The sequence below is a fragment of the Methylobacterium nonmethylotrophicum genome, from assembly GCF_004745635.1.
Lineage (GTDB): Bacteria > Pseudomonadota > Alphaproteobacteria > Rhizobiales > Beijerinckiaceae > Methylobacterium > Methylobacterium nonmethylotrophicum.
In genome coordinates, this window is sequence record NZ_SRLB01000014.1 from 1 (window position 1) to 56,950 (window position 56,950).

At 71.6% G+C, this 56,950-nt stretch carries 45 protein-coding genes and 1 pseudogene (1 of these 46 cut by a window edge); 30 read left to right on the forward strand and 16 right to left on the reverse strand.

Annotation, left to right across the window (positions count from 1 at the left end):
- Both EU555_RS19335 and EU555_RS19340 read right to left on the reverse strand, forming a co-directional pair.
- On the reverse strand, positions 1-167 hold a 167-nt coding region (locus EU555_RS19335), incomplete at its 3' end, for a carboxyl transferase domain-containing protein (RefSeq protein ID WP_281041295.1).
- Between the two features lie 91 nt (positions 168-258).
- Positions 259-588, reverse strand: a complete 330-nt coding sequence (locus EU555_RS19340; RefSeq protein ID WP_135416864.1) for a hypothetical protein — start codon at positions 586-588, stop codon at positions 259-261.
- A gap of 351 nt (positions 589-939) precedes the next feature.
- On the opposite strand from EU555_RS19340, the gene EU555_RS19345 reads away from it, so the two are divergent.
- A complete protein-coding gene (locus tag EU555_RS19345) occupies positions 940-1,845 on the forward strand; it encodes a LysR family transcriptional regulator (protein ID WP_135416865.1) in 906 nt (301 codons plus the stop codon).
- A 52-nt stretch (positions 1,846-1,897) separates the two neighbouring features.
- On the opposite strand, the gene EU555_RS19350 is transcribed toward EU555_RS19345, so the two are convergent.
- Entirely contained in the window at positions 1,898-4,321 is a 2,424-nt protein-coding gene (locus EU555_RS19350; protein ID WP_135416866.1) for a YbcC family protein, read from the reverse strand.
- 19 nt (positions 4,322-4,340) lie between these two features.
- Entirely contained in the window at positions 4,341-5,900 is a 1,560-nt protein-coding gene (locus tag EU555_RS19355) for an NADH-quinone oxidoreductase subunit L (RefSeq protein WP_135416867.1), read from the reverse strand.
- A 601-nt stretch (positions 5,901-6,501) separates the two neighbouring features.
- Here EU555_RS19355 and EU555_RS19360 point away from each other — a divergent pair.
- From EU555_RS19360 to EU555_RS19370, 3 genes are all read left to right on the forward strand, one after another.
- On the forward strand, positions 6,502-6,954 hold the full coding sequence (locus EU555_RS19360; protein WP_135416868.1) for a BLUF domain-containing protein: 453 nt from the start codon (positions 6,502-6,504) through the stop codon (positions 6,952-6,954).
- Between the two features lie 422 nt (positions 6,955-7,376).
- Positions 7,377-8,702 carry an MFS transporter gene (locus EU555_RS19365; RefSeq protein WP_135416869.1) on the forward strand — a complete coding sequence of 442 codons (1,326 nt, stop codon included), beginning with the start codon at positions 7,377-7,379 and terminating at the stop codon, positions 8,700-8,702.
- Between the two features lie 240 nt (positions 8,703-8,942).
- Positions 8,943-11,087 carry an ATP-binding protein gene (locus tag EU555_RS19370; protein WP_135416870.1) on the forward strand — a complete coding sequence of 715 codons (2,145 nt, stop codon included), beginning with the start codon at positions 8,943-8,945 and terminating at the stop codon, positions 11,085-11,087.
- 52 nt (positions 11,088-11,139) lie between these two features.
- On the opposite strand, the gene EU555_RS19375 is transcribed toward EU555_RS19370, so the two are convergent.
- The gene (locus EU555_RS19375; protein WP_245524386.1) at positions 11,140-12,225 is read right to left on the reverse strand and encodes an ABC transporter substrate-binding protein; all 1,086 of its coding nucleotides are present in this window, start codon (positions 12,223-12,225) and stop codon (positions 11,140-11,142) included.
- Positions 12,226-12,679: 454 nt separating this feature from the next.
- Here EU555_RS19375 and EU555_RS19380 point away from each other — a divergent pair, with 454 nt between their 5' ends.
- The 4 genes from EU555_RS19380 to EU555_RS19395 are packed head-to-tail and all read left to right on the forward strand — an operon-like array spanning position 12,680 to position 18,451.
- Positions 12,680-13,663, forward strand: a complete 984-nt coding sequence (locus EU555_RS19380; RefSeq protein WP_167858612.1) for an ABC transporter substrate-binding protein — start codon at positions 12,680-12,682, stop codon at positions 13,661-13,663.
- On the forward strand, positions 13,660-16,758 hold the full coding sequence (locus EU555_RS19385) for a GAF domain-containing protein (protein WP_135416872.1): 3,099 nt from the start codon (positions 13,660-13,662) through the stop codon (positions 16,756-16,758). Before EU555_RS19380 ends, EU555_RS19385 begins: the two co-directional genes overlap by 4 nt.
- A complete protein-coding gene (locus EU555_RS19390; RefSeq protein WP_135416873.1) occupies positions 16,755-17,153 on the forward strand; it encodes a response regulator in 399 nt (132 codons plus the stop codon). Before EU555_RS19385 ends, EU555_RS19390 begins: the two co-directional genes overlap by 4 nt.
- Complete coding sequence (locus EU555_RS19395) at positions 17,150-18,451, forward strand: adenylate/guanylate cyclase domain-containing protein (RefSeq protein WP_135416874.1); 1,302 nt, start codon at positions 17,150-17,152, stop codon at positions 18,449-18,451. The genes EU555_RS19390 and EU555_RS19395 overlap by 4 nt, the downstream gene beginning before the upstream one ends.
- Positions 18,452-18,492: 41 nt before the next feature.
- Here EU555_RS19395 and EU555_RS19400 read toward each other — a convergent pair whose 3' ends face one another.
- On the reverse strand, positions 18,493-19,485 hold the full coding sequence (locus tag EU555_RS19400; RefSeq protein ID WP_135416875.1) for an ABC transporter substrate-binding protein: 993 nt from the start codon (positions 19,483-19,485) through the stop codon (positions 18,493-18,495).
- A 327-nt stretch (positions 19,486-19,812) separates the two neighbouring features.
- Between EU555_RS19400 and EU555_RS19405 the strand changes: the two genes are divergently transcribed.
- The 7 genes from EU555_RS19405 (at position 19,813) to EU555_RS19435 (ending at position 27,916) form a co-directional block, all read left to right on the forward strand.
- Positions 19,813-21,315 (forward strand): ABC transporter substrate-binding protein, encoded by a 1,503-nt coding sequence (locus tag EU555_RS19405; protein ID WP_135416876.1) that lies wholly within the window; start codon positions 19,813-19,815, stop codon positions 21,313-21,315.
- A 13-nt stretch (positions 21,316-21,328) separates the two neighbouring features.
- Positions 21,329-22,273: an ABC transporter permease gene (locus tag EU555_RS19410; RefSeq protein ID WP_135416877.1), complete on the forward strand. Its 945-nt coding sequence runs from the start codon at positions 21,329-21,331 to the stop codon at positions 22,271-22,273.
- Complete coding sequence (locus tag EU555_RS19415; protein ID WP_135416878.1) at positions 22,270-23,178, forward strand: ABC transporter permease; 909 nt, start codon at positions 22,270-22,272, stop codon at positions 23,176-23,178. The genes EU555_RS19410 and EU555_RS19415 overlap by 4 nt, the downstream gene beginning before the upstream one ends.
- Complete coding sequence (locus tag EU555_RS19420) at positions 23,175-24,224, forward strand: ABC transporter ATP-binding protein (protein WP_135416879.1); 1,050 nt, start codon at positions 23,175-23,177, stop codon at positions 24,222-24,224. The genes EU555_RS19415 and EU555_RS19420 overlap by 4 nt, the downstream gene beginning before the upstream one ends.
- Complete coding sequence (locus tag EU555_RS19425) at positions 24,221-25,144, forward strand: ABC transporter ATP-binding protein (protein ID WP_135416880.1); 924 nt, start codon at positions 24,221-24,223, stop codon at positions 25,142-25,144. Before EU555_RS19420 ends, EU555_RS19425 begins: the two co-directional genes overlap by 4 nt.
- A 422-nt stretch (positions 25,145-25,566) precedes the next feature.
- Positions 25,567-27,144: a gamma-glutamyltransferase family protein gene (locus EU555_RS19430; RefSeq protein WP_135416881.1), complete on the forward strand. Its 1,578-nt coding sequence runs from the start codon at positions 25,567-25,569 to the stop codon at positions 27,142-27,144.
- A 7-nt stretch (positions 27,145-27,151) separates the two neighbouring features.
- Positions 27,152-27,916, forward strand: coding sequence for a 2-keto-4-pentenoate hydratase (locus EU555_RS19435; RefSeq protein ID WP_135416882.1), 765 nt, complete (start codon positions 27,152-27,154; stop codon positions 27,914-27,916).
- A gap of 90 nt (positions 27,917-28,006) precedes the next feature.
- Here the strand turns inward: EU555_RS19435 and EU555_RS19440 are convergent, their stop codons facing one another.
- Together EU555_RS19440 and EU555_RS19445 are read right to left on the reverse strand one after the other, a co-directional pair.
- Entirely contained in the window at positions 28,007-29,203 is a 1,197-nt protein-coding gene (locus tag EU555_RS19440) for a DSD1 family PLP-dependent enzyme (RefSeq protein ID WP_135416883.1), read from the reverse strand.
- A 61-nt stretch (positions 29,204-29,264) separates the two neighbouring features.
- Positions 29,265-31,685, reverse strand: a complete 2,421-nt coding sequence (locus EU555_RS19445; RefSeq protein WP_135416884.1) for an EAL domain-containing protein — start codon at positions 31,683-31,685, stop codon at positions 29,265-29,267.
- A 312-nt stretch (positions 31,686-31,997) separates the two neighbouring features.
- Between EU555_RS19445 and EU555_RS19450 the strand changes: the two genes are divergently transcribed.
- The 3 genes and pseudogenes from EU555_RS19450 (at position 31,998) to EU555_RS19460 (ending at position 34,952) form a co-directional block, all read left to right on the forward strand.
- Positions 31,998-33,209 (forward strand): ABC transporter substrate-binding protein, encoded by a 1,212-nt coding sequence (locus EU555_RS19450; RefSeq protein WP_135416885.1) that lies wholly within the window; start codon positions 31,998-32,000, stop codon positions 33,207-33,209.
- Positions 33,210-33,342: 133 nt separating this feature from the next.
- Positions 33,343-34,251: an aldo/keto reductase gene (locus EU555_RS19455; RefSeq protein ID WP_135416886.1), complete on the forward strand. Its 909-nt coding sequence runs from the start codon at positions 33,343-33,345 to the stop codon at positions 34,249-34,251.
- Positions 34,241-34,952, forward strand: a pseudogene (locus tag EU555_RS19460) (NADPH-dependent F420 reductase). The gene EU555_RS19455 and the pseudogene EU555_RS19460 overlap by 11 nt, the downstream one beginning before the upstream one ends.
- Positions 34,953-34,976: 24 nt before the next feature.
- Here EU555_RS19460 and EU555_RS19465 read toward each other — a convergent pair.
- Entirely contained in the window at positions 34,977-35,966 is a 990-nt protein-coding gene (locus tag EU555_RS19465; RefSeq protein ID WP_245524387.1) for a Bug family tripartite tricarboxylate transporter substrate binding protein, read from the reverse strand.
- Positions 35,967-36,150: 184 nt separating this feature from the next.
- Between EU555_RS19465 and EU555_RS19470 the strand changes: the two genes are divergently transcribed.
- The 6 genes from EU555_RS19470 (at position 36,151) to EU555_RS19495 (ending at position 41,020) form a co-directional block, all read left to right on the forward strand.
- Positions 36,151-36,807 carry a tripartite tricarboxylate transporter TctB family protein gene (locus EU555_RS19470; RefSeq protein ID WP_135416888.1) on the forward strand — a complete coding sequence of 219 codons (657 nt, stop codon included), beginning with the start codon at positions 36,151-36,153 and terminating at the stop codon, positions 36,805-36,807.
- Positions 36,807-38,351, forward strand: coding sequence for a tripartite tricarboxylate transporter permease (locus EU555_RS19475; protein WP_135416889.1), 1,545 nt, complete (start codon positions 36,807-36,809; stop codon positions 38,349-38,351). The genes EU555_RS19470 and EU555_RS19475 overlap by 1 nt, the downstream gene beginning before the upstream one ends.
- Positions 38,352-38,457: 106 nt before the next feature.
- Positions 38,458-39,801 (forward strand): NTP/NDP exchange transporter, encoded by a 1,344-nt coding sequence (locus tag EU555_RS19480; protein ID WP_135416890.1) that lies wholly within the window; start codon positions 38,458-38,460, stop codon positions 39,799-39,801.
- A complete protein-coding gene (locus tag EU555_RS19485) occupies positions 39,794-40,447 on the forward strand; it encodes a class II aldolase/adducin family protein (RefSeq protein ID WP_135416891.1) in 654 nt (217 codons plus the stop codon). Before EU555_RS19480 ends, EU555_RS19485 begins: the two co-directional genes overlap by 8 nt.
- Before the next feature lie 40 nt (positions 40,448-40,487).
- Positions 40,488-40,739, forward strand: a complete 252-nt coding sequence (locus tag EU555_RS19490; RefSeq protein WP_135416892.1) for a DUF4926 domain-containing protein — start codon at positions 40,488-40,490, stop codon at positions 40,737-40,739.
- Positions 40,736-41,020 carry a DUF6883 domain-containing protein gene (locus EU555_RS19495; RefSeq protein ID WP_135416893.1) on the forward strand — a complete coding sequence of 95 codons (285 nt, stop codon included), beginning with the start codon at positions 40,736-40,738 and terminating at the stop codon, positions 41,018-41,020. The genes EU555_RS19490 and EU555_RS19495 overlap by 4 nt, the downstream gene beginning before the upstream one ends.
- A gap of 92 nt (positions 41,021-41,112) precedes the next feature.
- Here the strand turns inward: EU555_RS19495 and EU555_RS19500 are convergent, their stop codons facing one another.
- Positions 41,113-42,096 carry an MBL fold metallo-hydrolase gene (locus EU555_RS19500; protein WP_135416894.1) on the reverse strand — a complete coding sequence of 328 codons (984 nt, stop codon included), beginning with the start codon at positions 42,094-42,096 and terminating at the stop codon, positions 41,113-41,115.
- Between the two features lie 326 nt (positions 42,097-42,422).
- On the opposite strand from EU555_RS19500, the gene hydA reads away from it, so the two are divergent.
- The 3 genes from hydA to EU555_RS19515 all read left to right on the forward strand — a co-directional run bounded on the left by hydA (position 42,423) and on the right by EU555_RS19515 (position 44,980).
- Positions 42,423-43,922 carry a dihydropyrimidinase gene (gene hydA, locus EU555_RS19505; RefSeq protein WP_135416895.1) on the forward strand — a complete coding sequence of 500 codons (1,500 nt, stop codon included), beginning with the start codon at positions 42,423-42,425 and terminating at the stop codon, positions 43,920-43,922.
- Between the two features lie 323 nt (positions 43,923-44,245).
- Positions 44,246-44,518, forward strand: a complete 273-nt coding sequence (locus EU555_RS19510; protein ID WP_135416896.1) for a hypothetical protein — start codon at positions 44,246-44,248, stop codon at positions 44,516-44,518.
- Between the two features lie 57 nt (positions 44,519-44,575).
- On the forward strand, positions 44,576-44,980 hold the full coding sequence (locus EU555_RS19515; protein WP_135416897.1) for a carboxymuconolactone decarboxylase family protein: 405 nt from the start codon (positions 44,576-44,578) through the stop codon (positions 44,978-44,980).
- 86 nt (positions 44,981-45,066) lie between these two features.
- On the opposite strand, the gene EU555_RS19520 is transcribed toward EU555_RS19515, so the two are convergent.
- Positions 45,067-46,422 carry an NAD(P)H-dependent oxidoreductase gene (locus EU555_RS19520; RefSeq protein WP_135416898.1) on the reverse strand — a complete coding sequence of 452 codons (1,356 nt, stop codon included), beginning with the start codon at positions 46,420-46,422 and terminating at the stop codon, positions 45,067-45,069.
- Between the two features lie 117 nt (positions 46,423-46,539).
- Here EU555_RS19520 and EU555_RS19525 point away from each other — a divergent pair, with 117 nt between their 5' ends.
- Positions 46,540-46,980, forward strand: coding sequence for a bleomycin resistance protein (locus EU555_RS19525; RefSeq protein WP_135416899.1), 441 nt, complete (start codon positions 46,540-46,542; stop codon positions 46,978-46,980).
- A 290-nt stretch (positions 46,981-47,270) separates the two neighbouring features.
- On the opposite strand, the gene EU555_RS19530 is transcribed toward EU555_RS19525, so the two are convergent.
- The 3 genes from EU555_RS19530 to EU555_RS19540 form a co-directional block, all read right to left on the reverse strand.
- Entirely contained in the window at positions 47,271-49,121 is a 1,851-nt protein-coding gene (locus tag EU555_RS19530) for a potassium transporter Kup (protein WP_135417020.1), read from the reverse strand.
- Positions 49,122-49,359: 238 nt separating this feature from the next.
- Positions 49,360-49,911: a nucleotidyl transferase AbiEii/AbiGii toxin family protein gene (locus EU555_RS19535; RefSeq protein ID WP_135416900.1), complete on the reverse strand. Its 552-nt coding sequence runs from the start codon at positions 49,909-49,911 to the stop codon at positions 49,360-49,362.
- A 123-nt stretch (positions 49,912-50,034) separates the two neighbouring features.
- Positions 50,035-50,316, reverse strand: a complete 282-nt coding sequence (locus EU555_RS19540; RefSeq protein WP_135416901.1) for a hypothetical protein — start codon at positions 50,314-50,316, stop codon at positions 50,035-50,037.
- A 175-nt stretch (positions 50,317-50,491) separates the two neighbouring features.
- Here EU555_RS19540 and EU555_RS19545 point away from each other — a divergent pair, with 175 nt between their 5' ends.
- Entirely contained in the window at positions 50,492-51,553 is a 1,062-nt protein-coding gene (locus tag EU555_RS19545) for an SDR family oxidoreductase (RefSeq protein ID WP_135416902.1), read from the forward strand.
- Between the two features lie 123 nt (positions 51,554-51,676).
- Positions 51,677-54,058 carry a methyl-accepting chemotaxis protein gene (locus EU555_RS19550; RefSeq protein ID WP_135416903.1) on the forward strand — a complete coding sequence of 794 codons (2,382 nt, stop codon included), beginning with the start codon at positions 51,677-51,679 and terminating at the stop codon, positions 54,056-54,058.
- Positions 54,059-54,310: 252 nt separating this feature from the next.
- On the opposite strand, the gene EU555_RS19555 is transcribed toward EU555_RS19550, so the two are convergent.
- Positions 54,311-56,359, reverse strand: a complete 2,049-nt coding sequence (locus tag EU555_RS19555; RefSeq protein ID WP_205820958.1) for a YgiQ family radical SAM protein — start codon at positions 56,357-56,359, stop codon at positions 54,311-54,313.
- A 335-nt stretch (positions 56,360-56,694) separates the two neighbouring features.
- Positions 56,695-56,950: the end of a cell division protein FtsX gene (locus tag EU555_RS19560; RefSeq protein ID WP_135416904.1), read on the reverse strand. It continues 704 nt past the right edge of the window; only the last 256 of its 960 coding nucleotides appear in the window; the start codon falls outside the window, past its right edge; it ends in the stop codon at positions 56,695-56,697.

The following is a 56,950-nucleotide window of genomic DNA, read 5'->3' on the forward strand; positions in this document are numbered from 1 at the left end:
TGGACGAACATGTCGAACTCCTCGAACGACCCCGAGTCGAGGAGGAGCTCGATGCGCTCGCGCGCCGTGAGCTTGCCCTTGCGGTGCTGGGCGGCGACGCGGGCTTCGCCGCCTCCGCACCGTGCGTGGTCCCGCCGGTGGTCCAGCAGGGCAAGGATCTCCTTCATGGGGCGGACCTCATTGGGGGGAAGAGGAGGGATCGACGGGAAGCTTCAGCGGGACAGACCGGGCGGGTCTCACCGCGCAGGACGGGATCGCTCAGCCGGGCGGTGCTGCGACCGGCAGTTGCAGGAGACGCGGGCGGTGGAGCAGGAGGGCGCACATCAGGGCCTGCCTGCCGTCGCGCCCGCCGGCATCGCGGGCGCAGCGCGCGGAGACACGCATCGCGGCGGCGATCTCGGCGAAATCGATCCGGTACAGCGCGTGGAGCGCGTACGACTCTGCCGTCGGGTCGGCCAGGTAGGCATCGACCGCCGCGTCGATATCGCCGTCCAGGAGGTCGCCCTGCAGAAGCAGGTCCAGGATGCTCGGCGCCCTGCGCACCGCTGCCGACATTGGAACAGGGCCGGGATCGAGCGTCGTGAGCATGGCTGTCTGACCCCAATCCGATCGCATGGTTGCTCGGCCGATTTCAGGACACGGAGAGACCCGCCTCGTCGGATCTGGACACGGGGACGGGCGCGCAGCCTGCCGCGGCGCCGCGATCAAATCGCCGCTGCCAAGGTCGGCGCAGGTTGCCGTGAAAGGAGAGGCCGCTTAGGACGCCGAGTGTCGGCCCGCAAAGAGCGGCGACGATCTCTGCGCAGCGAACGGATGCTGCGTCATATCCCGGCTATGCATGGCGCGACTTCCGCCTACCCGAGATCACGCTAGAGAACGCGCGGCTCGCAGGCAAATTCAAAGATTGCGAGACATCGTTCGCTCCCGTAGATATGCGGCATGGCGGCCTTGAACTACCATCACCTGCGCCTGTTCCACCGCATCGCGCACGAGGGCAGCCTCACCCGGGCCGCGGACGTCCTCAACCTGTCGCAATCCGCCCTCTCGGTGCAGTTGCAGAAGCTGGAGCAGCAGCTCGGCCACGACCTGTTCGAACGGCGCGGCAAGAAGCTCACCCTCACCGAGGCGGGCCGGATCGCGCTGGACTACGCCGACACCGTCTTCGAGACCGGCGACGAGCTGATCAAGGTCCTGCAGGGGCGCCCTCGCGCCGCCCAGCACGTGCTGCGCGTCGGAGCCCTGACGACCCTCTCCCGCAACTTCCAGCTCGAATTCCTGCGCCCGGTGATCGGACGCCCGGACGTCGAGCTGGTGGTGCGCTCGGGCACGATGCGCGAACTCTTGTCTCACCTCGAGATGCATGGCCTCGACGTGGTCCTCGCCACCACCGCCGTCCGCCGGGATGCGGGAACGGACCTGCACTGCCACCTCATCGCCGAGCAGCCCGTCAGCCTCGTCGGACGACCCGCGCCGGACCGGGAGCCGATCCGCTTTCCGGATGCCCTCCGGACCGTGCCGGTGACGTTGCCCAGCCTCGACAGCGAGATCCGCGTCGCCCTCGACCGCGTGCTGTCGCTGGCGGGCATCCACCCGGTCATCCAGGCCGAGGTCGACGACATGGCCATGCTCCGCCTGCTGGCGCGGGAGGGCGAGGGCGTCGCGGTGGTGCCCCCGATCGTCGTGCAGGACGAGTTGCAAGCCGGCGTGCTGGTCGAGCATTGCCGCATCCCGGATGTCACCGAGCGCTTCTACGCCATCGTCCAGACCCGACGTTTCCCGAATCCGGTGCTGCAGGACCTGATCGCGGCGAGCGTGCCGGCGCGGACAGCCCCGGCCGCCGGGTGAGGCGAGCCCTGCCCGCCCGGGTTCCGGCTCGCCGATGCCGCCGCGACGGCTCTCACACGGCCGCCCGCAGCGGCACCTCGGGTGCGACGCCGCCCGGTCGTGCGGTGCCGGTCCACCGCAGGTCACCGGCGTAGCGCCACGCGATCCGGCCGTCCTGGTCGAGCGCGAACAGGTGCAGCCAGCGATGGTCGAACAGCGCCCGCACCTCCGCGTGGCACCTCAGCACGTCCGTGATCGCCTCCCGCGGCGCCTCGATGCAGACCGACAGCCGCAGCGGCTCATGGGCATAGGCCTCGCCGTCGTGGACCGACTGGCGGGGCAGGCCGGCCCGCAGCGGGCCGCCATTGCCCTCCAGCACCCCGATGCCGCCCGTGACGTTGTGCAGGAGCTTGTTGCCGCTGCCGAACAGGTCTGGCGCGACGGTCGAGCCGTAATATTGCAGGCTGATCCAGCTCGCCACGACCACCGGCGCGGTGAGGATCAGCTCCAGCACGCCGAAGCCCTGGTCCTGCCGCCAGTCGTATTCGTGCAGGAAGGCGCGCCCGGCGAGGGGCTTTCCCGCCGTGCGGCGGCGCGGCGCGGCGATGAAGGCGCTGCAGCCGGCCAGCCCCCATTCGGGGCGGGTCTCGGCCCAGTCGCGGCTGCGGCGGGGGACGCGGCTGCCATCGGCCGCACCCGGCAGGCGCAGCGCGCGCTCGCCGCGGGCGATGGTGCCGGCGGCCGCGAGCCAGCCCCGGATCCGCTCCAGATCCTGCGGGCGCAGCATCCCCGGGAGATCGTCGGCATAGAGCCTGACCTCGTCCGTCGTCGTGTCGTGGAGGGCGGCGAGGAACACGGTGTCGGGCGGCACGGCGATGCCCTGCGCCGCGAGGCCCGTCCGCACCTGCGGGTCATTGAGGAGCTGCGCCAGCAGGCGCGCGTTCACCTCGCCCGAGTATCCGCCGCAGGCGCCGCAATGCAGGGCGCTGGCGTGAGGGTTGTTGACGGTGGTCGCGCCGTGCCCGGCGAGCAGCACGACGGGGGCGAACCCCGCCGTCAGCGACATCGCGCGCAGGATGCCGGCGGCGCTCGCGACCCGTGCGGCGGGATCGAGCGCCGGATCGAGGCGCGGTGCGGGATCGTCGGGCGCCGCCCTGCCGAGGCCGAGCGACGCGCCGAGGAGCTTGCCGAGGGAGAGGGGCCCCGCCGCCTCCACGAAGGCGAAGGAGGACACGGCCGCCTGCCGGAAGCGGCCCCAGGCCCGGCCCGCGCGGGCCGCGACCCGGGCGGACCGGTCCGCTTGCGCGACCTCGTGGCTGCCCGCGCAGGTGTGCAGCGCCGGCTTGAGAAGGACCGGCAGGCGCTGCTCCGCGACGTCGGAGGCGAAACGCCGGTGCGCGAGACCCAAGCCGAAGAAGCCCGCGAAGCCGAGCGTGCGGATGCCGGGATCGAGGGATTCGAGGGCCCGGCGGAAGACCTCGGACCTGACGTCGATGCAGAACGCCGCCTGCAGGACCGGGCGGCCGGTCCCTCCTTCCGGCGAGGTTCCGGCGAGCGTCGCGGCGAGCGCGCGCTGGCCTGCGCGCTCGGCGGCCTCCTGCAGGATGGCGTCGAGGACGAGGTCGGGCGTCGGCGCGGCCGGGGTCGCGTGCGCCGTGGCGACCGCCGCCCAGCGTCCGGCGACCGCGTCTCCGTAGCGGGCGAGCAGGGCCTCGTCGAAGATCGTCCGGATGGCGAGCATGTCCCGCAGCGTCCCGTCGGACGTCCCGGCGAGCTCCGCCTGCCAGAGCCGGTAGCGGGCGACCTGAGCCCAGCCGCCGAGGGACAGGAGCGCCTGGTGGAAGTAGCTCTCCAGGGCGTCCGGGCCGAGGCCGAGCCGCGCGACCGCGCGGGCGAGCGCCGGCAGCGTCCCGTCGGGCACCTCCGCGACGTGCCGGGCGAAGCCGCTCAGGCCGGCGATCTCCGGCGTGAGGTCGTGGACGGCCCAGTCCCGCCAGAGGGCGAACGCGCTCCTGCCGGATGGCGGCGCCCACAGGGCCTGCCCCTCGTCGAAGTGACCGGCCGCCCAGGCGGTGATCCGGTCGGCGATCAGGCCCGGCCAGTCGATCCCGGACAGGTCGGCGCAGAGCGAGGCGAGGGTCGGCAGGACCGGGGCGGGGCGGGCCTCCGCCTGCATCGCCGCCTTCAGCACGTCGAGGCCGGCCGGGCGCAAGGCCGCAGGGGCCTGCGCCAGGGCCTCCAGGAGGTCCTCGTCGGCGATGAGCCCGGAGGCGACCCTGTCGCGGTACCAGCGGCGGGGCATCGTCACCGCCGCGCCGCCCGCCCGGGCGAGGCGCGCCCCGGCGACCCAGAGCGGCTCGCCGGCATGCCCGAGGAAGGGATTGACGGCGACGCTCGAGGCGAGCGGCCACAGGGGCGGGATCAGGCGGCCCGCCGCGTCGGCCGCGGCCCTGACGGTGTCGTGCGGGGCCGGGAGGGAGTGGACGATCTCGATCATCGTGGCATCTCCGAGAGGGTCAGGCGGCGTGGCGGGCCGACCAGCCGCCGATCAGCCGGTCGAGGGCGGCGTTGGCGTAGAGCCCGTTGGCGAGGTGCACCCGCAGGCCGGCGGCGGCGGGGTGGTGGGCCCAGAGCGGGAACATCGCCTGCAGGACCGCGACGAGGCCGAAGCTGAGGAGGGCGAGCACGATCAGCGCCCATTCGAGCGGCCCCGGGGCGGGCGCCGGCGGCAGCACGCCCGCGGTGAGGCGGATCGCGAGCAGTTGCAGGGCGAAGTAGCCGACCGAGGCGGCGACCGCGTAGGCGGCGGTGCGCCAGGTCAGCGCCCGGGGCGCGGCATCGGCGAAGCCCTGCGCGAGCATGTAGGCGACGCCGAGGATCAGGATGGCGCCGAGCGCGAGGGCCTGGGGCGACTTGTGCGCGAGCCCGAAGCCGAGGCCGACGACGACGAAGATCAGGAGGGCCGCCACGACGGCGCGTGCGACGGCGCCCAGGCCCGGGACGGCCACCGGCCCCGGCCGGCGGATCGCCGCGACCGCCTCGACGGCGCCGCCCGCCGCCAGGAAGGCATGGGCCTTGTAGAGCGAGTGCGCCACGATGTGCAGCAGCGCGAGCGGGAACAGGGCGAGCCCGCACTCGAGGGTCATGAAGCCCATCTGGGCGACGGTCGACCACGCCAGCGAGGTCTTCACCGATGGCTGGGTCAGCATCACGAGGCCGCCGAGCAGGGCCGTGAAGCCGCCGACCATCACCAGGATCGCGAGCACGCCGGGCGCCAGGAGAAGCACGTCCGCGAAGCGGATCAGCAGGAACCCGCCCGCATTGACGATGCCGGCGTGGAGCAGCGCCGAGACCGGGGTCGGCGTCTCCATGACCTCGGTCAGCCACCCATGCGCGGGAAACTGCGCCGATTTGAGCAGGGCGGCGAGCGCGACGAGGCCGGCGGCCGTGACGGCGAGCCCGCCGCCCTCCCCCGCGCGGGCCGCCGACAGGATCAGGCCGATGTCGCCGGTGCCGTAGGCCGTGGCCAGCAGCAGCACCCCGGCGACCAGGGCCGCGTCGCCGAGACGCGCGGCGATGAACTTCTTGCGCGCCGCCCGCCGCGCGCCCGGCCGCTCGGGGTAGAAGAGCAGCAGGCGGTGCAGGAACAGGCTGGTGGCGATCCAGGCCGCGACGAGCTGGGCGAGGGTGCCGGCCGTGACGAGCAGCAGCACCGCGGCGAGCGTGAGGCAGAGCCAGCCGGTGAAGGCGCCCTGGCGCTCCTCGCCGTCGAGGTAGCGGGCAGCGTAGCGCACCACGACCCAGCCGATGAACGCGACCAGCAGGAGCATGGTGACGCTCACCGCGTCCAGCCGGACCGAGAGGCCGATCCCGTGGAGCCCGAGGAGCGGGCCCGTCCCCGGTCCGGTCGCCACGAGCGCGACCAGGGAGACGGCGGCGACGGCGAGACCCGCGAGCGCCGCCGCCTCCGCGAGCGGGAGGACGTGCCCCGGGCGACGCCCGGGATGCGAGAAGCAGAATGCGGCGCAGGCGAGCAGTGCCGCGGGCGCGAGCAGCGGCAGGTCGTGGATGGGCACGAGGATCTCCTCGGGATCTTGCGGATGGCGCGAGATCTCGTACCGGCCTGCGGAACTTAGGTAAAATTGATTGTTTGTGACTTATCGTTCTGTTTCGTAAATGTTTACGCCCGGACGGGATCGGGCCGGGTCAGGCGTCCGCGGCTCCCGGGCGAGGAACACCGACGGGACTGTGGATCCGGCCTCGTCCATGGCGGAGTGGACGGGACCGGTGCGCGACCCGGTCCCTCGCCGGGCACGCGCTCCTCATGCCGGCCGCGGGCGGCATGATCGAACACCCTCGACACGGCGCTGTTCCGCGCGGTCGCGACGGCGCCAGGGCGCCCGACCGCCCCCGTGCCGGCGAGGGAGCCTGGCATCACGGTTCCGGCGCAGGGGGCCGGGAGCGAGGCGGAAGCGGCGGTGGGGCCGCAATTCAGAGATCATCAACCCTTTCCTCGTGCGGCCGGTGCCGGCACCCGGACCCCACGCGAGCCTATTCAGGAATTCTTAGCACGCCGCGACCAAGGTACTCCTATGGCGTATTCGTCAGCCCGGCACGGCACCCCTGATGAGATCCCGCCTTCGCGTATCATCGCCGAATCGGCAAGGCACGGACACGATGCTTCACCAACTCGTCTACTACAGCCGCAACACAGTACCGGGCGGCGACCGCGCCATGCTGATCAACATGCGCGAGATCCTTTCCGTGTCTCAGCGCAACAACAGCCGCGACGGGATCACCGGCTTCCTGATTTTCGACAAGACGTGGTTCGTGCAGATCCTGGAGGGCGAGCGCGGCCAGGTGACGAGGACCTATGATCGGATCGCGCGGGACACCCGCCACGCGGCGGCAACGATTCTGAACGTGCGAGATGTTCCGGGCCGGCTGTTCCCGAACTGGACGATGGGCGGGGCGATGCGCACGCCCGAGGTGCAGGAGGTCTACCTTCAGCACGGGTTCGGGGGTCCGCTGGACCCCATGCGCCTGACGTCGGAGCAGGTCGTCACCCTGGCGCTGGACCTGCAGGCCTACGAGGTCAGCCGGCGGCAGGGACAGAAACTCGCCAGTTGATCGGGCGCGGGCGGGACCTGTCGCCGCAGCGCCGGCACGCGACAGCGGAGAGGCCGCCACCGATCCGACATGACGCCTGATCCGCCCGATCGCCGGGCGGGCCTTCTCGGGTTGCGCGCGCCGGCTTCTGCACGGGGCAGGGGCGGAGGACGACCATCGCCCCCGTCGTGCGCCCCGTGTCGTGGCGCCCGTGTCCTGGAGCCCGTGTCCTGGCGCCCGCGATCGGCATCCCGGGATCCCTGCAGCGCCTCGCCCTCGAGGAGGCGCTGCGATCCGGCCCGAAGACGGGCGATCTCGCCGCCTGTGGGTCCGGTCCGGCTTCGGACTCCCCTCATCGCCCATGTCCCTGCTAAGGGCTCTCTGCTAGAGAGCGTCGCGTGCTGCAGCTCTGACAAGCATAACCCAAGGGCAGGAAACTTACCGTGGAAGAGATCGAAACCAGGACCATCCGCAAGGTCATGTGGCGGCTGATGCCGTTTCTGGTCGTTTGCTACTTCGTTGCTTACCTCGACCGGGTCAATGTCGGCTTCGCCAAGCTGCAGATGAACGCGGCGCTCGGGCTGTCGGAAGCCGCCTACGGCTTCGGCGCCGGGCTGTTCTTCATCGCCTACTTCCTGCTCGAAGTGCCGTCGAACCTGGCGCTCGACAAGTTCGGTGCGCGGCTCTGGATCGCCCGCATCATGTTCAGCTGGGGCCTCATCTCGGGCCTGTTCGCCTTCATCGCTCCGATCTCGCGGGCGACCGGCGTCTCGAGCGAGTGGGTGTTCTACATCCTGCGCTTCCTGCTCGGCATCGCCGAGGCGGGCTTCTTTCCGGGCATCATCTTCTACCTGACGCTGTGGTTCCCGTCGGTCTACCGCGCCCGCGTCGTCGCCCTGTTCATGCTGGCGATCCCGTTCTCGTCGATCGTCGGCGCGCCGGTCTCCGGCGCCCTCCTGAACATCACCGGCGCCGGGCTCGACGGCTGGCAGTGGCTGTTCATCCTCGAGGCCCTGCCGTCGATCGTGATGGCGGTCGTCGTGGTCGCCTACCTCACCGACCGGCCGAGCCTGGCCACCTGGCTGCGCGACGACGAGAAGGCGTGGCTCGAGGCGCGCCTGGAGGCCGAGCGCAAGCAGAAGACCGCCGTCGAGCACATGAGCATCGGCAAGGCGCTCTCCGATCCGCGGGTTCTGGCCTGCTCGTTCGTGTATTTCTGCCTGAACGCGGCGAGCTACGGCGTCGCGTTCTTCCTGCCCACCATCGTCAAGGGCTTCGGGGTCAGCAACTTCCAGACCGGCCTGCTCTCCGCGCTGCCCTTCGTGTTCGGCGCGGTCGGGATGGTCCTCCTCGGCCGCAGCTCCGACCGCACGCTGAAGCGCCGCGAGCACGTGTGCTTCGCGATGATCATCGCGGCGGTCGGGGTCGCCGGCGCGGGGCTGGTCTCGAGCCCGGTCCTGGTGCTCGGGCTGCTCTGCCTGAGCCAGATCGGCGTGTCGGCGACGCCGCCGCTGCTGTGGCCGATCCCGAGCGCCTTCCTGACCGGCAGCTCGGCCGCCGCCGGGATCGCGGCGATCAACTCGATCGGCAACCTGTCGGGCTTCGCGGGGCCCTACGTGATGGGCTACCTCAAGGACCTGACGGGCAGCTTCACGGCGGGGCTCCTCGTCCTGGGCGCCTGCACCCTCGCGGGCGGCATCGTGGCGATGACCCTGAAGGTCAGCCGCGACCTGGAGAGCGCGGCGACCAAGGCCGCACCGGCCGAGTGACGCGCGGGGCGGCGGCCGGGAAAGTCCGGTCGCCGTTCCACGCGCTCGTCGCGCATGTCCTGCCGCCCGGACATTCGTCCGCAAGCACAAGCGGCCCATCCGTGCCGCGGGCAGGCCGTCTCGCGTCGCGTCCTCCGGACACCGGAGAGGACGCGGCGAAAATACTGGAACCGGGTATGCGCGAGCGCGTTGAAGGCCGCGCCGAGGGGTCGAGCCGGGTAGGTCGTTTCGGAAAGCAGCATGTCGGTGCGTCTCGTGCAGCCTAATGTCCTGTGGCCGCTGCGCCTGATCGCGGCCCTCAGCATCATCGGGCCGGCGCTCGCCTTCGGTTTTACGGCCTGGTCGACGGGTCGCGCGATCGAGCGGACGTCGCTCGAGCGCATCGAGCGTGCGCTCGACATCCTTCAGGAGCACAGCCTGAAGGCGCTCCAGACGGTGGAGCGGACGCTCGCCGAGGCCAACGAGGTGCTGCGCGGGTTCGACGATGCGGCCATCCGGGAGAACGAGGCGCAGCTCTCCCGGCGTCTCGGCCGGACGCAGGCGGCCCTGCCGCAGATCCAGGCGATCTGGGCCTTCGACGCGGCCGGACATCCGCTCGTCTCCAGCACGGTCATGCCGGTGCCGGTCAGCCTCGACAACTCGGACCGGGACTACTTCCGCGCGCAGGTGGCGCACGATGCCGGAACTGTCATCGGCGACGTCGTCCAGGCGAGGGTCGGCGATTTCCGCTTCTTCGTCATGAGCGCCCGGCGGCCGGAGCGGCCGGACGGGGGCTTCAACGGCGTCGTGGCGATCAGCGTGCTGCCGGAGCGCCTCCGCGAGTTCTATGCCCGCCTCGCCCGCGGGGTGGCCGACTCGTTCGGGCTGATCCGCAGCGACGGGACCTTCCTGGCCCGTTTCCCGGCGGTCATGGACCGGCCCGAGCGGCTCGACGCGCGCAGCGACTTCCGGCAGGCCATCGCGCGGGAGCCGGAGAGCGGCGTCTTCACGGCAACGTCGCAGGTCGACGGCATCGAGCGGCGCATCGGCTACCGGCACATCCCGGGCTACCCGGTCTACGTCCAGGCGGGGATCGAGACCGCCGCGATGGCGCGGGAGCTGCGCGACACGCTCCTCGGCACCCTGGCCTTCGGGCTGCCGGCGACGCTCGCGCTCTGCGCCCTCTCGGTCCACGCCCTGCGCCGGACCCAGCGCTTCCAGGCCGAGGTGGCCCGGCGCGAGGTCGTCGAGGCCGCCCTCAAGCAGGCGCAGCGCCTCGAGGCGGTGGGCCAGCTCACGGGCGGCGTCGCCCACGACTTCAACAACCTCCTGATGGTCGTCACCGGCAATGTCGAGCGCCTGAAGCGCTATCCGGCCGCGGATGACCGCCAGCGCCGCGCCCTCGACGCGATCGAGACGGCGGCGAAGCGCGGGGCCAGCCTGACGCGGCAATTGCTGTCGTTCTCCCGCCGCCAGACCCACGCGCCCGTGCCGATCGACCTCGCCCAGCGCCTGCCGCTGTTCCAGGACGTGCTGCGGTCGAGCCTGCGGGGCGACATCGCCATCGCGCTGTCCCTCGCGCCCGACCTCTGGCCGGTCAAGGTCGACCTCAACGAACTCGAGCTCGCGATCCTCAACCTCGCGGTGAACGCGCGCGACGCGATGCCGGAGGGCGGGACGCTCACCATCGCCGGCCAGAACGTCGCGCTCGTCGACGACAGCACGGTCGGGCTCACGGGCGAGTTCGTGGCGCTGAGCCTCACCGACACGGGGAGCGGCATCCCGCCCGACGTGCTGGCGCGCGTCTTCGAGCCGTTCTTCACCACCAAGCCGCAGGGCAAGGGAACGGGCCTCGGCCTCTCCCAGGTCTACGGCTTCGCGACGCAGTCCGGCGGCACCGCGACGGTCGCGAGCCAGCCGGGCAGAGGGGCCACCGTGACCCTCTACCTGCCGCGAACCTCGGAGCCGGTCCGGAGCGCACCGGCCAGCCATCCCGCCGCAGAGCCGGTTCCGCCCCGCCAGAGCCTGGGCCGGATCCTGCTGGTCGACGACAATGCCGAGGTGGCCGAGATCGCCAGGTCCTATCTGGAGGATTTCGGATACGGCGTCCTCAAATCCCAATCGGTCGAGACCGCGATGGAGATTCTGAGAGCCTCCAGCGACATCGCGATCGTGCTCACCGACATCGTGATGCCCGGCCCCCAGAACGGCCTGGATCTCGCCCGTCACGTGCGCAACGAGCATGCCGGACGGATCGCGGTCCTGCTTGCGACCGGCTACAGCGACGTCGCGCAAGCGGCGGCGGCCGAAGGGTTCGTGATCCTGAGGAAGCCCTATGACAGCCACGCTTTGCGCGATGCCCTCGACCGGGTGCGGTCGCGCCCGCTCCTGAAGGTCGTGAGTTGAGACGCGGTCCGGAACGGCCGCTCCGGAAAGCATCTCGCTCCAGGATCCCGTCTCACTCCAGGATCTCGTCCGCGCGGGCAAGGACCGGCAGCGGGATCTTGACGCCGAGGTGCTGGGCGGTCCTGAGATTGACGACGAGGTCGAGCTTCTTGATCTGCTGGATCGGCAGGTCGCCGGGCCTCTCGCCGCCGAGGATGCGCCCGACATAGGCGCCGACCCCGCGCGACGCCTCGACGACGCTGCCGCCGTAGCTCAGGAGGCCGCCCGCCAACGCGAAGTCCCGGTAGGCCGAGACCGCCGCGAGCCCGGCATCGCGCGCCCTGGCGGCGATCAGCTCGTTCCGGCTGTTGAAGAAGGTGTCGGCCCCGATGATCAAACCCTTGGCGCCGGCCGCCGCGAGGCGCGCGAAGGCGGGGGCGACATCGGCGTCGGCGCTCGCCGTCACCGTCATGGGCGCGAAGCCGAGGGCGCGGGCGGCCTCGGGGATGTCCCTGGCCTGCCGGTCGGCCAGGAGCGGGTTTGTCGGGTTGACCAGGATCCCGATCGTCGCCCCCGGCGAGACGATCTCCCTCAGGAGCTCGAGCTGCTTGGGCGCGATCTGGGAGCCGAGCGTCGTCCAGCCGGTCAGGTTTCCGCCGGGCCGGCTCGCGCTCGCGACGAGCCCGATGCTCACCGGATCGACCGCCGCCCGGACGACGATCGGGATCTGCGCCGTCGCGCGCTGGGCGGCCCGCGCCGAGGTCGTGTTGCCGAGGACCACGATCACCGAGACGCCCTCCCGCACGAGGTCCTCGGCCATCCCGGCGAGGCGGTCGTTCATGCCGTACGCCCAGCGGTAGGAGAACCGCACGTTGCGTCCCTCGGTGTAGCCGGCCTCCGCAAGGCCCGCCCGGAACGCCTCGATGCGCGCCTTCCAGAGGTCCGGCGACTCGCTGCACAGGAGACCGACGGACGGCGGGGCAGCCGTTTCCGCGGCCGCCCCGCGGGGTCGCGCGAGGGCGACCCCGAGACACGACAGGAACCAGCGCCGGTCGATCCCCCCGCCTCGCGCGGCGGCCGCGACCGGCCGTCCGGGACGCACCCGCACCGCCGCCGGCCGGCTGCGCCGGCACGCCGGGCTCGGAGCCTCCTCGTTCATGCTGGGTCAGTCCGGTCGCCGTGATGCGTCCCGAAAAGATTCGCACCTCGACCGCCGCGAAGCAACGATTGCCCAGACGGCATAAGTCTTCGCGGGGCAGCCACGGCGTCGCGAGGGTGGCCATGGTGTCGCCCTGGCGGCCCTGCGCGGCATCGGTCCGGCGGGGAACGACGGTCGTCGGGACCGCGGCCGGCTGCGCGTCGTCCCGCAGGCCACGGCAAGGTCCCTCGACCGTGACACTCGGGAGGAGCCGCGTCCCGCCATGCTCCCGTCCGCCCGGGATCGCACCCGACGCAGTAGCGGCGGAAGCTCGGCCACGGTACAATCGAGACCGGCCGCACGAGGCGGCGCTGTTCGGCGAGCGTCGACTGTGTCCCGGGAGAGACCGCGCCCCACGCAGGAATGGCCGGCGCCCTCGATCGCCGCCGCGGCGCCCGGCAGGCGCGGTGACCGCATGCGGCGCGGCGACCTCCTCTTGGCCAGCGTGACGGCCGTCCTCGCCCGTCCGTCCCGGGCCCGGGCCCAGCTGGCCCCGCAGAACGGCCGGGTCGGGCTCCTCACGCCGATCGGCCTCGAAGGGCCGGCGACCCCGCGGGGCGGCCTGCTCGTGCGCGCGCTCGAGACCCGCGGCTACGTCCTTGGCCGCAACCTGACCCTGGTCGCCCGCGCCGCCGAGGGACGGGTGGACCGGCTCCCGGCCCTGGCGCGCGACCTCGCGGCGGAGAAGGTCGACGCCATCGTGACGGTCGGCTTTCCGGCGGCGCTGGCGGCGAAGCGGACCGGCGTGCCGACCGTGGTGGCGGTCGGCGCCGGCGATCCGGTCGCGACCGGGCTCGTCGCCAGCCTCGCGCGCCCGGGCGGCACCGTGACGGGCATCTCCGACAACGACGTCGACCTCTCGGCCAAGCGCCTCGAGCTCTTGCGCGACATCCGCCCGGGCCTGCGCCGCTTCGCGATCCTCTACAACGCCGACGACCTCGGCATGTCGCTGCGCTACCGGGTCACCGAGGCGACGGCCGGGCGCCTCGGCCTCAGCGTCCAGGCCCTCGGCGTGCGCGAGCCGGACGACTTCGCGACCGCCTTCCGGGGCATGGACGAGACCCGGCCCGAGGCGATCCTGATGGTCACGGACGCGCTCACCAACCTCAACCGCAAGCGCATCTTCGACGACGCCCTGGCCCGCCGGATCCCGGCCATCTACGAGCAGCGCTCCTTCGTCCGCGAGGGCGGGCTGATGGCCTACGGCTCGGACGAGACCGAGGCCTTCGACCGCGTCGCCGGGATGATCGACCGGATCGTCAACGGCGAGGCGCCCGCAGACCTGCCCTTCGAGCAGCCGACCCGCTTCACCTTCGCGATCAACCTCAAGGTCGCGACCGCGATCGGTCTGGCCGTTCCGCCGACGCTGCTCGCCCGGGCCGACGAGGTCGTCGAATGAGCGGCGCGGCCACGGCGCCCCTCGCCGCCGCCGCCGCGTCGCGCGAGCCGGCCCGGGCCGCGCGCCGGATCCCGCTCGCCGTCAAGCTCGCGATCGCCCTCGTCGGGCTCGTGACCGTGGTGCTCCTCGTCAACGGCGCCGTGAACCTCCTCCTCAACTACGACGAGGCGAAGCGCAACGCGGTGCGGGTGCAGCAGGAGAAGGCCCGGAGCGCCGCGGAGCGGATCGACGGCTTCGTGTCGGAGATCGAGGGCCAGATCGGCTGGACCACCCGGGCGGAATGGCGCCGCGTGCCGGCCGAGCAGCAGCGCTACGACTTCATCCGGCTGCTGCGGCAGGCGCCCGCCATCACGGAGGCGCTCTACATCGATCCGGCCGGCCGCGAGCAGCTCAAGGTGTCCCGGCTTGAGCCGGACGCGGTCGGGAGCGGGCGCGACCTCTCGGGGGATCCGCGCTTCGTGCGGGCGGTGGCGGACGGCCTCTGGCTCGGGCCCGTCACCTTCCGGCGCGGCTCGGAGCCCTACATGACCGTCGCGGTCGCCCATGCGGGCCGCAACCCCGGCGTCACCGTCGCGGAGGTCAACCTCAAGCTCGTCTGGGACGTGATCTCGGCGATCCGGATCGGCGACCAGGGCTACGCCTTCGTGGTGACCGACACCGGCCGGCTGATCGCCCATCCCGACCTCAGCCTGGTGCTGCGCGACACCGACCTCTCGGGGCTGCCGCAGGTGCGCCGGGCGCTGGCCGCCCGGGGGACGCCGGCCGACGGCCTGACCTCCGAGATCGTCGCCGACATGCAGGGGCGCGAGGTGCTGACGGCGCATGCGCGGATCGCCCGCGTCGGCTGGATCGTGTTCGTCCAGTCGCCCCTCGGCGAGGCGATGGCCCCGGTCTACGCGGCGCTCACCCGATCGCTCATGCTCCTCGGCCTCGGCCTCCTGCTCGCCACCGTGGCCGGCACCTTCCTGGCGCGCCGGATGGTGGTGCCGATCCGCCGCCTGCAGGAGGGCGCCGAGCGGCTCGGCGGCGGCGACCTCTCGCAGCGCCTCGCGATCCGCACCGGCGACGAGATCGAGACGCTGGCCGACCGCTTCAACGTCATGGCGAACCGGCTCCAGGAGAGCCACGCGACCCTCGAGGCGAAGGTGGAGGAGCGCACGCGCGACCTGAACGAGAGCCTGGAGCAGCAGACCGCCACCGCGCAGGTCCTCCAGACGATCAGCCGCTCGGCCTTCGACCTCGAGGCGGTCCTCGGCACGCTGGCGACCTCGTCCTGCCAGCTCTGCGCGGCGGACCAGGGCATCCTGTTCCTGCGCGAGGGCGACCTGTTCCACCCGCGCGCCACCTTCGGGGCGAGCCCCGAATTCCTCGACCAGCTGCGCGCCCACCCGCGGCGGGCCGGCGACCGGACGACCATCGCGGCGCGCGTCGCCCGGTCGGGCCGCATCGAGCACGTGCCCGACAAGCGGCTCGACCCCGACTACGCGCCGCCCCCGGGCGAGACGGCACTGAGCGACACGCGCACCCTGCTCGGCGTCCCGCTCCTGCGGCAGGGCTCGGTCGAGGGCGTGCTCGTGCTGATGCGCCTCGCCTGCCGCCCGTTCACGCCGCGCCAGATCGCGCTGGCGCAGACCTTCGCCGACCAGGCGATGATCGCGATCGAGAACGCCCGGCTGTTCGAGGAGGTGCAGGCGCGCACCCGCGACCTGACCGACGCCCTGGAGCAGCAGACCGCGACGAGCGAGGTCCTCCAGACGATCAGCCGCTCGGCCTTCGACCTGCCGGCGATCCTGAACACGCTGCTGCAATCGGCGACGCGGCTCTGCCGCATCGAGACCTCGGCCCTCTACCTGCTGCGCGAGGGCTGCCTCCACCTCGAAGCCTCGACCGTCAACCGGCCGGAATGGGTGGCCTACAAGCGCGCCCATCCCCAGCCCCTCACGCGCGACGTGCCGAGCAGCCGCGCGGCGGTCACGGGCGAGATCGACCACGTGCCCGACATCCTCGCCGACCCGGAACTCACGAGCGCGGCCGAGCTGCACCGCATCGGCGGCTACCGGGCGACGCTCAACGTGCCCCTCGTGCGGGAAGGCGCCGTGATCGGCGTCCTCAGCCTCGCCCGGAACGCGCCGGGCGCCTTCGCGCCCGGCCAGATCGCGGTCGCCAAGACCTTCGCCGACCAGGCGGTCATCGCCATCGCCAATGCCCGCCTGTTCAGCGAGGTCGAGGCGAAGTCGCGCGAGCTGCAGGCCTCCCTCGACGACCTGCGCGCCGCCCAGGACCGTCTCGTCCAGTCCGAGAAGCTCGCCTCGCTCGGCCAGCTCACCGCCGGCATCGCCCACGAGATCAAGAACCCGCTCAACTTCGTGAACAACTTCGCGGCCCTGTCGGCGGAGCTGATCGACGAGCTCAACGAGGTCCTGGCTCCTGCCAGCCTCGAGGCCCCCATCCGCGACGAGGTCGACGAGCTGACCGGGCTGTTGCGCGGCAACCTCGAGAAGGTGGTCCAGCACGGCAAGCGCGCCGATTCCATCGTCCGGAACATGCTCCTGCATTCCCGCGAGGGCTCGGGCGAGCGCCGGCCGGCGGATGTCAACGCGCTGGTGGAGGAGAGCCTGAACCTCGCCTATCACGGGGCCCGCGCGGAGAAGCCGGGCTTCACCGTGACGCTGTCGCGGGACCTCGATCCCGCGGCGGGGAGCGCCGACCTCTACCCCCAGGAGATCACGCGGGTGCTGCTCAACCTGATCTCGAACGGCTTCCACGCGGTGATGACCCGCAAGGCGCAAGGCGCCGAGGCCGGCTACGAGCCGAATCTGCTGACGGCGACCCGCGACCGCGGCGACCGGGTCGAGATCCTGATCCGCGACAACGGGACGGGCATCCCCGATGCCGTCAGGGCGAAGATCTTCAACCCCTTCTTCACGACGAAGCCCGCCGGCGAGGGCACCGGGCTCGGCCTGTCGCTCAGCCACGACATCGTGGTGAAGCAGCACGGCGGCACGATCGAGGTCGAGACCGAGCCGGGCGCCTTCACGGCCTTCCGCATCGTCCTGCCCCGCGGCGGACCCGCCCAACCGAGGAGCACCGCATGAGCGTCCTGATCCTCGTCGTCGACGACGAGCCCGACGTCGCCGACCTCTTCCGGCAGCAGTTCCGGCGCGACCTGCGCGCCGGCCGCTTCGCGCTGGCCTTCGCCCACTCCGCCGACGAGGCGCTGGCGCGCCTGCGCGTCCCGGGCGAGGAGACCCTCATCCTGATCCTCTCGGACATCAACATGCCGGGCATGACCGGCCTCGAATTGCTGCCGCACGTGCGCAGCGCCCGGCCCGAGGTGCCGGTCATCATGATCACCGCCTACGGCGATGCCGAGACGCGCCGGCGGGCGACGGAGTGCGGCGCGGCGGGCCTGCTCACCAAGCCGATCGACTTTGCGGCCCTGCGGGAGGAGGTCGAGCGGCGCCTGGCCGAGTCTGGTCGGGCCGCATGAGCAGCGGGATCACCAGCGGCGAGACCGCGCGCGGCGGGATCCCGCCCACGAAGGTCCTGGTCGTCGACGACGAGCCCGACCTCGAGGCCCTGGTCCTGCAGAAGTTCCGCCGCCGCATCCGCGACGGGACCGTCGCCTTCCTGTTCGCCCGCGACGGCCTGGAGGCGCTGGCCCTGCTCGCCGAGCATCCCGACGTCGACCTCGTCGTCTCCGACATCAACATGCCGCGCATGGACGGGCTGACCCTCCTGGCCAGGCTCCAGGAGGCGGACGAGAAGGTCTCGACCGTGATCGTCTCGGCCTATGGCGACATGACCAACATCCGCACCGCGATGAACCGCGGCGCCTTCGACTTCCTGACCAAGCCGATCGACTTTTCCGACTTCGAGACCACCGTCGACCGGACCGTGCTGCACGTGCGCGCGCTGCGCGAGGCGCGGCGGCGGCAGGCCGCGGCCGAGCGGGCGCATGCCAGCCTGTCGCGCTACTTCTCCCCCAACCTCGCCGAGCGGCTGGCGGCCGACGCCTCGTCCCTGGCCGAGGGCGGCCACCGCCGGGACGTCGCCTCGGTCTTCACCGACATCGCCGGCTTCACGGGCCTCGTGGAGAACCTCGACCCCGCCCTGCTCGCCGAGCTCCTCAACGGCTACCTCGCCGAGATGACGGGAATCGTGTTCGCGCACGAGGGCACGGTGGCCAAGATCGTGGGCGATGCCATCCACGTCCTGTTCGGCGCGCCGGGCGAGCAGCCGGACCATGCCACGCGGGCGGTGGCCTGCGCGCTCGCCCTCGACGCGGCGGCGCAAGCCTTCCGCGCGCAATGGGCCGCCCGCGGCGTGGCGCTCGGGGCGACCCGCATCGGCGTGCATGCGGGGCCGGCCATCGTCGGCAATTTCGGCGGCGGGCGCTTCTTCGACTACACCGCCTACGGCGACACCATCAACACGGCGGCGCGGCTCGAGGGCGCCAACAAGGCGCTCGGCACGCGGATCTGCGCCAGCGCGGCGGTCGCGGAGCGCGCCGAGGGCTTTCTCGGCCGCCCGATCGGGGACCTCGTCCTGCGCGGCAAGACCGAGGCCCTGCGCACCTTCGAGCCCCTCGGCGCGGAGGCCTTCGCGGCCCCCGGCACGGCGCGCTACATCGAGGCCTTCGAGAAGCTCGCGGCCGGCGACCCCACCGCGATGCCGGCCTTCGCGTCCCTCGTCGGCCTCGCCGCCGACGACCACCTCGCGAGCTTCCACCTGCGGCGGCTGCTCAACGGCGAGACGGGCACGCGGATCGACCTGCGCACGGCCTGACGCTGCGCCGGGGGCCCGGCCCTCACGCGGCGGCCGGGCGCCTACTCGATGACCTGATCGGTGAGCGCGACCAGCGTCGTCGGGGGCGTCAAGCCGAGGAGCCGGGCCGTCCTCAGGTTGAGGGCGAGCTCGTAGCGCGTCGGCTGCTCGATCGGCAGGTCGGCCGGTCTCGCGCCGCGCAGGAGCCGGTCGACGAAGTAGGCGGCGCGGCGCCAGTTCTCGGCGATGTCGGTGCCGTAGCTCATCAGCCCGCCGGCCTCCACCACCTCGCGGAATCCGGAGATGATCGGCATCCTGGCGGCCAGGGCCGCCGCTGCGACGCGGTCGCGCTCGGTGATGAACAGGGCGTCGGTCGGGATCAGCACGACGTCGCAGCCGCGATCCGCGAACTCCCTCATGGACGCGGCGATCGCCTCGGGCCGGTCGATCTCGACCGCGTGCAGCCTGATGCCGGCCGAGGGCGCGGCCTCCAGCGCGCCGTTCTTCTGGAAGCGGCTGGCCGGGTTCTGCGCGTTGATCAGGATGCCGAACGAGTCCGCCCCCGCGATCAGCTCGCGCGCGAGGGCGACCTGCTTGCCGAGCAGCGTGCCGAAGCTGACGAGGGACATGCCGGTGACGTTGCCACCCGGACGCGCGAGGCTCTGGGCGAGGCCCGACCCGATCGGGTCGACGATCGTCGCCGAGACGATCGGCACCTGCGGCATGGCCTGGTTGCACGCCAGGGCCGCGGCCACCGTCGCGGTCACGGCGACGTCGAGCCCGAGCCCGGCGAGCTCCTCGGCGAGCGCGGGGAGGCGTTCCAGCCGGCCCTCGCCCCAGCGCAGATGCAGCACGTGGTCCCGCCCCTCGGCGTAGCCCAGGTCCCTGAGGCCCTTCTGGAACGTGCGGACATACGACCCGTGCGACGCGACCGAGCCGGAGACCAGGCACCCGATCGCCGCCGGACGACCGCGCGGCTGCCCCCTCGCCTCCCCGCCGACGAGGGCGAGGAGCGACGCGGGACCGAGACTCGCGATCAGGTCACGCCGCCTCATGAGCCACACTCCCGGCCGGTCCGGCACTCGGCCATGGCAGTGCTCGGCCAAGTCGATGCGGGCACGAGCATACCATGGAACCCGGACTTGACGGCACGCCGGCATGCCGCGTGGAGAACAGGACAAGGTCGGCAGCGACGCTTCGGGCCGCCGCCACGAGGACGATGACGCGCATTGCGCCGGCCCCCGGAGCGGGCGCAGAGTAGGGCCGACGATCGTGGGTGGGGTCCCGGGGCGTCCGCTGGCACGGATACTGCCTGCCCGTAGGTGCGTCCCGGCCGGGGGAGGATCGACCCCCCACCCAAGAACCCTGCAGAAGGAAGCGCGATGCCGCGTCTCTTCACCGCCTGCCTGCTCGCGGGCCTCGCCCTCACCGCCCCGATGGCGGGGAGCGCCCAGGCCCAGACCCTGCGCTTCGGCCTGATGGAAGACCCGGACGCCCTCGACCCGACGCTCGCCCGCACCTTCGCCGGCCGCATGGTGTTCGCGGCGCTCTGCGACAAGCTCGTCGATATCGGGCCCGACCTGAAGCCGGTGCCGCAGCTCGCCACCGCGTGGTCGTGGTCGGACGACCAGAAGACCCTGACGCTCACCCTGCGGCCGGGCGTGCGCTTCCACGACGGCGAGCCGATGAACGCGGCGGCCGTGAAGTATTCCCTCGAGCGCCACCTGAAGATGCCGGGCTCGCAGCGCCGCGGCGAGATCTCGCCGATCGACGCGGTCGAGGCCGTCGACGATACGACCGTGAAGATCTCGCTGAAGACGCCGTTCGCGCCCCTGCTGGCGCAGTTCACCGACCGGTCCGGCATGATCGTCTCGCCGAAGGCCGCCGAGCGCCTGGGCGACAAGTTCGCGACCGCGCCGGTCTGCGCGGGACCCTACAAGTTCGTCGAGCGGGTGCCGCAGGACCGGATCGTGGTCGAGCGGTTCGACGATTACTGGAACAAGGACGCGATCCAGATCAAGCGGATCGAGTTCCGGCCGATCCCCGACACGACGGTGCGCCTGACGAACCTCCGGGCCGGCCAGCTCGACCTGATCGAGCGCCTGGCCCCCACCGACCTCGCCCAGGTGAAGCGCGACCCGAAGCTGAAGGTCGGCCAGGCCTACGAGCTCGGCTTCTCGGGCGTGGTGTTCAACACCGCCCGCGAGGGCTCGCCGGTGGCCGATCCGCGGGTGCGCGCCGCCTTCGAGGCGGCGATCGACCGCAACGCGATCACCCAGGTGGTCTATAACGGCGAGTACCTGGCCGGGAACCAGTGGGTCTCGCCCAAGAACCCGAACTACGTCACCGAGTACCCGGTGCCGAAGCGCGACGTCGCCAAGGCCAAGGGGCTCCTGAAGGAGGCCGGGATCGAGAAGCCCTCGATCACCATGATGCTCTACGCCAACAACGACGCGCCCCAGGTCGGCCAGGTGATCCAGGCGATGACCCGCGAGGCCGGCTTCGACGTGAAGCTCCAGGCCACCGACTTCACCACCTCCCTCGACCAGGCCGACAAGGGCAACTTCGAGGCCTATCTCTACAACTGGAGCGGCCGGCCCGACCCGGACGGCAACACCTTCAGCTTCCTCGCCTGCAAGACGCCGCTGAACTATTCGCGCTACTGCAACCCGGAAGCCGATTCCGCCATGAACGCCTCGCGGCTGACCACCGATGCGGGCGAGCGCAAGGCGGCGTGGAAGCGCCTCGCCGACCGGGTGCTCACCGACAAGCCGCTGGTCTACCTCTTCCACCGCAAGCTGCTCTGGGCCTATTCGCAGAAGCTCAGCGGCTTCGGCGAGTACCCGGACGGGCTCGTGCGCTTCACCGGCCTGAAGCTCGACTGATGCTGCGGTTCTGATGCTGCGATTCCTTGCCCGGCGCCTGGCGCTGGCGGTCCCGACCCTGATCATCGCCTCGATGATCATCTTCGCCCTGCAGCAGCTCCTGCCGGGCGACACAGCGACGGCACTCTCGGGCGAGGAGCGCGACCCGGAGGTGATCGCCTTCATCCGCGCCAAGTACCACCTCGACCGGTCGCTGCCGGTCCGCTACGCCTACTGGGCCGGCGGGGTGCTCCAGGGCGATCTCGGCGAGTCGATCCGGCTGCAGAAGCCGGTGCTCGAACTGGTGCGCGAGAAGCTGCCGGTCACCCTCGAACTCGCCTGCCTGGCGATGCTGGTGGCCCTCGTCATCGGCGTGCCGATGGGGATCCTCTCCGCGGTGCGGCCCGGCACCTGGATCGACGGGCTCGCCAACGGGGTCGCGCTCTGGGGCCTGTCGGTGCCGAATTTCTGGCTCGGCATCCTGATGATCCTGCTGTTCTCGGTGCAGCTCGGCTGGCTGCCGGCCTCCGGCTACGTGCCGCCGGGCGAGAGCCTGACGGAGAACCTGCGCTCGATGGCGATGCCGGCCTTCGTGCTCGGCAACGCCATCGCGGCGGTGATGATGCGCCACACCCGGGCGGCGATGCTCGGCGTGCTGCAATCCGACTACGTCCGCACGGCGCGCGCCAAGGGCGTGCCGACCGCCCGGGTGGTGTTGCGCCACGCGCTCCCCAACGCCGCGATCCCGATCATCACGCTGGGCGCCCTCGAATTCGGCCAGCTCCTCTCCGGCGCGGTGCTGACCGAGCAGGTCTTCTCCGTGCCCGGCTTCGGCAAGCTGATGGTGGACGCCGTGTTCAACCGCGACTTCGCGACCGTGCAGGGCGTCGTGATCTGCACCGCCACGACCTACATCCTGCTCAACCTCGCGGCCGACCTCGCCTCGGCGCTGGTCAACCCGAAGCTCCGGCGCGCATGAGCGAAGCCGGTCTCTCCACCGCCGCCGAGATGGCGGCTCCCCCGGTCGCCGCCCTGCCGCCCGAGCCGGGGGCCTTGCGCGCCTTCTGGCGCCGCTTCAGCCGTCGGCGCGGGGCGCTCGCCGGCCTCGTCGTGGTGGTGCTCCTCGGCATCCTGGCGCTCGGCGCCGCGTGGATCGCGCCGTTCGACCCGACCGCCACCGACTGGGGCGCGGTGCGGGCCGCGCCCACCCTCACCCACCTCTTCGGCACCGACGAGGTCGGGCGCGACGTGCTCTCGCGCATCGTCTACGGCACGCGGGCGTCCCTCGGGGCGGGCCTCACCTCGGTGGCCCTCGCGGTGGCTTTGGGGCTGCCGCTCGGGATGCTGGCGGGCTATGCCGGCGGCGTCATCGACGGGGCGATCATGCGCCTCACCGACGCGCTGCTGGCCATCCCCTTCCTGATCCTCGCCATCGCGCTCGCGGCCTTCCTCGGCCCCAGCCTCACCAACGCCATGGTGGCGATCGGGCTCTCGGCGACCTCGATCTTCGTGCGCCTTACCCGGGCGCAGGTGCAGGCGGCGGCGGCGGAAGACTTCGTCGAGGCGGCCCGCGCCGTCGGCAACCCGCCCTGGCGCATCGCGCTCCACCACATCCTGCCCAACATCGTACCGGCGATCCTGGTCCAGGCCACCCTCACCATCGCGGCGGCGATCATCGCCGAGGCGAGCCTGTCCTTCCTCGGGCTCGGCCAGCAGCCGCCCGAACCGTCCTGGGGCTCGATGCTCAACACCGCCAAGAACTTCCTCGACCAGGCGCCCTGGATGGCGATCTGGCCCGGGCTGTCGATCTTCCTGGCGGTGCTCGCCTTCAACCTCGTCGGCGACGGCCTGCGCGACGCCCTCGACCCGCGCGAGCGCCGATGACCGCCTCCCCTCCCCTGCTGGACGTGCGCGACCTCGCGGTCGCCTTCGACACCGAGAGCGGTACCGTCCGGGCGGTCAACGGCGTCTCCTACACCCTGCGCGAGGGCGAGACCCTCGGGATCGTCGGCGAGTCGGGCTCGGGCAAGAGCGTCCACGTGCTCGCCATGCTGGGGCTCGTGCCGCGCCCGCCCGGCCGGATCACCGGCGGGCAGGTGCTGTTCCGTGGCCGCGACCCTGAGGGTCACGACCAGGCGCGCGATCTCCTGGCGATGCCGGAGCGGCACTTGCGCCGGGTGCGCGGGGCCGAGATCGGCATGGTCTTCCAGGACCCGATGAGCTCGCTCAACCCGGCGATGACGGTGGCGGCCCAGATCGCCGAGCCGCTTCGGCTGCATCTCGGCCTCGGCGCGCGCGAGGCGAGAGCCCGTGCCCGCGACCTCCTCGACCTCGTGCGCATCCCCGACGCGAGCCGTCGCCTCGACCACTACCCGCACGAATTCTCCGGCGGCCAGCGCCAGCGGGTGATGATCGCGATCGGCCTTGCCTGCCGGCCCAAGCTCCTGATCGCCGACGAGGCCACCACCGCCCTCGACGTCACCGTCCAGGCCGAGATCGTCGCCCTGGTGCAGGAGCTGAAGCGCGAGATCGGCATGGCGATCGTCTGGATCACCCACGATCTCGGGGTGGTGGCGGGCATCGCCGACACCGTGCAGGTGATGTATGCCGGCCGCATCGTCGAGCGCGGGCCGGTCGACGCGGTCTTCTCCGATCCGCGCAACGCCTACACGCTCGGGCTCCTGCGCTCGCTGCCGGACCTGAGCCGCGACCGAGCCGGGCGCCAGCGCCTGCGCCAGATCGAGGGCAGCCCGCCCGACATGCGCCACCCTCCCCCGGGCGATCCGTTCGCGCCCCGCAACCCCTTCGCCACGCCGCGCTGCCGCACCGAGGCGCCGCCCCTCGCACAGGTTGAGGGCAGCGTGCCGGGCCACCTGGCGGCGGCCTGGTACGACCTGCCGGCGCTGCTCGCCGCGGGAGCCGGGCGATGAGGCCGGTCAAGCCCGAGCCGCTGCTCTCGGTGCGCTCCTTGAGCAAGCACTACCCGCTCCGCCACTGGTGGGGCGGCAAATCCTCGGTGTTCCGGGCGGTCGAAGGGGTGAGCTTCGACATCGCGCCCGGCGAGACCCTGGGCCTCGTCGGCGAATCGGGCTCCGGCAAGTCGACCATCGGCCGGGCGGTGACGATGCTGAACCCGCCGACCTCCGGCTCCGTCGCGTTCGAGGGCGTGGACCTCGCGAGCCTGCCGGCCCGGGCGATGCGGCGGATGCGCCGGCGCATCCAGGTGATCTTCCAGGACCCCTACGCCGCCCTCAACCCGCGGATGAGCGCCGGCGCCTACGTGGCCGAGCCGTTCCGGCTGCACCGGCCGGAGATGGGGGGAGCGGAGCGCCGCGACGCCGTCGCCGGCCTGTTCCAGCGGGTCGGGCTCGATCCGCGCTTCGCCGGGCGCTACCCGCACCAGTTCTCCGGCGGCCAGCGCCAGCGGCTCTGCATCGCCCGGGCCATCGCGCTCAAGCCCAGCTTCATCGTCGCCGACGAGCCGATCGCCGCCCTCGACATCTCGATCCAGGCCCAGGTGGTCAACCTGCTGCAGGACCTGCAGGAGGAGCTGGGCCTGTCCTACCTGTTCATCTCCCACGACCTGCGCATGGTGCGCTATCTCTGCCATCGGGTCGCGGTCCTGCGGCGCGGCCGCATCGTCGAACTGGCCGACAGCGACACCCTCTACGAGGATCCGCGCCACCCCTACACGCGGGCGCTGCTCTCCGCCGTGCCGGTGCCCGACCCGGCGGCCGAGCGGGCCCGCCTGCGGGCGACCCGCGAGAGCCCGGCCGCCGTCCTCCCGGAGGCGGGAGCCCTGGAGGAGGTCGCTCCCGGGCATTGGGTGGCGCGGACGGTCGGCGTGTAAGGCCTTGCTTGATGCGCCACCCGATCTCATACCCGTCCGGTCATTCCGGGGCCGCGAGAGCGGAGCCCAGACTTGACGGGGCGCGGAGCGCGATCTGGAACACACGCGATGGAGCCTGCTCGGCTGCGTTCCTCCGTTCATCCCGCCCGCGACCTCATCCTGAGGTGTCAGTCGATCTTTGATCGACTGACACCTCAGGATGAGGGCTCCAGACGTCTCGGCGATCCCTGGAGCCCTCCTTCGAGGCACGCTTCGCGTGCACCTCAGGATGAGGTCGCGGGTGGGATGAAACGTGTGAATCACATCGGGCCGGCGCTTACGCGCACGTGTCCGTTTACGGTGCGCGCTGTGCGACCCAGGACCGGTTCAGAGACGATCAATTCCGTCGATCGCAACGATCGACTCTTTGAGGAAAACGTTCGGTGAGGGATTTCTCCAGGCCCGGGCGCTCGCCCGTCTACGCCGCCAACGCCGCCGTCGCGACGTCGCACCCGCTCTCGACGCTGGCGGCCATCGAGGTGCTGCGCTCGGGCGGCAACGCGGTCGATGCCGGCATCGCCGCGGTGGCGGTGCAGTGCGTGGTCGATCCGCTGATGACCGGCATCGGCGGCGACTGCTTCGCCCTCTACGCGCCGAAGGGCGCCACGACGCCGGTCGCACTCAACGGCTCCGGCCGTGCCCCGGCGGCGGCGCACGACGCCTGGTTCCTCGAGCGCGGCATCACGCTCACCCCCACCTCGCCCCACAGCGTCACGGTGCCGGGGGCCGTCGCGGCCTGGGCGAAGCTGCTCGAGGATCACGGCACCCGCGGCCTGGGCGACGTGCTGCAGCCGGCGATCCGCTATGCGGAAGAAGGCTACCCGGTGCAGCCCCGCGTCGCCCTCGACTGGTCGCGCAGCGTCGAGCGCGTCGCAGGCGACCCGGCCTCCGCCGCGACCTTCCTGATCGACGGCCAGGCGCCGCGCGTCGGCACGACGATGCGCAACCCGAAGCTCGCCGCCACCCTCCGGCGCATCGCGGAAGCCGGTCCGCGCGGATTCTACGAGGGGCCGGTGGCCGAGGACATCGTCGCGCGCCTGCGCGATCTCGGCGGCCTGCACACGCTCGACGACTTCGCCTCCGCGGCGCCGGAGGTCGTGACGCCGGTGACCACCCGCTATCGCGGCTACGACGTCTACGAGTGCCCCCCGAGCGGCCAGGGCCTCGCGGTGCTGATGATGCTCAACGTGCTGACGCACCACGACATCGCCGCCTTGTCCGAGCTCGACCGGGTCCATCTCTTCGCCGAGGCCTGCAAGCAGGCCTATCACCACCGCGACGCGCTCTTCGCCGATCCGGTCCTCAACCGGGTGCCGGTGGAGCACCTGCTCTCCGAGGCCTGGCGGGCGAGCGCCCACGGCGCCATCGACATGAGCCGCGCCCAGGAGCCGGTGATCTGGCCCGAGCTCGCCCACAAGGACACGGTGTACCTGAGCGTCGTCGACCGCGACGGCAACGCGCTCTCGCTGATCAACTCGATCTTCCAGGGCTTCGGCAGCGGCATCACGGCGCCGGAGAGCGGGGTGCTCTTGCACAACCGCGGCCTGTCCTTCCGCATCGAGCCGGGCCACCCGAACACGATCGGGCCGAGGAAGCGGCCGATGCACACCATCATCCCCGGCATGCTGATGCGCGACGGCGCGGCGGTGGCCCCCTTCGGCGTGATGGGCGGCCACTACCAGGCGATGGGCCACGTCGAACTCCTCACCGGCATCCTCGACCGCGGCCTCGACGTCCAGGAGGCGCTCGATGCCCCGCGCAGCTTCGCCTATGGCGGGGGGATCGAGATGGAGCCGGGCTTCTCGGCGGAGATCGTCGCCGGCCTCGAGGCGCGGGGCCACCGCATCATCCCGGCCTCCGGCCCGATCGGGGGCGGCCAGATCATCTGGATCGACCGGGAGCGCGGTGTGCTCGCCGCGGGCTCCGACCCGCGCAAGGACGGCAGCGCGCTCGGCTACTGAGGTGACCATGCCCCTCGACATCGAGGCCGCCGCGGCGGCCCTCCTCGACGCCCGCCGCACGGGATCGCGCCTCGCCGCACTCCCCGAGGGTGCGCGGCCGGAGACCGAGCCGGAGGCCTACGCGGTCCAGGACGCGGTCGCCCGCGTCCTCGGCCCGGTGGCGGGCTGGAAGGTCGGCGCGCCGAGCGCCACCGCCGCCCCGGCCCGGGCCGCGCTCCACGCCGAGACGATCTTCGCGAGCGAGGCCGGGACCTGCACCCTCCCGGCCTCCCTGTTCCACGTCATCGGGGCGGAGGCCGAGATCGCCTACCGCTTCGGCCGCGACCTCCCCCCGGAGGCCGGGCCCTATGACCGCGACGCCGTGCTGGCGGCGGTCGCCGCGATGCACCCGGCGATCGAGATCGCCGATACCCGCTTCGCGACGTTCGGCGCCGTCGACGCCCACAGCCAGCGCGCCGACCAGCAGAACCACGGCGTGCTGGTGCTCGGGCCGGGGCTCGCCGAGTGGCGCGGCCTCGACCCCGTCGCGCAGCCGGTGCGGCTCACGATCGACGGGACGGTCCTGCACGACAAGACCGGCGGCAACTCGGCGGTCGACCCGGTGCGCCTGCTGGTCTGGCTCGCCAACGAGGGCGCCCGGTCGCTGGGCGGCATCAAGGCCGGCCAGGTCGTCACCACCGGCTCCTGCACGGGCACGGACTTCGTGACGGCGCCGACCCGGATGGTGGCGGAGTTCCCCGGATTGGGGAGCGTGGCGCTGGCGATCGGGTAAGGGCTCGGGAGCGGAAGCGAGGATTGGTCCCATCCGCAACCTCAGGATGAGGTCGCGGATGGGATGAGGCAGGGCTGGCCCGGCAGCCCTTCAAAAAACCTTGCCCCGCGCCGTGACCGGCCACAGGCACGCGACCCGGCCGTCACGGACCCCGACATACCAGTCGTGGAGGTTGCAGGTCGGGTCGCAATGCCCCGGGACGAGCCGGATCTGATCGCCGAGATGCAGCTGGCCGTCGGGATCGGAGAGGTTGCCGTGCTCGTCGGACAGGCCGGTGACCGCGAGGCCGGGCCGGTCGTGGACGAGGGGCAGGCCGGAATCGACCGCCACGGCCTTGAGGCCGGCATCGCACACGGCGCGGCCCCGCCCCGGCACGCTGATGACGGTCGCCAGGACGAAGAGCGCGTGCGCGAACGGCGCGGTCCCGTCCCCGCTCCGCACCCGGGCGTAGTCGGCATCCATGAAGGCGTAGCTGCCGGCCTGGATCTCCGTGTAGATCCCCGAGGCGCCCTCGATCTCGAAGCTGCCGGTGCCCGCGCCGGTGACCCGGTCGCAGGGCAGGCCCGCGGCCCGGATCGCGTCGCGGGTCTCGGCGGTCAGCGCGAGCGAGGTCGCCAGGGCGGCGCGGCGCTCGGCGGGATCGTAGAGGTGCTGGGCGCGGCCGTAATAGGATTGGAGGCCCGCCAGGCGCAGGCCCGGCGCCGCGTCGATCGCCCGGGCGAGCGCCACGCTCTCGGCGACCGATCCGGTGCCGCAGCGCCCGGAGCCGCAATCCATCTCCACCAGCACGTCGAGGGTGAGGCCGGTCGCGCCCGTCTCGGCCCGGCGCGCGATCACGGCGCGCGAGAAAGCGGCGACCTGCTCGGGATGGTCGGCGCAGACGGCGATCCGGCCCCGCTCGGCGAGCCGCACCAGGCGCGCGACCCGGGCCTCGCCGACAACCTCGTTGGAGACGAGCACGTCGGTGATGCCGGCCCGCATCAGGGCCTCGGCCTCCGAGACCTTCTGGCAGCAGATTCCGACCGCCCCGCCCCGGGTCGTCTGGAGGCGCGCCACGTCCGCCGACTTGTGCATCTTGGCGTGCGCCCGCAGCGCGACCCCGAGCGCAGCGGCCCGGTCGCGCATGCGGTCGAGGTTGCGCTCGAACGCGTCGAGGTCGACGATCAGGGCGGGCGTGGCGATCGCCGCGACGGGATCGCCCAGCCGGGCCGGGATGTCGTAGCCCGGCTCCCGGGCGTCGATTGCCGTGGGGCCACTCTCGTTCCGGCTCGGCTGTGCTGGGCTCATCGGGGTTGCGGACCCTTGGATCGTGTCGGATGGGATCGGACGCGCGCAGGGAGCGGGCCGGTCAGGTCCTGACCTGCTGCCACTCCGCCCGCGTCCCGTCCAGCGGCACCGGCCGCCCGAACAGGTAGCCTTGCGCCTCCGTGCAGCCATCCCGCAGGATGGCGGCGAGCTGGGCCTCGGTCTCGACGCCCTCGGCGGTGATCGTCGCACCGAGCTGCGCCGCGATGCCGACCACCGCGCGCACGATCGCGGCGGTGTCGGGATCATCGATGTCGGCGATGAAGGAGCGGTCGATCTTGATCGCGTCGAAGGGGAAGCGGCGCAGGTAGCTCAGGGACGAGTAGCCGGTGCCGAAATCGTCGAGCGCGATCCGCACGCCGAGGCGGCGCAGCGCCAGCAGCAGGTCGGCGGCGTCCGCGTGGACCAACAGGCTCTCGGTGATCTCGATCTCGAGCCGGTCCGGCCTCAGGCCGGATTCCAGCAGGGCCGCCTGCACGGCGGCGATCAGCGGCCCGTGCCGCACCTGGGCGGCCGAGACGTTCACGGCGACGCGGGTCCCGTCGGCCCAGCCGGCCGCGTCGCGGCAGGCCCGGCGCAGGATCCAGGCGCCGAGACGGTCGATCAGGCCGGTCTCCTCCGCGAGCGGGATGAAGGCCGCCGGCGGCACCAGGCCGCGGGTCGGGTGCCGCCAGCGCACCAGGGCCTCGCGACAGACGACCCGGCGCTCCGCCGCCGTGACGATCGGCTGGTAGTGCAGCACGAACTCGCCGCGCTCCAGGCCGAGGCGCAGGTCGAGCTCGAGGCCGTGCTGCTCGGCCGCCGCCGCCTCCATCGCCGGATCGTAGAGCCGGAAGGTGCTGCGCCCCGCGGCTTTGGCGCTGTAGAGCGCCCGGTCGGCCCGGGCCATCAGGGTGTCGGCGTCGGCGCCGTGGCGCGGGGCCAGCACGACCCCGATGCTGGCGCCGAGATGCATCGGCCGGCCCGCGACCGTGACCGGCGCCTGGACGACCTCGACCAGGCGCGCGGCCGCCTGCGACGCCGCCAGCGGATCGGCGTCGCCGAGCAGGACCGCGAACTCGTCGCCGCCGAGCCGCGCGATCGTGTCCTCGGGGGCCAGGGCTGCCTGCATGCGCCGGGCGACCTCGCACAGCAGGGTGTCGCCGGCGGCGTGGCCGAGGGTGTCGTTGACCACCTTGAACCGGTCGAGGTCGAGCCACAGGATCGCGCAGGCCTCGCGGGCTTCGAGGAGCGCGTCGAGGCGTTCGCGGAACAGGGTGCGGTTCGGCAGGTCGGTGAGGGCGTCGTGGCGCGCCATGTGGGCGATCCGCCGCTCGGCCTCGCGCCGGGCGGTGATGTCCTCGACCTGGAGCAGCGTCGCGACCGGATCGGGCGGCAGGTGCAGGCGCACCGCCGAGACCCGGGCCCACATCGTGCTGCCGTCCTCGCGCGCGAAACGCATCTCGCACACCGCCGGCCCCGGGTCCTCGCCGGCCCGGGAGAGCACCGCGTCGAGGAGCCCGGCATCCTCGGGCAGCCCGAGGGCCGCGAGCGGCCGTCCGACGAGGCAGGCGGCCGCGCCGTCGCCGAGGGCGTGGCGGAAGGCGCGGTTCGCCTCGACCAGGATTCCGGCCGCGTCGACCACCAGCATCCCGGCCGGCGCGTGCTCGATGATCCCCCGGCAATGCGTCGCGCTGCGGCGTGCCTCCGCCTCGGCGGCCCGCAGCGCCGCCTGCTCCCGCTTCAGGGCGGTGATGTCGAAGTGGACGCCGGTGCGCACGCCGCCCTCGCGGACGTGCTCGATCACCCGGATCCAGCGCTCGCCCGGCAGCGGCACCTCGAACGGCGCCCCGGTGAATTGCAGGGACTCGCGCAGATGGGTCAGGAGCTGGGCGGGAGGCTGGACCGGCGCGTCGCCCTGGGCCTCGTGCCAGGCCCGGACCACCACCGTCTCCAGGGTCATGCCGACGGCTTCGGCCGGGGACAGGCCGTAGAGCTGGCCGAACTGCCGGTTGGCCGAGACGATGCGCCCGTCCGCGTTCGCCACCGCGATCCCGTCCGGCCTGCCGCTGCTGGCATCCCCCCGGGCGGCGCTGCCGCCCGGGGGCTCCGCCTCTCGGGTGATCCGGCGCCACAGGCGCACCCGGCCGAGCCCCGGGATCGTCTGGGCCGCGACCCGCAGCCAGCTGCCGCGATGCTCGAACTCGTACGGCCGGGTCAGGGCCTGGTGGCGGGCGATCGCCCTCGCGACGTATTCCTCGACGTAGCGCACCTCGTCGGAGGTCAGGCGGGTGCGGTAGAATCGCAGCAGGTTCTCGCGGTAATGCTCGCCGACATGGACGAAGCCGTCATGCTCGGGGAAGAAATACAGGAACGTCTGGTTCCAGCCGAGCGTGCGATCCTCGGCATCGAAGACGCACAGGCCGATATCGAGGCCGTCGAGCAGGTCGGCGAAGAGGCCGAGGCTCGGCGCGGGCTTCAGCATTCTGACGACCCCTTTGCTCCCCCTGGAGGATGACTCCAGGTCCGGCGACCGGAAGCCCAGGGCGTCGAAGCAACGACGAGCCGTCTCCGCTGCCCGTCGACGCCGAAGCTCCCTTGAGCGATTTTACGTCAAGATTTCGTCTTCCGCGCCCGTCCTGCCCACCGGGACGGCAAAAAATCGTGTTTCTTAGGCAAAGCACAGGTTCGGCGGCGGAGGATCTTGCCTCGCGGGCGCGGATCGGCTGTGAAGGCGGATGTGACGACAGGGGCGACCTCGCGCGAGGACGACGCGGGCGCCGGGAGGAGCCGACCGATGAACCGTTTCACCACCGGCCTGTGCGGGGCCGTTCTCGCGCTCGCGGCGCTGACGGGTCCCGCCGCCGCGCAGATCTCCGACGACGTGGTGCGGATCGGCGTGCTCACCGACCTCTCGGGGCCCTATGCCGACAGCGGCGGGCGCGGCTCGGTGGCCGCCGCCGAGATGGCGGCGAAGGATTACGGCGGCAAGGTGCAGGGGAAACCGGTCGAGATCGTCTCGGCCGACCACCAGAACAAGCCGGACGTCGCCTCCGCCATCGCCCGGCGCTGGTACGACGTCGACAAGGTCGACGCCGTCGTCGACCTGCCGGTGACGGCGATCGCGCTCGCCGTCCAGGCGGTCGCCAAGGAGAAGAACCGCACGGTGATGATCACCGCGGCGGCGACCTCCGACCTCACCGCCAAGACCTGCTCCCCGGTCAGCTCGCACTGGACCGACGACACCCACGCCCTCACCGCCGGCACGGCACGCGCGGTGTTCGAGCGCGGCGGCAAGTCCTGGTACTTCATCACCGTCGACCACGCCTTCGGGCACGCGCTGCAGAAGGAGGCGACCACGGTCGTCGAGTCGCTCGGCGGCAAGGTGGTGGGCACCTCGCGCCACCCGATCAACACCGCCGACTACTCGTCCTTCCTGCTCCAGGCCCAGAGCTCGGGGGCGGACGTGGTCGCCTTCGCGAGCGTCGGCGACGACTTCACCAAGGCGGTCAAGCAGGCCGACGAGTTCGGCCTGACGGGCGGGCGCCAGACGCTCACGGGCTTCCTCGTCTACGTCACCGACATCAAGGGCCTCGGCCTGCCGGTGGCGCACGGCCTGACCTTCTCGGAGGCCTTCTACTGGGACCAGAACGACGCCGCCCGCGCCTTCGCCAAGCGGTTCCAGGAGCGCACCGGCGCGATGCCGACGAAGAACCAGGCGCTGATCTACGCCGCCGTCACCCACTACCTGAAGGCGGTCGACAAGGCCGGCACCGACGAGGCGGTGGCCGCCAACGCCGCCATGCGGGCGATGCCGGTGGCGTTCTTCGACCACCCCGCGACCTTGAGGGCCGACGGGCGGCTCCTCTACGACCCCGTGCTCTACCGGGCGAAGGAGGCCTCCGCGAGCAAGGGCCCGTGGGATCTCTACGAGGTGCTGCGCACCATCCCGAAAGGAGAGGCCTTCCTGCCGATGAACCCGGCCTGCGCCCCGAACGGACGCGGGTGAGGGCGTCTCGGGAGCGCGAGCCCTCCCGCGAGCGGAGCCCGTCCTCAAGCGCTTGTGTGCGGGCGCGGCGTGGGCGGGCGCCCCACCACGCCCTAAACTTGCGCCGGCGATCGACGAGCCGAAGGGATCCCGCATGATGCTCCACCGCCGCGCCGTGCTGGCCGGCTCTCTGGCCGCGGGCCTGATGTCAGGCCGCTCCTCCGCGCAAGGCGACGGCCTGATCCGCCGCCCGATCCCGGCGACCGGCGAGACGGTGCCGGTCGTCGGCATCGGCACCTCGCGGCGCTACGACGTGGCGCCGGACTCCGAAGGCCTGGCGCCGTTGCGCGAGACGGTGGCGACGTTCGTGTCCTTGGGCGGCACGGTGGTCGACACCGCGCCGGATTACGGCCGGGCCGAGGAGGTGCTGGGCCGGATCCTCAAGGAGACGGGACTTCGCGACAAGATCTTCCTGTGCAGCAAGGTGGCGGCCAAGGGACGCGAGGCGGGGCAGGCGCAGATCGAGCAGTCGTTCCGCCGCCTCGGCACCGACCGGATCGACCTGATCGCGGTCCACAACCTGATCGACCCGGAGGCTCAGCTGCCGCTCCTGCGGGAGCTCAAGGAACATAAGCGCATCCGCTACCTCGGCGCCACCACCTGGGCCGAGAAGCAATACGGCGACCTCGAAGCCCTGATGAAGGCGGAAAAGCTCGACGTGATCCAGGTCAACTACGCGGTCGATGCCCGCCAGGCCGCCGAGCGCATCCTGCCGCTGGCGAAGGATCGCGGCATCGCCGTGATGGTCAACGTGCCGTTCGGGCGCGAGCGCTTGTTCAACCTGGTGCGCGGCCGCGAGCTGCCGCCTTGGGCCGCCGAGTTCGACTGCCGGAGCTGGCCGCAATTCTTCCTCAAATACGTCCTGTCGCACGAGGCGGTGACCTGTCCGGTGCCGGGCACCGCGCAGGTGCGCTACGTCGAGGACAATCTCGGCGCGGCCCGCGGGCGGCTTCCCGACGCCGCCGCCCGCCGCAAGATGGAGGAGTTCATCGATGGCCTGTGATCGTCGCACGCTGTTGCGCGCCGGGGTTGTTGCCCTGGCCTTCGCCGCCGGCCCCGCCTTCGCGCAGGATGCCAAGATCCCGGTCGCGGTGATCGGCGCCGGCAATATCGGCGGCACCATCGGGGGGCTGTGGGTCAAGGCCGGCCACCCGGTGATGTTCGCCTCGCGCCATCCGGAGCAACTCGCGCCCCTGGTCGAGAAGCTGGGGCCGCTCGCCAAGGCCCACGGTCGAGCAGGCTTTGGCCTTCGCCGACGCAGTGCTGATCGCGGTGCCCTACCGGGCCTATCCGGAGCTCGGCCAGGCCTATGGCGGGCTCCTGAAGGGCAAGATCGTGCTCGACGCCGGCAACGCCACCAAGGCGCGCGACGGGGACCTGGCGGCGGAGGCCGAGAGCGCCGGCATCGGCGCCACCTCGGCCAAGTACCTGCCGGGCGCGCGGCTGGTGCGGGCCTTCAACGCCGCGAGCTACCGGCTCTTCGCCCAGAACGCCCATCGCAGCGGGCCCGCGATGGCGATACCGATCGCCGGTGACGACAAGCAGGCTCTCGACGTGGCGGCGGCCCTGGTGCGCGATGCCGGCTTCGAGCCGGTGGTGGTCGGCGGCCTCGACGCCGCGCGACAGTTCCAGATGGGCGCCTCGAATTACGGCCGCGACGCCACCGCGCCCGAGGCCCGCAAGGCCTTCGGGCTGACGCAATGACCGCCACGCCCGCGACGGGGTGGATCAATCCAGCTTGGCGCCCGAGAACTCGACCACCTTCTTCCACTTCTCGGTCTCGTCGACGATCACCTTACCGAACTCCTCGGGCGTGAGGCGCAAGGGCGTGCCGCCGAGATTGGCGAGCTTCCTGCCCGTCTCGGGGTCGGACAGGACGTCGTTGATCTCCCGGTTCAGGCGCGCGATCAGCTCGGGCGGGGTGCGCCGGGGCGCCCCGACCCCGAACCACGCGCTCGCCTCGTAGCCCGGCACGGTCTCGGCGACGGTCGGCACGTCGGGCAGCGCCAGGGAGCGCTCGGCCGTGGTGACGGCGAGCGCCCGCAGGCCGCCCGAGCGGACGTGCTCGATCGAGGAGGGCAGGTTGTCGAACAGCACGTGCGCCTGCCCCGACAGCATGTCGACCAGCGCCGGGCCCGCCCCGCGATAGGGCACGTGCACCATGTCGACGCCGGTCATCTTCTTGAACAGCTCGCCCGACATGTGCACCGAGGTGCCGAGGCCCGAGGAGGCCATGTTGACCTTGCCGGGATTGGCCTTGGCATAGGCGATGAACTCCGCGACCGTCTTCACCGGCAGGCCCGGCGTCACCTCCATGATGTTGGGCGAGCGCGTGATGCCCGCCACCGGGGCGATGTCCCGCACGAAGTCGAAGTTCAGCTTCTTGTAGAGCGTCGTGTTGATGCCGTTGGCCGGGTTGACGAGCAGGATCGTGTAGCCGTCCGGATCGGCCTTCACCACGGCGTCGGTGCCGATGTTGTTGCCGGCCCCGGGCCGGTTCTCGATATAGACCTGCTGGCCGAGGCGGCGGCTCAGCGGCTCGGCGATGAGGCGGGCGAGCACGTCGGTGGTGCCGCCCGGCGGGTAGCCGACCACCCAGCGGATCGGCCGCGCCGGGTAGCCCTGCTGGGCGCGCAGAGCCCGGCTGCCCAAGGGGGCACCCAGGGGCGCGAGCGCGGCGGCGCCGAGCAGCGAACGGCGTGACAGACCGGACGTCATCCCAATCCCCTCCCTTAGGCCGGCCATCCTGTCCGTGGCCGGTTGCCGATGCCGCAATCTAGGCAGAAACATCCAGACATGGCGAGATGGAAGGCGGACCCGCTTGATCGTCCGCGGAGCCATCGTGCACAACTCGGCCAAGGCGGGATCCGACAATCGGCCCGGCAGCCAGGGGGGATCCGCCATGCCGGCCGGTTCCGATCGTCATGCGCGCGGGCCGGTCCGCGGTCCGCGCAGCCTCGTGGGCGGCCTGCTCCTCGTCGGGCTGGCCGCACTCGCGCTCACCCTCACCCGCGACCTCGGCCAGGGCACCCTGCGCAGCATGGGCCCCGGCATGGTGCCGCGCGCGCTCGCGATCGGCCTCGGCCTGTGCGGCCTCGTCCTCGTGGGCATCGGCCTCGTGCGGCGCGGCCACCCGCTCGACCGGCTCCCCTTGCGCGGCCCCGTGGTGATCCTGCTGGCGATCACCGCCTTCGCGCTCACGATCCGGCCGTTTCCCCTCGGCGACGTCGCCACCCCGGGGCTCGGCCTTCTCGGGGCCGGGCCGCTCACCGTGGTGGTCGGCGGCTTCGCCTCGCCGGAGGCGCGGCTGCGGGAGAACCTCGCCCTCGGTCTCGGCCTCACCGCCTTCGCCATGCTGCTGTTCGGCGACCTCCTCAACCTGCCGATCCCGATGTTCCCGGAGGCCTGGGCGGCCCTGTTCCCGGCCGGCTGGTCGCAGGACGGGCGCGTGCGCGTCACCGCGGGGCTGCTCGCCGGGCTCGCGGCCGCGCTGCTGCTCGCCGGGCCGCGCCGGGAGGCCGCCCGCGCCGACGTCGCCGGCCGCTCCGGGGGCGCCTGATGGGCGACCTTCTCGGCAATCTCGCGCTCGGCTTCGGCACCGTCCTGCAGGTCGTGCCCGTGGAGGTGCCGGGCCTCGGCCCGGTGCCGCTGCCGATGAACGTCGTTCTGTGCTTCGTCGGCTGCCTCGTCGGCACCCTGATCGGGGTCCTGCCCGGGGTCGGGCCGGTCGCGACGATCGCGATGCTCCTGCCGATCACCTTCAAGTTCGATCCGACCGGCGCGCTCATCATGCTGGCGGGCATCTATTACGGGGCTCAGTACGGCGGCTCGACCACGGCGATCCTCGTCAACATCCCGGGCGAGGCGACCTCGGTGGTCACCACGCTCGACGGCCACCAAATGGCCCGCCAGGGCCGCGCCGGGGTGGCGCTCGGGATCGCGGCGATCGGCTCCTTCGTGGCGGGCTGCGCCGCCACCGTGCTGATCGCGGCGCTCGGCGCGCCGCTCACCCGCCTCGCCCTGGTGTTCGGGCCGGCCGAATACTTCTCGCTCATGGTCATGGGGCTCGTCTTCGCGGTGGTGCTGGCCCGCGGCTCGATCCTCAAGGCCGTGGCGATGATCCTGCTCGGGATCCTGCTCTCGACGGTGGGAGCCGACCTCGAGACGGGTCAGGAGCGCATGACCTTCGGGCTGCCGTTCCTCTCCGACGGGATCGATTTCGCGGTTCTGGCGATGGGACTGTTCGGCATCGCCGAGATCCTGCGCAACCTCGACCAGACCGAGAGCCGGGACGTGGTCCGGCAGGCGATCGGGCGGCTCCTGCCGGGCCGCGACGACCTGCGCCAGTCCAGCCTGCCGATCCTGCGCGGCACGGCGATCGGCGCTGTGCTCGGCATCCTGCCGGGCAACGGCGCGGTGCTCGGCCCCTTCGCCTCCTACACCCTCGAGAAGCGCATCGCGCGCGATCCCTCCCGCTTCGGCAACGGTGCCATCGAGGGCGTGGCGGGGCCGGAGAGCGCCAACAATGCCGGGGCGCAGACCTCGTTCATCCCGCTCCTCACCCTCGGCATCCCGCCCAACGCCGTGATGGCGCTGATGGTGGGCGCCATGACGATCCACGGCATCGTGCCCGGGCCGCAGGTGATGACCAAGAATGCCGGCCTGTTCTGGGGCATGATCGCCTCGATGTGGGTCGGCAACGTCATGCTGCTCATCATCAACCTTCCGCTGATCGGGCTCTGGGTGCGGCTCCTGAAGGTGCCCTACCGGCTGATGTTCCCGGCGATCCTGCTGCTCTGCTGCGTCGGCATCTACTCGATCAATTCGCTGCCGACCGACATCCTGTTCATCGGCCTGTTCGGCGTGGTGGGCTACGGGCTGATCCGGCTCGACTTCGAGCCCGCCCCGCTGCTCCTCGGCTTCGTGCTCGGCCGGCTGATGGAGGAGAACCTGCGCCGGGCGCTCCTCCTGTCGCGCGGGGAGATGAGCACCTTCCTCGAGCGGCCGATCTCGGCGGGCCTGCTGCTGGTGGCCGTGGCGATGCTCGTCGTCGCCCTGCTGCCGTCGATCCGCCGCGGGCGCGACGAGGTCTTCGTCGAGTAGCGGTCGCGGGACGGTGAACGGCTGAGGCGGCTGGCGCGTCTTGCGGGCGAGGCGCGCCTCGGCCAAGCACGTCGCACGGCCCGGTTGCGGGCGCGAGGAGTGGCGGATGAGCGAGAGCGAGGCGATTCCGGCCCCGCGGGGCGCCGGGCTGAAGGCGCCGGCCTGGCTGCGGCGCCTGACCGACGTGCGGCCCGAGGAGGTGCCGGCCCTCGGCTGGGCCTGGCTCTACATCTTCGCGCTGCTCTCGTCCTACTACGTGATGCGGCCGATCCGCGACCAGATGGGTCTGGCCGGCGGGCTCGAGAACCTGCCCTGGCTGTTCACCGCCACGCTGGTCGGCATCCTGGCGCTCAACGTGCCGTTCGGCTGGCTGGTGCGCCGGCTGCCGCGATCCCGCTTCATCCCGCTCACCTACCGCTTCTTCGCCGCCAACATCCTGGTCTTCGCGCTCGTCCTCTCCCTCAGCGGGCCCGAGGAGGCGGTGTGGATCGGCCGGGTGTTCTTCGTCTGGCTGTCGATCTTCAACCTGTTCGTGGTGTCGATCTTCTGGGCCACCATCGTCGACGTGTTCGACACCGAGCAGGGCAAGCGGCTGTTCGGCTTCATCGCGGCGGGCGCGACGCTCGGGGCCATCACCGGCTCGGCCTTCACCGCCGTGCTGGCGCGGGACGTGGCCACGCCCTTCCTGCTGCTGGCGGCGGCCGTGCTCCTGGAGGTCGCGGTCTTCAGCATGCGCGGGCTGGCGCGGATCTCCGACACCCTGTCGCGCGAGCCCGGCGAGGCGACGCAGGCGATCGGCGGCAGCCCGTTTGCCGGCATCAGCCGGGCGCTCAGCTCGCCCTACCTGCTCGGCATCAGCCTGTTCCTGCTCCTGTTCTCGATCACCTCGACCTTCCTCTACTTCGAGCAGGCCGGCATCGCGAAGCGCAGCTTTCCCGACCGCGGCTCGCAGACCGCGTTCTTCGCCAGCGTGGATCTCGCGGTGAACGTGCTGACGCTGGGCGTCCAGCTCTTCCTCACCGGGCGGATCGTGAGGCGGCTCGGCGTCGGGCTCACCCTGGCGATCCTGCCGCTCGTCAGCGCGCTCGGCTTCGGGCTGCTCGCGGTCGCCCCCACCATCGCCAGCGTGGTGGTGTTCGGCGTGCTGCGCCGGGCCGGCAACTTCGCCATCGCCCGGCCGGTGCGCGAGGTGCTGTTCACCGTGCTGCCGCGGGAGGACCGCTACAAGGCCAAGGCCTTCATCGACACGGTGGTGTACCGCCTCGGCGACCAGGTCGGCGCCTGGTCCTACGGCCTCGTGGCCTGGCTGGGCCTGAGCGCCACCGCCCTGTCGGTGCTGGCGGTGCCGCTCTCGCTCGCCTGGCTGTTCAACGGGATCTGGCTCGGGCGTCGCCAGGAGGCGATGGCACGCGAGCGGGGCGACGCGCCGGCGGAGGCGGGCCATGGCTGAGACCGAAGCGGACCTGCGGCGGGCGATCGTCGAGACCTGCCGCAGCATGGCGGCGCAGGGCCTGAACCAGGGCACCTCCGGCAACGTCTCGGCGCGGTTCGGCGAGGGCCTGCTCATCACCCCCTCGGGGCTCCCCTACGAGGAGATGACGCCGGACGACATCGTGCCGATGGGCATGGACGGGCGGGCCGACCACGCCCTCGCCCCCTCCTCCGAGTGGCGCTTCCACCGCGACATCCTGCGGGCCCGCCCCGACGTGTCGGCGATCGTCCACGCCCACCCGACCTTCTGCACCGCCTTCGCGATGTGCCGGAAGGACATCCCGGCGGCGCACTACATGATCGCGGCGGCCGGCGGGCCCACCGTGCGCTGCGGCGGCTACGCGCTGTTCGGCACCGAGGAGCTGTCGCAGCTTGCCCTGGACGCGCTCCAGGACCGCACCTGCTGCCTGCTCGCCAATCACGGCATGATCGCCACCGGGCCGACGCTCGCCAAGGCCCTGTGGCTCGCCGTCGAGCTCGAGACCCTGTGCCGGCAATACGCCGTGGCGCTCCAGGTCGGCCGGCCGCACATCCTGAGCGAGGCGGAGGTGGGCGAGGCGATGGAGCGGTTCAAGTCGTACGGGCCGCGGCCGAAGGCGGGGTGAGGCGTTGCCCGTCCTCCGCGCCGAGCGTCTTCCGTCGGACATGAGCCACAGGTCCACGACCTTCGTGCTGACGCCCGATACGCCATTGGCGATCCGGGAACTGGATGCGGCGCGGCTTCTGGTACCGGTCCCGGATGACGAGGGCCGCGAAGTGCCCGCCGGGTCGGTCGGCACGGTGGTCGGGGTATGGAACCAGGGCGAAGCCTACGAGGTGGAGTTCGTGACACCCTTCGCGGCTTTGGCCATAGTTGCGGCCGGGCATCTTGCTCAGGCGACGGACAGGACGCCGTGACCGACGGGCCGCCGCCCGGCACGACGTTCAGGCTCGATAGCGCGAAGATCACCGAGTATCTGCTGAGACGCAATCATCCGGCCGGAAAATCCAAGGCCGGATTCTTCCTGCGCTTCGGCTTCTCGCCGGCAGATCCCGCGGCTCAGGCCGAAGCACTGCTCCTTCATCCTTCGCCCAACCGTCTGACGCGATCGACACCCTCCGTCCACGGCATGAAGCACATCTACGAGGGATCGATCCAGGCCCCGGATGGCCGGGCTCCTTCCATCCGCACGATTTGAATCGTCGACCGCACGGGCGTCGCGAGCTTCGTCACCGCTTATCCGCTCACGGGATGAGCCGGCGCCCCGATCGCGCCGGCTCGGGTGCTGACCTACAGCTCCATCTTCATCGCCTGCGGATAGTACCGGAACCCGCCCTGCCCGTTCTCCGCGACGTGGCCGATGCCCGGCCAGGCGAAGTGGTAGGCGAGCACCGGGATCCGGTTCTTCGCCAGCATGGTGAGCATCCTGAGCCGCGTCTGGGCCGACTGCTTCGGGTCGGTGTCGTAGGCGAACTCGGTCAGCGGCTTCTCCATCAGCAGCACCGGGTGGTGCGTCAGGTCGCCGAGGTAGCAGAGGCTCTCCTTGCCCGAGGTGATCATGAACATCGTGTGGCCGACGCTGTGGCCAGGCGCCGCCAGGGCCTGGATGCCGGGCAGGACCTCCTGGCCGTCCTTGACGAAGACCAGCCGGTCGCGGATCGGCAGCAGGTTCTTGCGGGCGGTGTCGAGGAAGGCGCTGAACGAGGCCGGCACCTTGCCGGGATCGGTCCAGTAGTCGAAATCGGCCTGCGAGATGTAGTACTGGGCGTTGGGGAAGTGCGGCGTGCCGTCGTCGCCGACGCAGCCGCCGCAATGGTCGACATGGGCGTGGCTCATCACCACGGCGTCGATGTCCTTCGGGTCGATGCCGGCCTGGCGCATCGTGGTCAGGAGCTTGCCGGTGGTGGGGCCGAACAGCTTGAGCGAGCCCATGCCGGTGTCGAACAGCACCAGCTTGCTGCCGGTGTTGAGGATCAGGATGTTCTGCTCCAGCACCGCGTTCGTGAGCGGCAGGAAATTCGAGGTCAGCTGCGCGTCCATCTCGGCCGGGGTCAGGCCGAGGAAGTTGGCGTGGGGGTCGCCGAGCGGCAGGGTGCCGTCGGAGACCATCGTGGCCTCGGCGTCGCCGAGGGTGAAGCGGTAGAAGTAGGGGCTCTGGCTGCGCAGCATCGGCGCCTTGGCCTGCGCCGTCCCCGGCAGCCCAGCCGTCACCGCGGCCGCCGCCGCGCCGAGCATCAGGCCGCGCCGGCTCGGGGCATCCAACCGAATCGTCATCGAGGGTTCCTCCACGCTGTCCCGAGGGCGCCGTTGTCGCGCGCTGAGCCGGCGGGATCTCCGCCGGCTCAGCGCGGCCGGAACCTCTGCGGTGACCTCGTTGTCCGTCGGCCCCGAAGCATTGTCAAACCGGTTTCTCCCGCCGGTCGTTCATCGCCATCTCCTTGCGTCAGGTGCCGCCCGCGCGGGCAGGGCTTGCCGGTTGCCCGCCCAAATTGCCGGCCGCGTGCCCATCCCGCCGGCACCGGGGCCGATCGCGGTCCATCCCGGAATTGACAGCGTTTCGAGGCGCTTCCTACACCCTCGGGCGACCCGGAGGAGCCGCGATGCAGAGCCATGACTTCGACTACGACCTGGTGGTGCGCGGGGGGACGCTCGCCGGCCCGGCCGAGGTGTTCGAGGCCGATCTCGGCCTGCGCGACGGCGTGATCGCGGCGGTCGGCCGGGGCCTGCGCCGCGGCCGCGAGGAGATCGACGCCAAGGGCCTGATCGTCACGCCGGGCGGCCTCGACCCGCATTGCCACATCGAGGAGCCATCCGAGGGCGGCGGCGTGCAGGAGGAGAGCTTTGCCAGCGGCTCGGCCGCGGCGCTCGCCGGCGGCACCACCTCGCTCATCTGCTTCGTGCCGCAGTGGAAGGGTCATCCGATCGCCGCCACCGCGACCGGATACGAGGCGAGCGCCCGGGCCTCCCGCGCCGATTACAGCTTCCACCAGATCATCACCGACCCGACGCCGGACGTGCTGGAGCGGGAGGTGCCGGCCTTGGTCGCCCGCGGCATCCGCAGCCTCAAGGTCTTCCTCACCTACGATCCCCTGCGCCTCACCGACGGCCAGTTCCTCGAGGTGCTGGCCACCGCCCGGCGGCTCGGCGCCTTCGTGACGGTGCATTGCGAGAACTACGACGCCATCGGCTGGCGCATCCGGGCGCTGCTCGAGGCCGGCCTCACCGACCCGCTCCAGCACGCCTGGGCCCGCCCGCCGGTGGTCGAGCGCGAGGCGACGCACCGCGCCATCGCGCTCGCCGAGCTCGTCGACCAGCCGATCCAGGTCTTCCACGTCTCCTGCGACGAGGCGGCAGAAGAAATCGCCCGGGCCCGGGCGCGCGGCCTGAAGGTCTGGGGCGAGACCTGCCCGCAATACCTGACGCTCTCGACCGACGATCTGGCGAAGCCCGATTTCGAGGGTGCCAAGGTGGTGTGCTCGCCGGCTCTGCGGGCGCCGGGCGAGTCGGAGCGGATCTGGGCCCGCATCCGCGAGGGCACCCTCGACGTGGTCTCCTCCGACCATTGCGGCTTCTCCTTCGCCACCGCCAAGCGCGATCCCGGCTCGAGCGGCTACGGCCAGGGCGGCGCCAAGGCGCGGCCCGACGGGATGCCGGCCTTCAACGCGATCCCGAACGGCGTGCCGGGGATCGAGACCCGGCTGCCGGTGCTCTTCTCCGAGGGCGTCTCGGCCGGGCGCATCGACCTGCCGACCTTCGTGCGCCTGACCTCGACCAACGCCGCGCGCCTCTTCGGCCTCGCCGGCCGGAAGGGCACGCTGGCGCCGGGCGCCGATGCCGACCTGGTGCTGTGGAACCCGGAGGCCGAGCGGGTCCTGACCAATGCCGACCTGCACCACGCCATCGATTACACGCCCTGGGAGGGGATGCGCCTCAAGGGCCTGCCCGTCATGACGATCCGGCGCGGCGAGGTCGCGGTGCGCGAGGGCCAGGTGCTGGCCGCGCCCGGCTCCGGCCGATTCCTGGCCCGCGGGCCCTACGCCCTCGCCACGCCCTCGGGCCGGGTGCCGGACGGCTTCGACGCCGCGGCCCGGCGGGGCTGAGGACTTCGCGGGCGGCGCGAGCCCGCGCGGACCGGCCGGTCGCCCAGCGGCGGCCGGCTCGGCACGGATCGCGCCGGAGACCAACGCCCGGCACATCGTTCATCGTCGTCTCGTGTGCGGCCGCACGCGCAAGTCGGCACCCTGTCAAACCTCCGCGTGCTCCTTCGCACGGGACACTTCATCTCGGATTGCATTGCAATTGACCGATTTTCTCGACCGTTCATAATTCTCATGTGAATGGCGAGCAGCGGATGACGGCGATCCCGCCGGATATCGCAAGATGTCGACGTCCGAATGCTGATCTCGCATCGTGGGGAACGATCATGAGGACGTCGCTCATCCGTACCGGTCTGCTGACCGTCGTGACGCTCTGCGGTGCGACCGCGGCGCTTGCCGAGGCCACCAGCGCGCAGCGCGCGGCCTGCACGCCCGACGTCTGGCGCCTCTGCGCCAGCGAGATCCCGAACATCCCGGGGATCACCGCCTGCCTGCGGCGCGAGAAGCCGAAGCTGAGCCCCGCCTGCCGCCAGGTGATGAACGAGGCCGACCGCGAGGCCGCCACCCGCCCGGTCGCGAGCAACGAGCGCCGCTCCTGACCTCGACTCGCGCCGCCGCGTCCCGGATCATGCGCGCCCGACAGAAGGAGGGCGCCGATGGCGACCGTGAGGCTCTGGACCGATGCGGAGGCGGATGCCGATCCCCGCGTCAAGGTGGTGTTCGACGACATCCGGGCGGTGCGCCGCTCCGACTTCATCAACAATTTCTGGCGCGCGCTCGCCAACCAGCCGGCGGTGCTGGAGCGGACCTGGGCCGACCTGAAGCAGGTGATGGCCGCCGACGGCGCCCTCGATCCGCTGACCAAGGAACTGATCTACATCGCGGTCTCGACCGCCAACGGCTGCAGCTACTGCATCCACTCCCACACCGCCGCGGCGCGAGCAAAGGGCATGACCGAGGCGCAGCACGGGGAGTTGCTGGCAGTGATCGGGATGGCGAACCAGACCAACGCGCTCGTCACCGGGATGCAGGTGCCGGTGGATTCGGAGTTTCAAGTTTAGCTGCGGCAAACCCTCCCCCCTCTGCGGGGGAGGGTTCGGGCGCGTCCCTCAGCAATGGAGATGGATGGCGAGAGTCGGCCATCGCCTCACCGCGCCCCCACCTCCCCCCGAAACACCGCCTCCATCTCCCGCCGGAACCGGATCGCCGGGTCGTCGGCCGAGAACGAGACGTCGTCCCACGAGACCGGCCGGCCGGCGGCGACCGGGCGGGTGAGGGTGAGGCCGTGGGCGAGCCCGATCGGCAGGCCGCCGGCCTGAAGCGAGTCGTGCGCCGGCATCAGCCGGCCGTAGACCGTGTAGCCGCCCTCCCCGTCCAGGCGCTCGCCGGCCTTCAGGTCGCGCTTGGCCGTCGCCACCACGTCGCCGGAAAAACCCCGCGTGGCGCCGGTGGGTTCGCCGCGCACCGCGATGCTGGCGACCGAGAGGCCGAGCTCGAGCCCGATCAGGTGATAGGGCTTGTACATCGCGCTGTAGCGCCCGCTCGCGTCGGTCTTCAGCCCGTACTCCGCGAAGCACTTGCGGACGTAGTCGGAGGGCGCCTCGAAGGTGGCGTAGACGCCCCAGCGCAGGTCGCGAAAGACCGGGCGGCCGTCGCGCTCCAGCGACGAGACCACCTCGACGGTGCCGTCCACCGGCAGGATGCCGCCGGCGGAGGCGGGCTTGAGGAGATTCGGCAGGTCGTCGACGCCGCAAGCCGGGAAGGCGAGGCCGGCGGGCGGCGGGGTCAGGTCGCAGGCATTGGCCACCGCCGCCATCTCCAAGGCCGACTTGGTGCCGTCGAGGAAGGAGTTGAACATCTGCGGGTTGAAGTCGCCGCCGGCGACCTGCTCCTCCGAGAAGCCGTAATGGCCCCAGACCGTGTCGGGGGTCGAGGCGTGGTAGACCGGCAGGTACTTCGTGCCCTTGCCGGCGCAGACCACCCGGAACCCGGCCGTGCGGGCCCAGTCGACGATCTCGGCGATGAGCGCCGGCTGGTCGCCATAGGCGAAGGAGTAGACGATGCCGGCCTCCTGCGCCCGGCGGGCAATGAGCGGGCCGGCGAGGGCGTCGGCCTCGACATTGACCATCACGATGTGGCGCCGGTGGCGGCAGCAGGCGAGGGCGTGGCGGATGCCAGCGCCCGGATGACCCGTCGCCTCGACGATCACCTCGATCCCGTCGGCGGCGATCAGGCCCTCCGCGTCGTCGGTGAGGAAGGTCGTGCCCTGGCGCATCGCCTCGGCGACGCTCTTGGCCTCGGACCGTTCCGCCGGCCAGCCGACCCGGGCAAGCGCGGCGCGGGCCCGCTGCGGGTCGAGGTCGGCGATGCCGACGACGTGCAGCCCCGGCGTGCGCGGCGCCTGCGACAGGAACATCGAGCCGAACTTGCCGGCCCCGATCACCCCGATCCGCACCGGATGGCCGGCCTCGGCCCGCGCGGCGAGCTTGTGGTACAGGCTCATGTCCCCTCCCCGGGGCGGCGCTCGCCGCCTCACGAATCCTCGGCGCTCGTTTTCGGGCGCCGTTGCGTGAACCGTCGGGGATCGGCAGCGTGAGGTCAACCGAGATAGGGACGACGCATGACGATCACGCTCACGCGCGCGACGCTGGTCCCGGAACTCGTGGTCGCGGACCTCGCCGCGAGCCTGGATTTCTGGGTCGGCCTGATCGGCTTCCGGATCGCCTACGACCGGCCGGAGGACGGCTTCGCCTATCTCGACCTCGACGGGGCACAGATCATGCTGGACGAGTACAATCCCGCCGGCCGGCACTGGCTGACCGGCCCGATGGACCCGCCGCTCGGCCGCGGCGTCAACCTTCAGGTCGAGGTCGCGGCGGTGGAGCCGATCTTAGGCCGGCTGGAGCAGACGGGCTGGCCGTTGTTCATGGCCGTCGAGGATGCCTGGTACCGGGCCGGCACCATCGAGGTCGGGCAGCGCCAGTTCCTGGTGCAGGATCCGGACGGCTACCTGCTGCGTCTCGGGGCGAAGCTGGGCGAGCGGCCGGTGGCCGCGAGGTAGACGCACGGAACTCTTGGTGGAGCTCTGTCACATTATCGAGCTGAAGCCGCCAACACCCTCCTAGGCTTTCTCAGAGCCTGTTTGACTGCCGACAAGGATATCATACAGAATTGATCCATCCCATCTACGACTTCATCCTGAGGTGCGACTGAAAGGAGCCTCGAAGGAGGGTTCCAGATATCACAGAGATTGCTGGAGGCCTCCTTCGAGGTCAGTCGATCTTCAATCGACTGACACCTCAGGATGAGGTTGAGGATGGGATAAATTTGCCAGGTGGATCAAACAGGCTCTCAGATCTCGATCTCCGTCCCTACCTCCACCACCTGCCGGGTCGGCACGCAGAAGAAGGCGCCGGTGCGCTCGCCGTTGCGCATCATGAAGGCGAACAGGGTCTCGCGCCACGCCGCCATGCCCTGGTGGTTGCGCTTCGGGATGACGGTCTCGTGGCCGACGAAGACCGTGGCGTCCTCGACGAAGTCCGGGGGCAGGCCGCGATGGGCCACCGCGCAGGCGAGGCCTTCGGGGATCGAGGCGTCCTCCATGAAGCCGTAGCGCAGGGTCACGCGGTAGAGGTCGGGGGCCAGCCGGGTCACCTCGGCGCGCTCGACCTCCGGCACCACCGGCACCTCCTCGTAGAGCGCGCTGACGATGGTGCAGCGGGCCGGCAGGGCGTGGCTGCGCTCGAGGAACCGCGTCATGTGGAGCGGGATGCCCTTGCTGGCCGCCGACAGGAAGACCGCCGCGCCGGGCAGGCGGATCGGCGGGTCGTCCCGCAGGCGCGCGAGGAACACGGCCTCGTCCTGGCGGGCGCCGACCCGGTAGGCCTCGATCAGCCGGCTGCCCTGGAGCCAGGTCAGCATCGTGGTGGCGACGATCGCGGTGAGCACCAGCGGGTACCAGCCGCCCTCGAACACCTTCACGCTGTTGGCGGAGAGGAACACCAGGTCGATCGCCAGGAACAGGCCGTTGACCAGGATCACCAGGATGAGGTTGTAGCCCCAGCGCAGGGCGATGAGGGCGGCGAGCAGCGTGGTGATCGCCATCAGCAGCGAGACCGCGATGCCGTAGGCGCCGGCCAGCGCGTCCGAGGTCTCGAAGATCAGCACGGCGCTCAAGGTGGCGATGGCGAGCAGCCAGTTCACCGCCGGCACGTAGATCTGGCCGCGCTCGTCGCTCGCGGTGTGGACGATGCGGATGTATGGCAGGAAGCCGAGCTGGATCGCCTGCTGGGTCAGCGAGAACACGCCCGAGATGATCGCCTGCGAGGCGATGACGGTGGCGACCGTCGCGAGCCCGATCAAGGGATAGTGCGCCCAGTCGGGGGAGAGGCGGTAGAACGGGTTCTCGATCGCGTCGGGCTCGGCAAGCAGCACGGCTCCTTGTCCGAAATAGTTGATGACCAGCGCCGGCAGCACCAGGCCGAACCAGGCCAGCCGGATCGGCCGGGCGCCGAAATGGCCGAGATCGGCGTACATCGCCTCGCCGCCGGTGACCGCCAGGAAGGCGGCGCCGAGCATCGCGAAGCTGACGCCCCAGCCCGCATGGGTGAGGAAGTCGATCGCCTTCAGCGGGTTGAGCGCCGTCAGGATCTGCGGCGATTGCAGGATGCCGCCGAGCCCCAGGAGCGCGATGACGCCGAACCACACCAGCATCACCGGCCCGAAGATCCGCCCGATGAAGGCCGCGCCCTTGCTCTGGATCAGGAACAGCCCGATCAGGATCACCAGGGTGATCGGCACCACCGCGCGGGCGAGGCCCGGCGCCTCGACCTTCAGGCCCTCGACGGCGCTCAGGACCGAGATCGCCGGCGTGATCGCCCCGTCGCCGTAGAGGAGCGCGGCGCCGATGAGGCCGACCACGAGGAGCAGGCCCGCCCAGCTGCGCGGCTCGGCGTGGCGGGCGCCCAGCAGCGCCAGCATCGCGACGATGCCGCCCTCGCCGTGGTTGTCGGCCCGCAGGATCAGCACCGCGTACTTGAGCGACACCACGACGATGAGCGCCCACAGGATCAGCGACACCGCGCCGATCACCGCGGCGGGCTCGGCCTGGCCGTGCCCGGCCGCCCGCACCGCCTCCTTGAAGGCGTAGAGCGGGCTCGTGCCTATGTCGCCGTAGACCACCCCGAGGGCGCCGAGCAGCAGGGCGGGTTTCAGCCGCCGCGCCGGCTGGTGCGACGGCCTTGCCGTCGAGGACGTGTCGTCTTCCGCCGTGCCGATGACCTGGCCCACGGGTCGCCTCCGCCGGCACGCCCGGGCGCTTCCGGCCCCGCTGCCGCGTCTAGGAACGCGCGTCCCCCCGTCGGGCTCCGCACGGGTCACGGCTTAGGACGAACAAGCTATGCCCTGGCGGCAAGGCGCGCCCGCGGGAGAGCGATGGGATCTAGAGATCGAGTGCGGCGCGAAGAACCGCTCGGGTCGCCGATTGGGCTTTGGACGGCAAATGCCGATTGTGCTCCCTGAGCATGAGCCGCCTCATCAGATCGGACGCGAAGGCGGGATCCATTGCATCGGCAACCGCCAGGGCTTCAGCGCATCGGCCGGTTCCGCAAGCCCTCAAGGCGTCGACCACGTAATCCTCACCGCAACGATGAATGACGGCCGCAACATCGAACATGTCGCGAGGCTGAAGTCGCGATCCTCTGTAATGGATCTTCTTCGCGACGATCTCGGCCGGCGTCTCGAGTTGAACGAGCCGGCCGGAAACCTCACACTGTTGCACGGGTTTGGAGGTGATGGATCCACAACAGATAAAATCGATCTCGCCGATGCCGTCGAAAATCAGTTTTGCAACGTGCGCGCCATCGCCCTCATAGCCGTCGGGCTGCCTGTCAAGGCGATATCCCTGTGTCGTCGGGTTGAGGAAAGGCAGAATTTGCGGATCGCCCAAGAAGAGATCGACATCGTGACTTTCACGATGGTCGATCTGAAGCATGAGGGCTGTCCCGCTTCCGAACGTTCAATCGAACGGGTACGTTGCGGACCTGGCTTGCTCGATGATGCTCAGCGCCCAACCGAAGAGCCGCGACATTGGCTGGACTGCGCGACGGGCACGATCTCAATCGGCGAGAGGAAGGGAATAGCCCGCCTTCACGGCGAACTGAGCTGCGACTGTCCGCGCCCGGGATGGATCGATGCCCATCTGCGCGATGAACTGCCTCTGCAGTTCTTCGCGGACCTCCGAGAAGAACGCGAAGACCGACGCGTCGTTGGCGTTGACGCTCGCGGGGTCCGCGATTTTGGCGGCGAGCTCATAGGCGGTGAGGTTCGCCCCATAGGGCGCATTCACTGTCGACAGCACTTTCGTCGCCAGGCCTGCCGGCGTCGCCACGTCTGCCATGACAGCCTCTCGACCGGACAGCCTTCCGGTCTTCGACCGACATAAGCGCTGCCGACGCCCCGAACAAGAATGAGCGCGCGGCAGCCCGGAACGGACCGTCAGGGCATCGCCCATGGGGACCCGCCCGCCCCGCACGCGTTGTCCCGCCGACGGAGTGCGAACGAAGGACGCGAACATGACGGAAACCGTGCTGATCGTCGGCGCGAGCGGCATCGTCGGCAGCGCCGCGGCGGCGGTGATGGGGGAGGCCGGCTGGTCGGTGCTGGGGCTCGCCCGCACCCCGCCGGCGCAAGAGCGCGTGACGCCGGTGGCAGCCGACCTGCAGGACCCGGAAGCATTGGCGCAGGCGCTGGCGCCGCACCGGCCGACCCGGGTGGTGCTGTCGACCTGGATGCGGAGGCCGACCGAGGCCGAGATGATCCGGGTCAACGGCGCGATGGTGCGCAACCTCCTCGACGCGCTGCGCCCGGCCGGCAGCGTGCGCCACGTCGCCCTGGTGACCGGGCTCAAGCACTATCTCGGGCCGTTCGAGGCCTACGGGAAGGGCGCGGTGCCCCAGACCCCGTTCCGCGAGGAGCAGGGGCGGCTGCCGGTCGAGAACTTCTACTACGCTCAAGAAGACGAGGTCTTCGCGGCGGCGGAACGCGACGGGTTCTCGTGGAGCGTGCACCGCCCGCACACGATCATCGGCAAGGCGGTCGGCAACGCGATGAACATGGGCACGACGCTCGCGGTCTACGCCACGCTCTGCCGCGAGACCGGCCGGCCGTTCCGCTTCCCGGGCTCCGCCATGCAGTGGAACGGGCTCACCGACATGACCGACGCGCGGCTGCTCGCCCGCCACCTGCTCTGGGCTATGAGCGCGCCGCAGGCCGCCAACCAGGACTTCAACGTGGTGAACGGCGACGTCTTCCGCTGGAGCTGGATGTGGGGGCGGCTCGCCGCCTGGTTCGGGATCGAGCCGGCGCCGTTCGACGGCACGGTCCGGCCGCTCGAGGCGCAGATGGCCGGCGACGCCCCGGCCTGGGCGGAGATCGCACGGAAGTACGGCCTCGCCGAGCCGGACCTGAGCCGCCTCGCCTCGGCCTGGCACACCGACGCCGATCTCGGCCGGCCGATCGAGGTCGTCACCGACATGAGCAAGAGCCGCCGCCTCGGCTTCCTCGACTACCAGCCGACCGACGACGCCTTCTTCGACCTGTTCGCGCGCCTGCGGGCCGACCGGCTGATCCCGTGACCGGAGCCCGGCGCCCGGCACTGACAAGCAAACGCGCCCAAAACAATCTTCGGTTGTAAAAATATAGTAGGAATTGCTTCAGATCCTCTCGTTATCGTGCCCCGGACGAGGAGATACGAGAGAATGTCCATCAGGGCGCGCGTATTCGGAGGGTTCGGTCTCACCCTCCTGCTGACGGTCGCGGTTGCGGTGATCGGGTGGCACACCCTGACGGGCTTCGCCCGCCGGGTCGACACGGCCAATGCGGCGCAGATGCTCGCGGGCGAGATCGGCGATCTCGCCCTCGCCACCGACCGGGCGCTCAAGAGCGACGACGGGCGCCGGGACGAGGCGCTGCGGGCGGCGATCGGGCGGGTGCGCGCGAGCGCCGGCACCTTCTCGGGCCGTCTCGCGGACGACCCGGCCTCCGCGGCCGCCGCCGCCGGCATCGGCACCGCCCTCGACGGGTTCGAGGCGGCCGTGAAGGCCTTCGGCACCCAGAAGGCCGAGAAGCGCGCGCTCCAGGACCGTCACGCCGCGCTGATCGCCGACCTGCAGATGACGGTGAGCGGCATCGGCACGGCGCAGGAGCGCCAGCTCACCGAGGCCGGCAAGGCCCTCGAGCGGGCGCTCGCCGACCAGAAGACTGCCGGCAATACCGGCGTCGTGGTGGCCTTCGCGATCCGCTCGGCGCTCGAGATGCAGGTGCTGCAGGTCAGCTTCCTGGCCGGCAACGGCGACGACGGCCGGCTGGAGATGCAGTCGAAGGTGAACTCCGTCGCGGTGCTGCTGCGGCGCCTCGGCGCGATGACCTCGCTCGAGGCTGTCGAGCCGGCGCTCACCGCGCTAGAGGCCTATCGCGACAAGCTCGACGAGCCGATGGGGCCGGGGGGCCGGGCCGAGCGCCAGGAGGAGCTCGCGCCGCTGTTCGGCGGCCTGATCGTCGGCCTGCGCCAGATCGAGCAGGCGCAGAACAACGCCCAGACCGCCGCCCAGGTGAGCTTGCGCCAGCAGCAGGACCGGGTCGCGTCCGGCACCAGCCTGCTCATCGCCAGCGGCAAGGCGATCGCCGCCGCCAAGGAGGCGCAGATGCAGGAGCAGCGCCTGATCCTGGCCCGGGAGGCCGACGCCGCCCAGGCCCTCGACGCGGCCGCCGACGCGCTGACCAACCAGGCCGAGACGATCCTGTACGGCGACATCGACGCCGAGGCGCAGAAGGTGCTGCGCGCCCTGAGCGAGAAGGTGCGCGGGTTCAAGGACAGCATCCCGGAGATCGTGAAGGCCAACGAGGCGCAAGGCGCGATCCTCGCCGATCTCGACCGCCGCTCGGCCGCGCTGGTCTCGGCCGCGCAGGGGATCGGCGCGGGCGAGCTCGCCCAGCTCGCCGCCGAGCGCCACCGGGCGCTGTGGCTGCTGGCCGGCGGCGTGGCGCTGGCCTGTGCCATCGGCGCCGCCCTCGCCCTGATGATCGGGCGCGGCATCACCCGGCCGATCGACCAGCTGTCGGGCGCCATGCGGGCGCTCGCCGGCGGCGACCTCGCGACCGAGGTGCCGGCGCAGGGGCGGCGCGACGAGATCGGCGCCATGGCCGGCACCGTGCGGGTGTTCCGCGAGGCGCTGGTGGCCAAGGACGAGGCCGACCGGGCCTCCGCCCAGGAGGCCGCGGCCAAGGCCGAGCGGGCCGCGCGCCTCGATGCCGTGACCCGTTCCTTCGAGGCCAACGTGGTGGCGATGACCGAGACGCTGGCCGAGGCCGCCGCCGGCATGGAGGCGACCGCCCGCACCATGACCCAGGCCGCCGAGACCACCAACGGCCGCTCGACCGAGGTGGCGGGCGCCGCCGAGCAGACGCTCGCCAACGTCCAGATGGTGGCGGCGGCGAGCGAGGAGCTGTCGGTCTCGATCGGCGGCATCGCGGCCCAGGTGGCGCAATCCTCCGACATCGCCCGCACCGCCGTCGACCAGGCGCGCCGGACCGACGAGACGGTGCAGCGGCTGGTGAAGTCCGCCGACCAGATCGGCGACATCGTGGCGCTCATCTCGTCGATCGCCAGCCAGACCAACCTCCTGGCCTTGAACGCCACGATCGAGGCGGCGCGGGCCGGCGAGGCGGGGCGCGGCTTCGCGGTGGTGGCCGCCGAGGTCAAGGACCTGGCGAGCCAGACCTCGCGCGCCACCGCCGAGATCGCCCAGCAGATCGGCCACATCCAGGAGACCACCAGCGGCGTCGTGCAGGCGATCCGGGAGATCTCCGGGGTGATCGAGCAGATGTCGGAGATCGCCGGGGGTGTGGCCGGCGCGGTCGACCAGCAGGGCTCGGCGACGCAGGAGATCGCCCGCAACGTCCAGCACGCCGCGCAGGGCACGCAGGCGGTGACGACCGGCATCGTGGCGGTGCAGCGCGAGGCCGGCAGCACCGGCGCCGCCGCCGCCGAGGTGCTGGGCGCCGCCGACCGCCTCGGCCGCTACGCCGCCGACCTCGAGCGCGAGGTGGCGGAGTTCCTGAAGGGGGTGAAGGCGGCCTGACGGGCCGCCCCGCCCCGGCGGGAGCGCGGACATGTGCGAGGGGCGGAGGGGCAGGGTCCCCTCCGCCCCTCGCGCGTTCGGGCGACCGCGACCGGGGACCGCCGTTCAGCGGCCTCCCGGCGAGGCCGTCCTGCGACATCCGATTGATCGCTTTCGCGATGCGGATTTCGGCGTCGCTCAGGCGCGCGGAGCGAAGCTCCGCCGTGGCGGGCTGGTGAGACCTGATCCGGACGTCATCGTCCGGATTTCGCGTCACTTCCGCAGCGGCACGCCCTTCGTGGTGAAACGCTGCCCGCCGCCCGCGTGGCGCAGGGGTCGCGGCTGGCCCCGCCCCTTGCCAGCGCCAGCGCCCGCGCCCGTTCCCGGCGGCTGCGAGAACGGCACGAGCTGGTCCGGCCGCGGCCCGATGAGGTCGGCGCGGCCCATCGCCCGCAGCGCCTCGCGCAGCAGGGGCCAGTTCTCGGGGTCGTGGTAGCGCAGGAAGGCCTTGTGCAGCCGCCGCTGCCGCAGGCCCTTGATCGCCTCGACCGGCTCGCTGCCGCCGCGGCGCACGCCCCGCAGCGGGTTGATCTCGGTATGGTACATCGCCGTGGCGGTCGCCATCGGCGACGGCAGGAACGTCTGGACCTGGTCGGCGCGATAGTCGTTCTTCTTGAGCCAGAGCGCGAGGTGCATCATGTCCTCGTCGGTCGTGCCCGGATGCGCCGCGATGAAGTACGGGATCAGGTAGTACTTCTTGCCCGCCTCCTTGGCGGCGGCGTCGAACATCTCCTTGAAGCGGTCGTAGGTGCCGATCCCGGGCTTCATCATCTTGTCGAGGGGCCCGCGCTCGGTGTGCTCGGGCGCGATCTTCAGGCGGCCGCCGACGTGATGGGTGACGAGCTCCTTGACGTATTCGGGGCTCCGGACCGCGAGGTCGTAGCGCACGCCCGACGCCACCATCACCTTCTTGACGCCCTTCACCTCGCGGACCTTGCGGTAGAGCCGGATCAGGTCGTCGTGCGAGGTGTTCAGGTTGGGGCAGATATCGGGAAAGACGCAGGAGGGCAGCCGGCACGCCGCCTCGATCTTCGGGTCCTTGCAGGCCATCCGGTACATGTTGGCGGTCGGCCCGCCGACATCCGAGATCACGCCGGTGAATCCCGGCGTCTTGTCGCGGATCCGCTCGATCTCGCGCAGGATCGAGCCCTCCGACCGGTTCTGGATGACGCGGCCCTCGTGCTCCGTGATCGAGCAGAAGGTGCAGCCGCCGAAGCAGCCGCGCATGATCGTCACCGAGAACTTGATCATGTCCCAGGCGGGGATCTTCGCATCGCCGTAGGACGGGTGGGGGGCGCGGGCGTAGGGCAGGTCGTAGACCTCGTCCATCTCGTCGCTGGTGAGCGGGATCGGCGGCGGGTTCAGCCACAGGTCCCGGTCGCCGTGGCGCTGGACGAGCGGGCGCGCGTTGCCGGGATTGGCCTCCCGGTGCAGCACCCGCGAGGCGCGGGCATAGGCCTCCTTGTCGTCCTTGACCTCGTCGTAGGCGGGGAGCCGGATCACGGTGTCGCCGGGCCGGCGCGTGGCGGCTTCGTCCGCGGAATCGAGGTCGTCGGCGGGAAGCTCGGTGTAGTGGGCGGGCACGCGGCGAAAGAGGGCGACGCCCCGGACCGAGTCGATCTCGTGCGGCGCCTCGCCGGAAGCGAGGCGGTTGGCCACCTCGACCACGGCCCGCTCGGCATTGCCGTAGATGAGCAGGTCGGCCTTCGCGTCCGCCAGGATCGAGCGGCGCACCTTGTCGGACCAGTAATCGTAGTGGGCGATGCGGCGCAAGGACGCCTCGATGCCGCCGAGCACGACCGGCACGTCCTTGTAGGCCTCGCGGCAGCGCTGCGTGTAGACGATGGTGCAGCGGTCCGGGCGCTTTCCGCCCTCCCCGCCGGCGGTGTAGGCGTCGTCGTGGCGTAGCCGCCGGTCCGCCGTGTAGCGGTTCACCATGGAATCGAGGTTGCCGCCGGTGACGCCGAAGAACAGCCTCGGCCGGCCGAGGGCCCGGAACGGCTCGGCCGAATGCCAGTCGGGCTGCGCGATGATGCCGACCCGGAACCCCTGCGATTCCAGCAGCCGGCCGATGATGGCCATGCCGAAGCTCGGGTGATCGACGTAGGCGTCGCCCGTCACCAGCACGATGTCGCAGGAATCCCACCCGAGCGCCGCCATCTCGGCGCGGCTCATCGGCAGGAACGGCGCCGCCTGTCCGTTGGGCGGCGATGGGCAGGCCAAGGGGGCCGGGGCTCGATCGGCGAAAGCGTGGAGTTCCATGGGGCGCATGCATAGGCCTCCGGGACCGGGCCGCCAAGACCAGCACGCCAAGACCGGCGGACAAGACCGCGAGATCACGGATGGCAAGAGCGCGGCAGTTGCCTTTGTCTCAAAGCGGCTGAGCTTCGCGTCCGGCCGGGCGACGGCTCCCTCGGCTTGATCGCCCCGGCCCGCCTCGGGGCTGTCCGGGGAAAAGCAGAGGCACATCTCCCCTCTCCAGGCGATCCCGGGCTTGCCCGGGATCGCTGCAAGGTGTGGGAGAGGGGATCCCGCGCCTGATCTTTCAAGGAATTTTCCCCGGACAACCCTGCATCCGCCGGGCGGACCGGACTCCCTCAGTCGAGGAAGCGCCTCACGGTCAGGCGTGACACGACCGCGGTGACGATCGAGGCGATCACGCCGATCAGCACCACGCTGGCATAGCCGCGCCAGCCGATGGCGAAGCCGCCGAACAGGGCCTCGATCTCGTCGCCCGCCGGGCCGGCGCGCCAGAGCCGGGCCAGCATCCCGCCGATCCCGATCACCGCGACTGCCGCCGCAGCCCCGATCGCACCGCCGCGCAACCCCAAGCGGAAGAAGCGGCGCTGGAAC

What these genes read in the sequence shown, in the direction of transcription:
- EU555_RS19340 (WP_135416864.1), bottom strand. Translation starts at nt 588, where the DNA reads ATGCTCACGACGCTCGATCCCGGCCCTGTTCCAATGTCGGCAGCGGTG.
- EU555_RS19345 (WP_135416865.1), top strand. Translation starts at nt 940, where the DNA reads ATGGCGGCCTTGAACTACCATCACCTGCGCCTGTTCCACCGCATCGCG.
- EU555_RS19350 (WP_135416866.1), bottom strand. Translation starts at nt 4,321, where the DNA reads ATGATCGAGATCGTCCACTCCCTCCCGGCCCCGCACGACACCGTCAGG.
- EU555_RS19360 (WP_135416868.1), top strand. Translation starts at nt 6,502, where the DNA reads ATGCTTCACCAACTCGTCTACTACAGCCGCAACACAGTACCGGGCGGC.
- EU555_RS19370 (WP_135416870.1), top strand. Translation starts at nt 8,943, where the DNA reads ATGTCGGTGCGTCTCGTGCAGCCTAATGTCCTGTGGCCGCTGCGCCTG.
- EU555_RS19375 (WP_245524386.1), bottom strand. Translation starts at nt 12,225, where the DNA reads ATGAACGAGGAGGCTCCGAGCCCGGCGTGCCGGCGCAGCCGGCCGGCG.
- EU555_RS19380 (WP_167858612.1), top strand. Translation starts at nt 12,680, where the DNA reads ATGCGGCGCGGCGACCTCCTCTTGGCCAGCGTGACGGCCGTCCTCGCC.
- EU555_RS19385 (WP_135416872.1), top strand. Translation starts at nt 13,660, where the DNA reads ATGAGCGGCGCGGCCACGGCGCCCCTCGCCGCCGCCGCCGCGTCGCGC.
- EU555_RS19390 (WP_135416873.1), top strand. Translation starts at nt 16,755, where the DNA reads ATGAGCGTCCTGATCCTCGTCGTCGACGACGAGCCCGACGTCGCCGAC.
- EU555_RS19395 (WP_135416874.1), top strand. Translation starts at nt 17,150, where the DNA reads ATGAGCAGCGGGATCACCAGCGGCGAGACCGCGCGCGGCGGGATCCCG.
- EU555_RS19400 (WP_135416875.1), bottom strand. Translation starts at nt 19,485, where the DNA reads ATGAGGCGGCGTGACCTGATCGCGAGTCTCGGTCCCGCGTCGCTCCTC.
- EU555_RS19405 (WP_135416876.1), top strand. Translation starts at nt 19,813, where the DNA reads ATGCCGCGTCTCTTCACCGCCTGCCTGCTCGCGGGCCTCGCCCTCACC.
- EU555_RS19410 (WP_135416877.1), top strand. Translation starts at nt 21,329, where the DNA reads ATGCTGCGATTCCTTGCCCGGCGCCTGGCGCTGGCGGTCCCGACCCTG.
- EU555_RS19415 (WP_135416878.1), top strand. Translation starts at nt 22,270, where the DNA reads ATGAGCGAAGCCGGTCTCTCCACCGCCGCCGAGATGGCGGCTCCCCCG.
- EU555_RS19420 (WP_135416879.1), top strand. Translation starts at nt 23,175, where the DNA reads ATGACCGCCTCCCCTCCCCTGCTGGACGTGCGCGACCTCGCGGTCGCC.
- EU555_RS19425 (WP_135416880.1), top strand. Translation starts at nt 24,221, where the DNA reads ATGAGGCCGGTCAAGCCCGAGCCGCTGCTCTCGGTGCGCTCCTTGAGC.
- EU555_RS19435 (WP_135416882.1), top strand. Translation starts at nt 27,152, where the DNA reads ATGCCCCTCGACATCGAGGCCGCCGCGGCGGCCCTCCTCGACGCCCGC.
- EU555_RS19440 (WP_135416883.1), bottom strand. Translation starts at nt 29,203, where the DNA reads ATGAGCCCAGCACAGCCGAGCCGGAACGAGAGTGGCCCCACGGCAATC.
- EU555_RS19445 (WP_135416884.1), bottom strand. Translation starts at nt 31,685, where the DNA reads ATGCTGAAGCCCGCGCCGAGCCTCGGCCTCTTCGCCGACCTGCTCGAC.
- EU555_RS19450 (WP_135416885.1), top strand. Translation starts at nt 31,998, where the DNA reads ATGAACCGTTTCACCACCGGCCTGTGCGGGGCCGTTCTCGCGCTCGCG.
- EU555_RS19455 (WP_135416886.1), top strand. Translation starts at nt 33,343, where the DNA reads ATGATGCTCCACCGCCGCGCCGTGCTGGCCGGCTCTCTGGCCGCGGGC.
- EU555_RS19465 (WP_245524387.1), bottom strand. Translation starts at nt 35,966, where the DNA reads ATGACGTCCGGTCTGTCACGCCGTTCGCTGCTCGGCGCCGCCGCGCTC.
- EU555_RS19470 (WP_135416888.1), top strand. Translation starts at nt 36,151, where the DNA reads ATGCCGGCCGGTTCCGATCGTCATGCGCGCGGGCCGGTCCGCGGTCCG.
- EU555_RS19475 (WP_135416889.1), top strand. Translation starts at nt 36,807, where the DNA reads ATGGGCGACCTTCTCGGCAATCTCGCGCTCGGCTTCGGCACCGTCCTG.
- EU555_RS19480 (WP_135416890.1), top strand. Translation starts at nt 38,458, where the DNA reads ATGAGCGAGAGCGAGGCGATTCCGGCCCCGCGGGGCGCCGGGCTGAAG.
- EU555_RS19485 (WP_135416891.1), top strand. Translation starts at nt 39,794, where the DNA reads ATGGCTGAGACCGAAGCGGACCTGCGGCGGGCGATCGTCGAGACCTGC.
- EU555_RS19490 (WP_135416892.1), top strand. Translation starts at nt 40,488, where the DNA reads ATGAGCCACAGGTCCACGACCTTCGTGCTGACGCCCGATACGCCATTG.
- EU555_RS19500 (WP_135416894.1), bottom strand. Translation starts at nt 42,096, where the DNA reads ATGACGATTCGGTTGGATGCCCCGAGCCGGCGCGGCCTGATGCTCGGC.
- hydA (WP_135416895.1), top strand. Translation starts at nt 42,423, where the DNA reads ATGCAGAGCCATGACTTCGACTACGACCTGGTGGTGCGCGGGGGGACG.
- EU555_RS19510 (WP_135416896.1), top strand. Translation starts at nt 44,246, where the DNA reads ATGAGGACGTCGCTCATCCGTACCGGTCTGCTGACCGTCGTGACGCTC.
- EU555_RS19515 (WP_135416897.1), top strand. Translation starts at nt 44,576, where the DNA reads ATGGCGACCGTGAGGCTCTGGACCGATGCGGAGGCGGATGCCGATCCC.
- EU555_RS19520 (WP_135416898.1), bottom strand. Translation starts at nt 46,422, where the DNA reads ATGAGCCTGTACCACAAGCTCGCCGCGCGGGCCGAGGCCGGCCATCCG.
- EU555_RS19525 (WP_135416899.1), top strand. Translation starts at nt 46,540, where the DNA reads ATGACGATCACGCTCACGCGCGCGACGCTGGTCCCGGAACTCGTGGTC.
- EU555_RS19535 (WP_135416900.1), bottom strand. Translation starts at nt 49,911, where the DNA reads ATGCTTCAGATCGACCATCGTGAAAGTCACGATGTCGATCTCTTCTTG.
- EU555_RS19540 (WP_135416901.1), bottom strand. Translation starts at nt 50,316, where the DNA reads ATGGCAGACGTGGCGACGCCGGCAGGCCTGGCGACGAAAGTGCTGTCG.
- EU555_RS19545 (WP_135416902.1), top strand. Translation starts at nt 50,492, where the DNA reads ATGACGGAAACCGTGCTGATCGTCGGCGCGAGCGGCATCGTCGGCAGC.
- EU555_RS19550 (WP_135416903.1), top strand. Translation starts at nt 51,677, where the DNA reads ATGTCCATCAGGGCGCGCGTATTCGGAGGGTTCGGTCTCACCCTCCTG.
- EU555_RS19555 (WP_205820958.1), bottom strand. Translation starts at nt 56,359, where the DNA reads ATGGAACTCCACGCTTTCGCCGATCGAGCCCCGGCCCCCTTGGCCTGC.